Raw genomic sequence first — 53,870 nt, 5'->3', positions numbered from 1 at the left:
CGCTGCCGGCGCTCGCGCTCGCGCTGGCCGCGGCCGCGGTGGCGGCGTTCGCGCCCGGCCCGTTCTGGGAGAACGACCTCGCCCGGCTGACCCCGGTGCCGACCCCGCGCCTGCAGCGCGACGCGCAACTGCGCGCCGAACTCGGCGCGCCCGACGTGCGCTACGTGCTGGCGCTCGCCGCGCCCGACACCGAGGCCGCGCTGCAGGCGTCCGAACGGCTGCTGCCGGTGCTCGAACGCCTGCGCGCGCAGGGCGTGCTGCAGGGTTTCGATCTCGCCGCGCGCTACCTGCCGAGCGCGGCCACCCAGCGCGCGCGGCAGGCCGCGCTGCCCGACACGCCGGCGCTGCAGGCGGCGCTGGCGCAGGCGGTGGCGGCCACCCCGTTCCGCGAGGACGCCTTCGCCGGGTTCGTCGAGGACGTCGCCGCCGCCCGACGCGCGGCGCCGCTCTCGCCGCGCGATCTGGACGGCACGCCGCTGGCGGCCACGGTCGCGTCGCTGCTGCTGCAAGGCGAAGGCCAGGCGACCGCGCTGGTGTCGCTTTCCGGCCTGCGCGATCCGGCCGCCGTGCAGCGCGCGGTCGCCCCCGCCGGCGCGCGTCTGCTCGATCTCAAGCAGGCGTCCGAATCGCTGGTCGCCGAATACCGCACCCGCGTGCTGTGGGCGCTGGCGCTGGCGGCGGTGCTGCTGGCGGCGACCGTGTGGCTCGCCCTGCGCGCGCCGCGCCGCGTGCTGCGCGTGCTGGCGCCGATGGCGCTGACCACGCTGGTGATCCTGGCGGCGCTGCGCGGCGCGGGCGTGGAGCTGAACCTGTTCCACCTGGTCGCGCTGATCCTCGCCGCCGGGCTCGGGCTCGACTACGCGCTGTTCTTCGACCACGCCGGCGACGCCCCCGACGAGCAGCGCCGCGCGCTGCACGCGATCCTGGTGTGCAGCGCGGTCACCTTCGTCGTGTTCGCGCTGCTGGCGCTGTCGACCATCCCGGTGCTGCGCGCGATCGGGGTGACGGTGGCGGTCGGCGTGGCCAGCAACTTCGCGCTCGCGCTGCTGATCGTGCGGCGTCCGACCGCGCCGGCCTGAGGCTTGCGCGCCGTCGACGGCGGCCGGCATGCTGCGCGGCCCGCCCGCGACGCCGCCCCATGCCCTGCGTCCTCCGCGACGACATCCTGCGCCTGATCCCGCACCAGGGCGGCATGTGCCTGTGGGACGAGGTGACGGCCTGGAGCGACGCGCGCATCGCGCTGCGGGCGTGGAACCACCGCCATCCCGCGCACCCGCTCCGCCACGCCGGCCGCCTGCACGCGGTGCACCTGTGCGAATACGGCGCGCAGGCGATGGCGGTGCACGGCGGGCTGCTGGCGCGCGCGGCGGGCGGCGCGGCGCCGCCGGGCCTGCTGGTGGCGTTGCGCGGGGTGCGCCTGCATTGCGCGCGGATCGACGACCTGGCCGACGCGCTGACATGCGAGGCGGAGGCGCTGGTGCGCAGCGAAGGCGGTTCGCAGTACGCGTTCCGGATCGCCCACGGCGACACCCCGCTGGCCGAAGGGCGGGCGGCGGTGCTGTTCGCGACGGACGCCGGCGCGTAGGCGTTCGCGCCACGGCAGGTGCCGGTCGTTCCGGCGAACACCGGACCCATCGGCGATGGCCCGCGCCGCCGCAGCGCACCCGCCACCTCGCCGGCCGCGAACGCTTGCCTTCACGCCGCGCGCCGCGCACGCTGCGCCGTCCCTCGCGATCCACGCCGCCGTGTCCCAGCCCGCCTCCGCCACTGCCCGTTCCCACCCCGCCCGCCGCGCGCTCGTCACCGGCGGCAGCGGCGATCTCGGCAGCGCGATCTGCCGCCGGCTGGCGGCGGACGGGCACGAGGTGATCGTGCATGCCAACGCCAACGTCGGACGCGCGCAGGCGGTGGTGCGCGAGATCGAAGCCGCGGGCGGCCGCGCGCGGGCGGTGGCGTTCGACGTCGCCGACGGCGAGGCCGCGCGGGCGGCGATCGAGGCGTTGCTCGCCGACGGGCCGATCGCGATCGTGGTCAACAACGCCGGCATCCACGACGACGCCCCCATGGCCGGCATGAGCGCGGCGCAATGGAAGCGCGTCATCGACGTCTCGCTGCACGGCTTCTTCCACGTCACCCAGCCGCTGCTGCTGCCGATGGCGCGGCTGCGCTGGGGCCGCATCGTCAGCATCTCGTCGGTGGCGGCGGTGCTGGGCAACCGCGGCCAGACCAACTACGCGGCGGCGAAGGCGGCGCTGCACGGGGCTTCGAAATCGCTCGCGCGCGAGATGGCCTCGCGCGGCATCACCGTCAACGTGGTGGCGCCGGGGGTGATCGAAGGGCGGATGGCGCAGGCGGCGTTCCCGCCGGAGGCGGTGAAGCAGATCGTGCCCGCCGGCCGCGCCGGGCGACCCGACGAGGTCGCCGCGCTGGTCGCGTTCCTGTGCGGCGAGGCGGCGGGCTACATTACCGGCCAGGTCATCGGCGTGAACGGCGGCATGGGCTGACGCCGGCGCGGCCGCTCGGACGTCCCAGCCCGGAGCCTCGCCGGCGTCGGCATCGGCGCCGGCCGCTTCGGCCGCCACAGCGCGGTCTCCGGCGGCGTCGGCATCCCGACCGCGCAGCGGCGCGCGGTCGGGCTTGCGATCGTGGTCGACGAGGAGTGATCAGGCCGCCGGCGCCGCGCCCTGCGCGGGGCGCGCGGCGTCGCGGCCGGCGAACAGCGTCAGCAGCGGGCCGGTCATCACCGTGGTCAGGATCGCCATCAGCATCAGCAGGGTGAACGCCGCGTTGTTGATCAGCCCGGCATCGAGTCCCACCTTGATCACGATCAGCTCCATCAGCGCGCGCGCGTTCATCAGCGCGCCGACCGACAGGCTGTCGCGCCAGCCGTAGCCGGACAGCCGCGCGCCGACCGCGCCGCCGGCGATCTTGCCGCCGACCGCCGCCAGCATGATCAGCGCCAGCGCGCCCAGCCCCGCGCCGGCGAACGCCTCCGGCGTGGTGTTGAGGCCGGCGAGGGCGAAGAAGATCGGCATCAGCACCACGATCGCGAGGTGCTCGACGCGCTCGATCAGCGCGCGCAGCAGACGGTCGTCGCGCGGCAGGCAGGCGCCGAACAGGAACGCGCCGAACACCGGATGCAGATGCAGCCACTGGGTGATCGCCGCGCACACGAACATGCCGATCATCAGCGCCGCCAGCACCATGCCGGCCGGTGCGCCGTCCGGCGCGTGGCGGCGCAGCAGCCAGGCGTACAGCGGCTTCAGGCCGCCGAACACCACCGCGCACAGCACCACCAGCCCGGCGGTGGTCTTGAGGAAGCCGACGTAGCCCTCGCCGCTGCCGATCAGCGCCACCACCAGCGCGAGCATGATCCACGCCAGCACGTCGGCGATCGCCGCCGAGGCCAGCGACAGCCGGCCGATGCGGGTGTGCGTCAGGTTCCGCTCCTTGAGGATGCGGGCCATGATCGGGAACGCGGTGATCGACATCGCCGCCGCCATGAACAGCGCGAACGGCCAGAACGCCACGCCCTCGGCGGCGAGCGATTCGTGCAGGAACGGCGAGATCGCGATGCCGAACAGCATCGGCAGCAGCACGCTCAGCACGCCCACCCAGCCGGCGGCGCGGAACTGCGCGCGCACGCCGTCCGGCGCGCGCAGCTCGGCGCCGACGATGAACATGAACAGCACCAGCCCGAGCGTCGACAGCGAGGACAGCGCCGACAGCGACTCCCTGGCGAACAGCTCGGCGTGGAACCCGGGAAACAGCGCGCCGAACACGATCGGCCCGAGCACGATGCCGGCCGCCATTTCGCCGATCACCGGCGGCTGGCCGAAGTAGCGCAGGATCAGGCCGCACACGCGGGCGGTGAGCAGGATGACGACCAGCTGCAGCAGCAGGGGGGTGTGCGACATGGCTGTCCTTGGCACGAGGGGACCGGCGCCAAGGGTATGCCAGCCGGAGCCGCGGTGGGAGCGCCGCCCGCCCGCGCCGCGCGCGCCCGCCGAGCTTGCGGCACTCTGAACGACCCTGCCGCGCTTGACTTGATCGCGACGGCGGAATGCGCACTCTGGAGTCCGGACCGATCGCAGGGTGTCGCCGATGCCGACCTTCCGCCGCACGCCGCGTCTCGCACTTCCCGCCCTGTTGGGACTGGGCACCCTGGTGGCCTGCAGCACGATGGCGCAGACGGACGAAACCCGCGACCCCCCGCAGCCCGGCGCGGTCTCCAGCGCGCAGTGCGACGCCGACCGCGCCGCCTGGGCGATCGGCCAGCAGGCCAGCGCCGAGGTGATGGAGCGCATCCGCGCCGACACCGGCAGCAGCAAGGCCCGGCTGATCCGCCCGGGGCAGATGGTGACCATGGAATACGACGGCACCCGCGTGAACGTGGACGTCGACGACCGCAACGTCATCACCGCGGTGCGCTGCGGGTGAGTTTCCTGCCGCGGCCTCGCGCCGCGGCATGCAGGCTGGGGTGGGCGCAGGCCGGCCGCAGGCCGCCTGCGTCCCACCCCGGGGCCCGTGGGATCAGCCTTCCGCCGCCACCGCCGCGACCGGCGCCGGCGCGCGCGCGAACCGCCACGCGATCGCCACCGCGCTGCCGAGCAGCACGCCCGCGATCAGGAACGCGATGCCGGGGAAGCGCACCGGCGCATGCGGCCCGACGAACCAGCCGAAACTGGTGGCGAACAGCGCCGGCGCGACGATGCCGGCCATCGCCACCAGACTCATCAGCGCGCCCTGGATGCGCCCCTGCACCTCCGGCCCCACCTGGCGCGTGATCAGCGCCTGCGTGGCCGGCTGCGCCAGCGCCCACAGCGCGCTGATCGGCAGTCCGAGCAGGAACATCCACGCCCGCTCGGCGAAGGCGTACACCAGAAAGCCCAGCGTGCCGCAGCTCAGCCCGAACAGCAGCGCGCGGCGCTCGCCGACGCGCGGGATCAGCCGCCGCACCACGATCGCGTTCACCAGCACGCTGAACACACCGACCACCGCCAGCACGTAGCCGGTCTGCTTCTGGTCCCAGCCGTAGCGCACGTCGCCGAACAGCACGAACGTGCTCGGGTACACGTAGTGCGCCATGTTGGCGAGGAACACCACCGCCGCCAGCCCGAGCACCTGCGGATAGCCGCGCAGCAGCCGCCAGGAGCCGACCGGATGCGCCTGCCGCCATTCGAAGCGCGCGCTGCGCCGCTCCGGCGGCAGCGATTCGGGCAGCACGAACAGGCCGTAGAGGAAGTTCAGCAGCGCCAGCACCGCCGCCGCCCAGAACGGCAGCCGCAGGTCGATGTCGCCGAGCACGCCGCCCAGCAGCGGACCGACGATGAAGCCCAGCCCGAACGCCGCGCCGATCATGCCGAACGATTTCGCGCGCTGCTCCGGCGGCACCACGTCGGCGATGTAGGCGTTGGCGGTGGTGAAGCTGGCCGAGGTGATCGCCGAGATCACGCGGCCGACGAACAGCCACGGCAGCGACGTCGCCAGCGCCATGAAGACGAAGTCGAGCCCCAGGCCCAGACACGACAGCAGGATCACCGGCCGCCGCCCGAAGCGGTCCGACAGCGCGCCCTGGATCGGCGAGGTGACGAACTGGATCGCCGCGAACACGGTGCCGAACACGCCGACCCAGTACGACGCGGTGTCCGCGCGGCCGCCGACGAAATCCTCCACCAGATGCGGCAGCACCGGAATGATCAGCCCGAATGCGAGGACGTCGATCAGGATGGTGACGAAGATGAAGGCGAGCGCCGCGCGGCGCATGCCGGGCAGGGGAGCGGACATTCGCGAGGTCCGGGGGGAGACGAGGGGCGCAGTCTAGCGGGTCGGGGGGCGGGGATTCGGGATTCGGATTCGCGGACGGGGAGCCGACGTCGCCCGGACGGCCAAAGGCTGCGTCCGGATTCTCATGCCCCGGGTGCGCTTCGCTTACCCAGGCTACAACCCCGCTCCCCGCTCCCCGCTCCCTCACGCCCAGTTGCGCGGCAGGCGGTTGTGCACCGCGGTCGCGGCGATCGCGGCGTGGCCGACGGCGACGCTGATCTGGTTGAGCGCGCTGACCACGTCGCCGATGGCGTACAGGCCGTCGATGCTGGTCTGCTGGTGCGCGTCGACCACCCGTTCGCCGTTGTCGTCGCAGCGCGCGCCCAGCGCGGTCGCGAGCGCCGACTGCGCGTCGCCACCCAGCGCGGCGTAGACGCTGTCGAAGCGGCGCTCGCCGTCGGCGAAGCGCATCACCAGGCGGTCGTCCTCCAGCCGCAGGGCTTCGGGAACGGGCAGCAACCGCACGCCGGCCCGGCGGGCCCGTTCGCGCATGGCGGGGTCGGGTTCGGCCGGCTCGCTCGCCACCGCCGAGACGTCGCGCGAGAACGTGCGCAGGAACTCGGCATGCGCCAGCGCGACCGGGAGCGGGCCGTACACCGCGAGCGTGCCGTCGCCGGCCTCGTAGCCGTCGCACACGGCGCACAGCCGCACCGCGCCGCGCTCGATCGCCTGCCGCAGTTCGAACAGGTGCGGCATGCGGTCGACGATGCCGGTGGCGAGCAGCACGCAGCGCGCGCGCAGGTCCGGCCCGTCGCGGGTCTGCGCGGTGAACACGCCGCGGTCGTCGCGGCGCAGGCCGGTCACCCGGCCCTCGCGCACGCGCACGCCGTACTTCTGCGCCTGCGTGCGCAGGCGGTCGAGCAGGCGCGGGCCTTCCACCCCGAACGGGAAGCCGGGGCAGTTGTGGCGGGTGGGAATCCAGCGCGCGCGGCTGGCGCCGGCGTCGATCACCGCCAGCCGCCGGCGGAACCGCGCCAGGTAGGTGGCGGCCGTGAGCCCGGCGGGGCCGGCGCCGATCACCAGCGCATCGAGCACGTCCTCCGCGCTCATCCGTGCAGCGGCTCCAGCAGGCACAGCGAGTACGCCTCGTCCGGCGCATGCCACGCCTGCGCCAGGCGCAGCCCGGCGGCGGCGGCGAGCGCGCGGATGCGCGCCGGCGTGTACTTGTGGCTGACCTCCACCGCCATCGCCTCGCCGGCCGCGAACGCGAACCGCCGCCCGCCCACGCGCACCGTCTGTGCGCGGGTGCTGACCAGGAACGTCTCGATGCGCTCGCGGTCGGGCACGTACACGGCGCGGTGGCGGAAGCCGTCGAGGTCGAAGTCGCTGCCGATCTCGCGGTTGAGCCGCACGAGCAGGTTCAGCGTGAACGCCGCGGTCACGCCGGCGGCATCGTTGTAGGCCGCCTCGAGCAGCGCCGGATCTTTGACCCGGTCGAGCCCGAGCAGCGCCGCGCCGCCCGCGCCCATCGTCGCGCGCATCGCCGCCAGCAGCGCGATCGCCTCGTCGTGCTGGAAATTGCCGAGCGTGGAGCCGGGGAAGAACACCAGCGTGCGCGCGGCCTGCCGCGCCGGCGCCGGCAGCGCCACCGCGCGGGTGAAGTCGGCGCACACCGGCAGCATCTCGATGTGCGGGAACCGCCGCGCCAGCCGCGCGCTGCCTTCCAGCAGCGCGGTGCGCGAGATGTCGATCGGCGTGTAGGCCACCGGCGCATGCAGGCCGGCCAGCAGCAGCGCGGTCTTGCGCGCGCTGCCGCTGCCGTACTCGACCACATGCGCGTGCGCGCCGACCGCCGCGGCGATCTCCGCCGTCCGCGCGCGCAGCAACGCGCGTTCGACACGGGTGAGGTAGTACTCCGGCTGGCGGGTGATGGCCTCGAACAGCGCCGAGCCGCGCGCGTCGTAGAAGTACTTCGACGGCAGCGTCTTCGGCGTGCGCGACAGGCCGGCGATCGCCTCGGCGGCGATCGTCTCCGGGGTCGGGCGCAGGTCCACACGCGCCTGCGCCGGCAGCGTGCCGAGCGCGCTCATGCGCCCCTCGCCAGGCGCAGACCGGCGAACTGCCAGCGGTCGCGCGGGTAGAAGAAGTTGCGGTAGCTGGCGCGCACGTGATCGCCCGGGGTGGCGCAACTGCCGCCGCGCAGCACGTACTGCCCGCACATGAACTTGCCGTTGTATTCGCCGAGCGTGCCGCGCCACGGCCGGTAGCCGGGGTACGGCGCGTAGGCGCTCGCCGTCCACTCCCAGACGTCGCCGAACATCTGCCGCAATCCGCTGCCCGATGCGGACTGCGGCTGCAGCACGCCGTCCTCGGCGAAGCGGCCCTGCACCGGCAGCGCGGTCGCCGCGCGCTCCCATTCGGCTTCGGTCGGCAGCCGCGCACCGGCCCAGCGCGCGAACGCGTCGGCTTCGTAGTAACTCAGATGGCAGACCGGCGCGTGCGGATCGAGCGCGCGCACGCCGCCGAGGGTGAACGCGCTTTCGAGATCCTCCTGCCAGTACAGCGGGCGGTCCCAGCCTTCGCGCTCGACCGTTTCCCAGCCGTCGCTCAACCACAGCGAGGGCGTGCGGTAGCCGCCGTCCTCGACGAAGGCGCGGAACTCGGCGTTGCTGACCGGACGCGCGGCGAGCTGGAACGCCGCGGTCAGCACCCGATGCCGCGGGCTTTCGTTGTCGAACGCGAAGCCGCGGTGCGCCGGCCACGGCGATGCGCCGATCTCGACCACCGCCTCGTCGAAGGCGATCCACGCGCAGGCCGCGCACACGGCATCGCCCGACGCGGGCGCCGGCAGGTCGTCGCGGTACGCGGGCCGCCCCGGATGGCACGCCAGGCCGTGCAGCACGTCGGTGAGCAGCAGCTCCTGGTGCTGCTGCTCGTGGTGCAGGCCGAGCAGCAGGATGCGCCGGGCCTCGCCGTCGAGCGCGTCGCGCGTCAACGCTTCGAGCAGCCGCGCATCGACCTCGGCGCGGTAGGCCTTCACTTCGTCGAGCGTGGGCCGCGACAGCAGTCCGCGTTGCGCGCGCGGATGGGCGGCGCCGGCGCCGCGGTAGTAGCTGTTGAACAGCACGGCCCAGCCGTCGCGGTACGGCCGATGGCCTGGCGCGCGCGCCAGCACGAACTGCTCGAAGAACCAGGTGGTGTGGGCCAGATGCCATTTGGCCGGGCTGGCCTCCGGCATCGACTGCAGCATCGCGTCCTCGGCCGACAGCGGCGCGGCCAGCTCGAGCGTGCGCGCACGCACGCGCGCGAAGCGCCCGGCGAGCGCGGCGGTGCTGTCGGCGGCGGGTTCGATCACGCGGGACACGCCCGGACCCTACCGAGACGCCGGTTGCGCGGCGTGAAAGGCGGGTTACGCGGGGGTCAGGGACGCACGCAGGCGTGGGGGTGCGGCAGCGGCGGGCGGCTCGGAATGGAGAGACTCGGAATTCCCGCGTTCGCGCACTGCTGTCCGCAGAACATGCGCCGCGGCAATCGGAAAGCCCCACAGTGCGTGGCGTTCGCGGCAGTCGCCGCGTCCGGCGACTTGCCACGCGTCACCTCGTCCACGGGAGCCCTGGCGCCTTGATTCCGTCGTTCCCGCGTAAGCGGGAACCCATGGACGTGCCGGGCCGCAACCCGCCTCAGCGCGCCCCGCGCACGGCGATGAAGTCGAGGAACTCCGCCCGCGTGCGGGCGTCGTCGCGGAAGCTGCCGAGCATGGTCGAGGTGATCATGCTGACCCCGCGCTTGTGCACGCCGCGGGTGGTCATGCACTCGTGCGCGCCTTCGATCACCACGCCGACGCCCTTCGGCTGCAGCACCTCCCAGATGCAGCGCGCGATCTGCGCGGTCATCTTCTCCTGCACCTGGAAGCGGCGCGCGTAGGCTTCGACCACGCGCGCCAGTTTGCTGATGCCGACCACCTTGCCGTCCGGGATGTAGCCGACGTGCGCGCGGCCGATGATCGGCGCCATGTGGTGCTCGCAATGGCTCTCGTAGGAGATGTCGCGCAGCACGATCATCTCGTCGTAGCCTTCGACCTCCTCGAACGTGCGCGCGAGATAGCCGTGCGGATCGAGTCCGTAGCCGGCGAACCAGTCGCCGTAGGCCTCGACCACGCGGCGCGGGGTGTCGAGCAGGCCTTCGCGGTTCGGGTCCTCGCCGGCCCAGCGCAGCAGCGTGCGCACGGCGGCTTCGGCCTCCTCGCGGCTGGGTTTGGCGGGCTGGTCGGCCATCGGCGTGTCCGGCGTGAAGGGGAGCGCATGCTACCCCAGCCCGGGCAGAGCCGGCGCCCCGTACGGCGCGCGGACAAAAAAGGAGCCGCGCGAGGCGGCTCCGAACAGGGAGTCCTGCTGCTGGAGAGAGACGGCCTCAGCGACCGTCGCGATCGAAATCGCCCGGCAGGGCGCGTTCGATGTGATGCCAGCCATCGCGCACCGCTTCGCGGGCGTCGTTCCACGCCAGCCGCGAGGTGCCGCGCGCGCGGTCCCATTCGGTGGCGAGCTGGTCGTCGACCTCGTCGAAGCTGCGGCCGCGATAGCGCCCGTAGGTGTCGTAGCCGTAGCGGTAGGCGGGCGCGTAGTCGTCCCACTCGTAGCCGCTGCGGTAGTAGGCGGCGCTGCGGAAGTTGTTGCGGAAGTGGTCTTCGTAGTCGGTCGGGTTGATCTTCTCGGCGATCGCGTCGCCCGCCTTGGCGCCGACGATGCCGCCGGCGACCGCGCCGACCAGGCTGCCCGCCGGGCCCGCGGCCGAGCCGATCGCCGCGCCGGCGACCGCGCCGGTCACCGCGCCCGTGCCCGCGCCAATGCTGTGGTCTTTCTTCACGTCGCTCATGTCGGCACCTCGGGGGATGGGGGTGCGACGACGGTACGGACGGGGCAATCGAGCCGCGGTGAAGACGCGGCCCCGCCGCGGCGGGGCTTAAGTCGGCGTTCCGGGAGATGGGCCGGACGCGACGGTCAGTGCGCGGTGACCGCTTCGCGCGCCGGCAGCCGCGCCGGCCAGCCGCCGGCCAGCGCGCGGTAGAGCGCGATCGCGCGGCCCACGCTGCGCGTGCGCGCTTCGGCGAGCGCGTCCTCCACCTGCAGGCGGCTGCGTTCGGCGCGTGCAGTCGCCGAAGGTGCGCGCGTTCGTCGATTTCCTGGTCGAGCGGCTGACCTTCGAGGTCAACCACATGAAGACGCTGTGCCCGAACCAGCGCGAGGCGTGCGAGGCGGCCGCGCAGGCGACCGCGATGATCGGCGCCGGGCCCGGCACGCGCTCGGCGCAGCGCGTGGCGGTCGACGACGACGCCGACGCGATCGCCGCCTGAGGCCGTGGCGCTACGGCCGCGCCGGCCCCCGCGCCGTATCGAGCAGCCGCGCCGCGAGGCCCGACACGCGCTCGGCGTGGCGCGACAGCGCCGCGCGCAGCACCGCCGCGCTGCCGGCCACGTGCAGCGCGCGCCGCGTCCGCGTGAGCGCGGTGTACACCAGCTCGCGCGACAGCGGCCGCGCGTCCTGGCGCGGCAGTTGCAGCCAGACGGTGTCGAACTCCGAGCCCTGCGCCTTGTGCACCGTCATCGCGAACGCGCTGGCGTGCGCCGGCAGCGCGCCGGGATGGAAGCCGCGCGGCCCGTCGGCGCCGGCGAACCAGGCGGTGATGCCGTCGCCGTCGCGCAGGCATACGCCGAGGTCGCCGTTGAACAGGCCGTGGCGGTAGCTGTTCTCGACGATCAGCAGGAGCCGGCCGTGGAAGTAGGTCTCGCGCTGGGCGCCGGCGAGCGCCTCCTCGATGCGGGCGTTGAGCGTGTTGGCGCCCTGCGGCCCGTCGCGCAGCGCGGTCAGCACGCGCGCGCGGGTGGCCAGCGCGAGCGCCTCGGCCGGATCCTCCAGCCGCATCAGCGCGCGCCACGGTTCCAGCAGCGCCTCGCGGCCGGGCGCGGCCAGCGGATCGGGCACGTCCTCGTGGAACGCCACTCCGGCCGGCGCGGCGCGCAGCAGCGCCAGCGCGGTGTCGGCATCGCCCGCGCGTACCGCGTCCGCCAGCGGCGCGAGCTCGAGCGATTCGGCCTGGCGCCAGCCGCGCCGCAGATGCACGCGCGCGATGCCGGCGCCCGCCTCGGCGGCATCGACGATCGCCGCCAGCACGTCGCCGGCTTCCACCGAGGGCAACTGGTCGCGGTCGCCGAGCAGCACCAGTTGCGCATCGTCGGCGACCGCCTCGACCAGCTTGCACATCAGCGGCAGATCGACCATCGAGGCCTCGTCGACCACGATCAGGTCGTAGGGCAGCGGATGGTCGGCGTCGTGGCGGAAGCGCGGGCTGTCGGGAATGGTGCCGAGCAGGCGGTGCACGGTGCTCGCCTCGGCCGGCAGCGCGTCGAGCAGCGCCGGATCGACGCCGTCGGCGCGCAGGCGCTCGCGCGCCGCGCGCAGGCTTTCGGCCATGCGCTCGGCGGCGCGGCCGGTCGGTGCGGCGAGCGCGATCCGCAGGTCGCGTTTCGCCTGCAGCCGCAGCGCGAGCAGGCGCGCGATGGTGGTGGTCTTGCCGGTGCCCGGTCCGCCGGTGATCAACAGCAGGCCTTCGTCGAACGCGCGGCGCACCGCCTCGGCCTGATGCGGGTCGTGCGCGCCGGGCGGGAACAGGCGCTCGAACAGCGCGCGGTCGTAGGCCGGCGCCGGCGTGGCGAACAGGTCGGGCTGCGGCGCGCCGTCCGCGGCCGGGCGCGCGAGGCGGCGGCGCGCCAGCCGCGCCAGGCGCTGCGCCAGGCGACGCTCGTATTCGCGATAACGGCGCAGGTAGAGCAGGCCGCGTTCCAGCACCAGCGGGCGGTCGGGCGCGGCGGCGCGGTCGCCCTCGTCGATTGCGTCCACCCAGCGCGAACCCGCCAGCGCATCGACGAACGCGGCGGCGTCGGGCACGCCGGCCGGGTCGTCGAGCGCGAGCTGCGGCCGCGCCGGATCGAACGCCGCATGGCCGCGCGCCACCGCCAGCGACGCCAGCCCCGCCGCCAGCGCCACCTGCGGCGGCGTGTCCGGATCGAGCCGGCGCAGCAGCGCGCCCAGTTCGGCATCGACGGTGCGCAGTTCGGGGTGTGAGCTCATCGCATGGAGGCCGGTTCGACCCGGCGAGGTTAGCGCCCCGCATTCGCGTGCGGTGCGACGGGCCGCGCACCAGCGAACCGCGAGCGCGAAGCGCATCGCTGCGGATGCCGTAGCCCGGGTAAGCGAAGCGCACCCGGGATGGCACGGGAACCAGCCCACGGGACCCGGGTGCGGGCTGCGCCCTTACCCGGGCTACGAACAGCCGCAAGCGGAATGCGGCATTGCGGCGTTGCGCGGCTTCGGCGTACACAGGCTGTGTTCCGCCCGCTGCCGCGGGCGGGCTACTTTTCTTTGTCTTGCCAAAGAAAAGTAGCCAAAAGAAAGGCGCTTCCCCGACAAGACAATCGCTGGCGGTTCACCGCCCTCGGGATTTTCGTACGCGACCTCCCTGTCGCGTCCGAAAACGGCCGGCATCCATGCCGGCCGCCCTCCGGGTCTGCGGTGGTCGGGTGAGTGTCGCCGTGCACGCGCTTGCACGCCCCCGGCGCCGCCTGGCGCGAAGGGCGCGTCCTGACGCACCGCAGATGCCGTAGCCCGGGTAAGCGAAGCGCACCCGGGATGACGGGCCCCCGCCAACGGTCCCGGGTGCGGGCTTCGCCCTTACCCGGGCTACGACCTTCGGCTCGCAAGCGCGCCGGCTCGTCCCGGCCCGCCGCAGCGCGGCGGGCGTTCGCCGGCGCGCGAGCCAATGGCTCGCAAGCGCGCCGGCTCGTCCCGGCCCGCCGCAGCGCGGCGGGCGTTCGCCGGCGCGCGAGCCAATGGCTCGCAAGCGCGCCGGCTCACCCCTCGGGTCCACCCCAGCTACCCGCCGCCACATGCGCCCCGGTACGGTCGCCGCAGACGATCCGGAGGCAGCGCCATGGGCATCGCGTTCGATCCCGTCCGTTCCGCGCCAACGGGCTGGCGCCCGTACGAGGCCGACCTCGGCGCGGCCGGCCAGGCCACCCCGACCCCGGCGCAGGGGCCGTACCGGCTGGAGCCGAGCTACCACCCGCAGGTACAGCCGCCGGCGGCATCGCGCCACGACCCCTACGCGCTGCCGCCCGGCCGCACGCTGGCCGACGTGGTGCGCGGCCGGCAGGCGCAGCCGTTCGACGTCACGCTGTCGCAGCTCGCCACCGCCGTGTACGGCACCCGCGGCGGGCCGCCGGCCGGCTGGAGCGCGGTCAGCGATGCCGACCTGCGCGAGCGCGGCATCGCCGATCCGACCGCCTGGCGTCACCAGTTCCTCGGCGGCGGCGAGCAGACCACGCAGCAGGAGTTCCGCGCCGAGATCTACACCGACGGCCGGGGCAACTACGTGCTGTCGTACCGCGGCACCGCCGAGGGCGCGGCCGACTGGGAGAACAACTTCCGCCAGGGCACCGGCTTCCCCACCGACCCGGTCGACAAGTTCAGCGGCACCGCGGTCAACACCGCGGTCGAGTTCCAGCGCGTGTTCGGCAATGCCGGCGCGCAGTCCAGCAACCTTGCGATCACCGGCCATTCGCAGGGCGGCGGTCTGGCCACCGTGGGCGCGCTCGCCAGCGGCGTGCCGGCGGTGACGTTCGACGCCTCCGGCATCCATCCCAACACCTTCGACCGCATGGGACTGGACCCGCAGCGCGCGCGCGACATCGCCGAAGGCGGCCAGATCCGCGCCTATTCGATGCACAGCGATCTGCTGACGCAGGCGCAGGAGGCCAGCCCGCTGGGCCTTGCGATGCCGGACGCGCTCGGCACCAGGATCGTGGTGAAGCCGGCCAGCGCCGATGCGCACCGCATGTTCTCGAACTACGGGCCGATCGAGCTTGCGAACCTGTCGCCGCGCCAGCTCGCGGCGATCGACGCGCTGGTGGAAGCCGGCCGCCACACGCCGTTCCTGCCGGTGAATCCGCTGGTCGGCGTACTCACCGGCGGCGCGAACCTGGTCGGCAACCTGGCCTACGGCGCGATCAGCCACAGCCCGAACGCGCTGACCGCGGCCATGATCGAACACCAGCCGTGGCGGCCCGGCTACGAGAATCCGTCCGACCTCGGCAAGCGCCTGCAGGACCTGGTGCCCGACCGGCTGAAGGACGACTTCGCGCGCAACACGCATGACCTCGTCGCCGACGTGGTCGACGTCGCCCGCAACGACTTCGCGCGCGGCAACTACGTGCAGGGCGCGTTCCGCATCGGCGGCGACGTGGTCGAAGGCGTGTGGAACTCGGTCGGCGACAGCCTCAACCGCGGCGCGGAGAGCGTGGCGGCGAAGGTCGACGGGAAGATCGACGGCGTGGTCGGCGACGTGCTGGCCGGCGCGATCGATCTCGGCGGCGACGTCGCCCACGGGGCGGCGGACGTGGTCGGCAACGTCGCCGAGAAGGCCTGGGACGGCGTCGGCTTCGTGGCGCAGAAGGGCGCCGACTTCGTCGGCTGGCTGACCGGGCGCTGAGCATGCCGCGCCCCACCGGATCGCAACGCCGGCGTGTGTAGACTCGGGCGCATGACCGGTCCTGCCGCCCTGCTGGTCGTCCTGATGGCCTGCGCCGCAGGCTGCGCGCGAGAGCCCATGAACCGCGACCGCTTCGACACCCCCACGCTCGCCCCGCTCGCCCGTGCCGTCGCCGAGGACGATGCCGCCGAAGTGCGGCGGCATCTGCAGGGCGTCGATCCGGACACGCCCGGCGCCGACGGCGCGACGCTGCTGGTGGAGGCGATCGGCCAGCGCAAGCTGGCGAGCGCGAAGGCGCTGCTCGACGGCGGCGCCGATCCGAACAGGCCCGGCGGCGGCGGCGAGACGCCGGTGCACGCGGCGGCGTTCGTCGACGATCCGGCGTTCCTGAAGCTGGTGCTGGAGAAGGGCGGCGATCCCAACGTCGCCAATCCGGTCAGCGGCGCGCGCCCGCTGCTGCGCGCGATCCTCGGCCAGAACCCGGCGCAGGTGCGGATGCTGCTGGATGCCGGCGCCGATCCGAACCTCGCCGACCGCAACGGCGACACCCCGCTGCACGCCGCCGCGCGCACCAACGCCGGCGCGATCATCCTGATGCTGCTGGACGCCGGCGCCTCGCCGCTGGCGAAGAACTCCGGCGGTGCGACGTTCCAGACCTACTACTTCGGCTTCCCGCGCAACGTGCTCAACGACCGCGCGCTCGCCGAGCGGCGCCAGGTGGTGGCGTGGCTGAAGGCGCACCAGGTGCCGCTGGAGGCGAACGTCGAGGCGGCGTACTAGCGCGACGGCGTTCGTCGGCGCTCCCCGCTGCGGGAGTTGCTCCTACCGCGGGGCGGCCGAGGCGAAGGGCGTACCGCCGAGCAGCGCGTCGACGCCCTCGACCAGCGCGCGATCGAAGCGCAGCGCGTGCACGCCGCGGCCGGGGCGCTGCGGATCGAGCCCGCGGCAGAACAGATAACGCACGCCGCCGATGTCGCGCCCGTAGTCGTAAGCGGTGCCGCGCCGCGCGCGCAGCCAGCGGTGCACGGCGACGGTGTAGAGCAGCGCCTGCAGGTCGTATTCGCTCGCGCGCATGGCCTGGGCGATCGTGTCCGGCTCGTAGTCGCGCAGACGGTTGGACTTGTAGTCGAGCACGTACAGCGCCCCGTCCACGCGGCACACGAGGTCGATCTTGCCGGTCATCAGCCCGGCCAGCCGGGTCCAGCCGCCGAAGTCCTGGCGGTGGGCGGCGACGCCGTGCGCGTGCAGCCGCGAAAGCAGCGCGCGGCTGTCGGCATCGGCGAGCGCGAAGTGGAACTCCATCTCCGCCACGCGCGCGCCCGGCGGCAGCGCGCACAGCGCGAACGCGCCCTCGCGGGCGGGCAACGCGGCGTTGAGCGTGCGCGCCACCAGCGGCGCGAGCTCGGCGATGCCGGCGTCCCATTGCGCCGCCGGGTACTGCTGGCTGCGCAGGGCATCGAGCAGCACCTCGCGCTGGCCATCCGGCACCGCGCCGTCGCTGCCGCGCCAGGCGGCGAAATCGGCGTGTTCGAGCGCGTGGTGCAGGGCATTGCCGAAGCGCTCGCCGGCGAACGCGCTCGCAGGTCCGCCCGCGGTTTCGGGCGGCGGCAGCGCGCGTTCGTCGAGCGCGGGCGATTCCTCGGCGCCGGCCAGCACGCCGTGCGGGAGCTGCCGGTGCAACTGGCTGAAGCTGTGGATCCACCAGTCGCGGCGCAGCGTGCGCCGCGGCGCGCGCGGGGCGGGCGGCGGCGGCGCGGCGGGCCGGCGCAGCGTCGGCGTCTCCGGCGCCGGTTCGCCCTCGCGCAGTTCGAGCGCGGCGCCCAGCGCCTCGCGCAGCGAAGGCGACGGCACGGTGCCCCCGAGCAGCGCCGCCAACGGGCTGCCCTCGGCCTTCGCCAGCGCGCCGCCGCAGACCCACAGCGCATGGCGCGCGCGGGTGAGGCCGACGTAGAGCAGGCGCATCGTCTCCTCGCCCTCTTCGGCCAGATGCCGCTGGCAGGCGGTCTTCCAGTCGCCGCCGCGCCGCCAGTAGCGCACGCGGCGGCCGTGCTCGGTGTACAGCGCGAAGTCGCCGCGCACCTGCCCGTTCTGGCCGAGGCCGAGGAACGGCAGGTACACCAGCGGGAACTCCAGGCCCTTGCTGGCGTGCAGGGTGAGGATTTGCACGCAGGCGGCGTCCGATTCCAGCCGCGGCCATTGCGCTTCATCGTCGCGGTCGGCGTTGGCGATCGCCGCGCGCAGCGCGTCGATCTGGCCCTGGGTGCCGAGCCGCTGCGCGCGCGTCTCCTGCAGCAGCTCGCCGAGCTGCAGCCAGTTGGCCAGGCGGCGCTCGCCGTCGGTGAGCGCGCGCAGCACTTCGGCGCGCTCGGCCAGCACGTCGGTCAGCATCGCCTGCGGTCCGTGCCGTTCCCAGCGCGCGCGCCAGCTCTCGAAGCGCTGCTGCCAGCGGCGCAGGGCGTCGCCCTCGGCGTCGAGCGCGGCCAGCGCGGCGGCATCGAAGCCGAACAGCGGCGAGGCGAGCGCGGCGCGCACGCGGCGCTCGTCGCCTGGCGCACGCACCGCGAGCAGCAGCGTCAGCAGATCGAGCGCCTCGTCGCTCTCGTACAGGCTGCCACGGCCGGCAGCGGCGACCGGCACGCCGGTGCCGGCCAGCGCCTGGCGGATGTCCGCGGCTTCGCGGTGGCTGCGCACCAGCACCGCGCAGTCGCGCGGTTCCAGCGCGCGCAGGCGCTCGCCTTCGCGCAGGCGCAGGCGGCCGTCGGCGGCCGCCTGCAGGTCGGCAACGATCGCCTGCGCGCACAGCCCGGCGGCGATGCGGCGCGAGCCTTCCGCATCGCGCGGCTCGTCGCCGGGCAGCGGCGGCACGGCATGGAAGCGCAGCGCCGGCGCGGGCGCATCGTCCAGCACCAGATCGGCGTCGGCGACGCGCCCACCGGGCTGCGCGGCGTCGAACGCGATGCCTGCCCCGAGCGCCTCGCGCTGCGACATGCGTTCGAACAGCGCGTTGACCGTACCGATCACGCACGGACGCGAGCGGAAGTTGCGCGTCAGCGCCTCGACTTCGTCCACCCGGTCGCGAGCGGCCAGGTAGGTGGCGATGTCGCCGCCGCGGAAGCGGTAGATCGCCTGCTTGGGGTCGCCCACCAGCACCAGGCCGTCGCGCTCGAACAGCGCGTCGAAGATCGCCCACTGGCGGGCGTCGGTGTCCTGGAACTCGTCGACCAGCGCGAGCGCGAACCGTTCACGCACCGCGGCGACCAGCGCCGCGCGCGTGTCCGGCTCGCGCAGGGCGGCATGCACCGCCTCGATCAGATCGTCGAACGCGCGCACGTTGAACGCCTGCTTGCGCCGCGCATCGAGCGCGCGGGCGCGCTCGCGCAGCGCGTGCAGGCGGCGCAGGTCGTCGGCGGCGCACCAGGCCGCGAGCGCCTCGCGCGCGTCCAGCAGCGCATCGATCGCCGCGCACAGCGGCGAATCCGGCGGCGTTGCGCCCTTGTTGCAGCCCTTGGCCAGCGCGCGCGCGCCGTACTTGGCGAGCTTCTCGTGCAGCGCGTCCGGCGGTGGCAGCTCCGGCTGGCGCGCCAGCCAGTCGAACGCCGCCTCGGCATGCTCCGGCTTGTACTGGCCGCGGTTGAGGCCGTTGCCGAACAGCGGCGCCAGCCGCGCGCGGAACGCCTCGCCGTGCGTGCGCCAGGCGGCGACCAGCGCGCGCCAGGCGGCTTCCGCCTCGGTCCGCGGATCGCGCGGCATGGGGTCGGGCGGCGCCGGCAGCAGCGGTTCGGGCGCGAGCAGATCGGCGAGCGCCTCGGCAAGCCTGTCCGGCGCGCCGAACGCGCGCCGCAGGAACGCCACCGCCTCGGCATCGCGCGCGGCCTCGCGCCACAGCGCCACCGCCAGCGCGCGCCGTGCGGCGAGGTTGTCCGGCTGCAGCTCCGCGGCCAGCAGCGGCTGGCCGGTGAGCAACGCCTGCTCGCGCAGCACGCGCTGGCAGAACTGGTGGATGGTGAGGATGGCGGCGAGGTCGAGCTCGCGCGCCGCACGCTGCAGGCGCCGCTGCAACGCGGGCAGGGCTTCGTTGCCGAGCGCCTCGGCGATCAGCGCGCGCAGCAGGGCGTCCTCGGCGGGTTCCTCGCGCGGCTCGCCGCCGTCCCAGCCGGCGGCCAGCTCGGCGGCGCGCTGCAGGCGCAGCCGCACGCGCTCCTGCAGCTCCTCGGTGGCCTTCACCGTGTAGGTCACCGCGAGGATGCGCGGCACGCGCACGCCGTCGACGATCACCGCGCGCGCGAACCGGCCGGCGAGCGCGTAGGTCTTGCCGGTGCCGGCGCTGGCCTCGATCAGCCGCCGCTTCGCCAGGGCGGATGCGTGTGCGCTCATGCCAGCGCCTCCGCGTCGAACGGGGTGCCGTGTTCGAGCGCGCCGAACACTGCCCGCGCCAGCCGCAGCAGATGCGCGCACGCCTGCGCATCGCCGTCCCGGAACGGATCGCGGCCGCGCAGCGCGAGCCGGGTGGCGGCATCGGCCTCGCCTTCGCTGCCGTCGCGGCCGCGCCATTCGTTCGCGGCGCGTTCGAGTGCTTCCGCATCGTCGCCGCCTGCCGCCAGCGCACACCACGCGGCGTACGCGCTCTTCGGCAGGAACGGCAGCGGCCGCGTGCGGGCGTGTTCGCGCAGTGCGATCAGCGCGGCGAGGCTGGCATCGATGTCGTCCGGCGCGAACGCGGCTTCGCGCACGGCGACCGCCGCGCCTTCCTTGTCGTTGGCGATCTCCACCAGCGCAAGGCCCAGCCGCGACGCCACCAGCCGGTCGAGACCATGCCGCAGCGCATGCCCGCCGTGGCGGCCCTTCGGCCGCAGCGCGACGCGCAGCACGCGTTCGCCGTGCACGCCGGCGAGCACGCCCTGCAGACGCACGCCACCGAGCTCGAACGCGTACGGCCGCTTGCCGCCCTCGCCGTGGAAACCGGCCTCCAGCGCACGCTCCGCATACGGCGCGACGCAGGCGATCGCGTCGCACAGCGCGCGCAGGCCGTCTTCGCCCGGCGCGAGCCAGGCGCGGGCGAGGAAGGCGGGGAACAGCGCGTCCGCGCGCGGCCGCTCGCCGGTGCGCAGCCAGTGCGCGAACACCTCGGTCTGCAGCCGGTAGCGGTCGAGCGACTCCGGCTCGCCGAGCGGCTCGTGCTCGGGCAGTGCCGGTTCCTCCTCCGGCAGCCGCAGGCGCACGCCCTCCTGCAGGAAGAATTTCGCCGGCCGCGCCAGCGCGCTGCGCAGGCGATCGAGCGTGAGCACGCGCTCGGGTTCGCCGGCGACGGCCAATGGCACGGGCGCGAACGCCGGCAGCCGCGCGCGCGCGCCCACCGCCGCCGCGGCGGCCGCATGCCAGCGCGCGTCGTAGCTGAAGCGGCGCGGATCGCCGACGGCATCGCCCACCCGCGCCGCGCCGAAGTTGGCCGCCGAATACGGCTGCAGCGCGTGCTTCACCACCAGCGCCTCGCGCACGGCCTCACGTTCGCGCGCATCGGCGGCGGCGTGGCAGGCCGCGGCCGCATCCAGCAGCTCGGCGACCGGCGCCGCCGGCGGCCGGGCGTGACCGTCGCGCGGGTCGAAGCCCGGCCAGCTCACGTAGAACACGCGCCCGGCGGAGGCGAACAGTTGCAGGAACAGGAAGCGGTCGGCATCGCGCAGCGAGGGATCGCCGACGCGGCGACGCGGGCCGTCGAGCTCTTGCGCGAGGCGGTTGAGCGGATCGCGCGGATCGCGCGCCGGGAATGCGGTCTCCTCCATGCCGAGCAGGCAGATCGCGCGGAACGGGATCAGCCGCATCGGCACCATCCGACCGAAGCACACGCCGCCGGACAGGAACGGCGCGCGCGCATCGACTTCCGACAGCGCGCGGCGCAGGTGCGCCAGCACCACCGCGTGCGGCACCGGCGCGTCGTAACCGGCGTCCTGCGCGCTCTGCGCGAACGCCGCCACCGCCTCGCGCAGGCGCGCCAGCACGCGCGCCTCGGCGCCGTCGCGTTCGACCGCGAACAGCCGCGACAGCAGCGCGTCGAGCTTCTCGCCCCAGCGCGCGGGCGGCTGCGCGTCGGCCAGTTCGGCGCCGGCCTGGCGCAGCAGCGCGACCACCTGCAGCAGACGGTCGAGCGTGTCCGCGTCCTGGCCTTCGAGCCCGGGCCACGCGGCGATGCCGGCGGCCTCCGCCTCCTCGCCCAGCGCGTATCCGAGCAGCAGGCGTTCGAGCGCGAACAGCAGCGTGTATGCCGGCTCCGGCGCCGCGCCGTGGCGCACGCGGTCGGCGGCGTCGAACGCCCAGCGCGCGCCGGCGTGCTCCAGCCAGGCCTGGATCGTGCCGCGCGCCGCATCGTCGAGCCCGAAGCGCGCGGCGATCGCCGGCACCGCCAGCAGGTCGACCAGTTCGCCCGCGGTGAGCGCGCGCAGCGGCAGTTCCAGCACGCGCAGGAAGGCCTCGGCCAGCGAGGCGCTGGCGAGCGGGCTGGTGTCGGCGATGGTGTAGGGGATCTCGCGCGCGGTGCCGAGCGCGCCGCCGAACACCGCCTCGATGTGCGGCGCGTAGGCATCGATGTCGGGCGCGAGCACGGCGATGTCGCGCGGCTCCAGCGCGGGCTCGCCCGGCGCCGCGGGGCGTTCGAGCAGCGCGCGCAGTTGGTCGTGCAGCACCTGCACTTCGCGCAGGCGGGTGTGGCAGGCGTGGAACTGCAGGCTGACGTCGCCCTGATCGACCTGCGCGCGCGGCCAGTCGGGTGCGGCGTCCGCGCACGGCGGGCGGTTGTCGAGCACGTCGCGCTGCAGCCGGCCGAGCAGCGTGTGCGCGGGCGGCTCGGCGAACGCCTGCGCCTCCCACTGCGCGTGGCCGGCCTCGCCGCTGGCGAGCGCGGCGACGAAGTCGCGGCCGGCCTGGCCCCATGCCGCCAGCAACGGGTTGTCGCCGGCGAAACGGTCGTCCTCGGCGGGCACGTAGTCGGCCGCCCAGCGGCGCACGTCGCCCCACCACGCGCGCGCCGGCGTGTGCACGTAGTAGTGCTGCTCGCCGGCGCGCGACTGGCTGAGGATCACCTGCAGCACGTCCGGCGAGACGTTCTGGCAGGCGAACACGAACAGCCGCGGCGGCAGCGCGCGGGGCCGCTCGCCGCCGTCGCCGCCGAAGCGCGCAAGGTAGGCGTCGATGCGCTTCGCACGATGCGACCGGCCGCGCGCGATCGCGCGCCACAGCCGCGCCTGGGCGTCGTCGTCGCGGCCGCGCTCCCACGCCAGCAGCCAGTCGCGCCGCCACGCCTGGTAGCGCTCGAACACCTGCGCCAGCGCCTCGGCCAGCGACCAGCGCCGCAGCGGGTCGCCGTCGCCGAGGTAGCCGCGCAGCGCGGGCGGCGGGTCGTGCTCCAGTGCGCGCAGCAGATGCCAGCGCGAGATCTCCGGCGGCAGGCGGTCGGCCGCGGGGACGGCGCCGAGTTCGGCCTCGAGCGCGTCATCGACGAATTCGCCCGGCGTGAGGAAGCGCAGGTTGGCGCAGATGCCGGTCTGGGTGGCCAGCTCCTGCTGCAGCCAGCGCCGCATCGCGAACTGCGGCACCACCACCACGTCCGGCCGCAGCCAGTCGCCGTCGGCGGGCGCGCGCGCGACCTCGCGCGCCAGCAGGCCGGCGAGCACGTCGAGGGCGTTGGAGTAGTAGATGCGCAGACCGCTCATCCGACCCATCTTGCCGGAGGGCGTCGCACAAGCCGAGACCGCACGGCCGCCTGGAGCAGCGGCCTCAGCCGCGATCCGGTGCCAGCCGGAGCGGAACCGCGACACCGCGCCCGCCGGCCGTGCGTTCCGCCCGCTGCCGCGGGCGGGCTACTTTTCTGGGGGTCACGGTTGCGGCTTAAGCCGCTCCTCAAGGGTCATCAGGCCCGCAACACAGAGTCCTGCCCTCCTTTCGGGCCAGCGAACCCCCGTGAATCGGAGACCCGGAGGACGGCCGGCATGGATGCCGGCCGTTTTCGGACGCGACAGAGCCTGCCCCGTACTCGATACGGGGGAGGTCGCGTACGAAAATCCCGAGGGCGGTGAACCGCCAGCGATTGTCTTGTCGGGAAAGCGCCTTTCTTTTGGCTACTTTTCTTTGGCAAGACAAAGAAAAGTAGCCCGCCCGCGGCAGCGGGCGGAACTCAGTCCGTGTGCGCCGAAGCCGCGCAATGCCGCAATGCCGCATTCCGCTTGCGGCTGAAGCGCTCCTACAGGGCGTAGCCCGGTAAGGGCGAAGCCCGCACCCGGGTCCGCGGGCTGGTTCGCGCGCAATCCCGGGTGCGCTTCGCTTACCCGGGCTACGGCCGGCCGACCCGGGCCGCGACCGAACGCTCCTGCAGCATGCCGGCGCACCGCGCGGCTGAATCCGTTCCGCGGCGCGGCGCGGCTGCGGTCGAGAGCATGCGAAAATGTGAGAGTTTCGTTCACCATTCAGCCTGCTCCCGTCATCCTGTCCGCCCTCCGCGCTGCCGCGCGGGCTGGCCCTTGCGTCCATGACCGCTTCCGCGCCCATCGTCCGCCTCTCCGGCGTCCGCCTCGACCGCGGCGGACGCACGATCCTGCGCGGGCTCGATCTGGACGTGCCCAAGGGCGCGATCGTCGCCGTGCTGGGGCCTTCCGGCAGCGGCAAGTCGACGCTGCTGGCGGCGATCACCGGCGAGCTGGAACCGGCCGCCGGCACCGTCGAGGTGTTCGGCCAGCCGGTCCCGCGCGAGCGCCGCGCGCTGCTTTCGCTGCGCAAGGGCATCGGCGTGCTGCTGCAGGGCAACGGCCTGCTGACCGATCTCACCGCCGCCGAGAACGTCGCGCTGCCGCTGCGCGCGCATACCGATCTGCCGGAGCCGGTGATCGCGCGCCTGGTGCGGATGAAGCTGCATGCGGTCGGCCTGCGCGCGGCCGCCGACCTGTATCCGCGCGAGCTGTCCGGGGGCATGGCGCGGCGGGTCGCACTGGCGCGCGCGCTCGCGCTCGATCCGCCGCTGATGGTCTACGACGAGCCGCTGACCGGGCTGGACCCGATCGCCTCCGGCGTGATCATGGCGCTGATCCGCCGCCTCAACGACACTTTGGGCCTGACCAGCATCGTGGTCAGCCACCACGTGCACGAGACGCTGCCGGTGGCCGACCACGCGCTGGTGATCGCCAACGGCCGCATCGTGTTCGCCGGCACGCCGTCGGAACTGGAAACCTCGCACGACCCGTTCGTGCGCCAGTTCCTGCGCGGCGAGCCGGACGGCCCGATCGCGTTCGACGCCGCCGCGCGCACGGAGGCCGCATGACGCCGCTGACCGACACCGTGCGCGCGCTCGGGCGCTCCGGGCTGTTCCTGCTCGCGATCCTGCGCGCGTCCACGCCGCATGCCGACTTCCTGCGCGAGCTCACGCGCGAGGTCTACAAGATCGGCGCGCGCTCGCTGCCGATCATCGCGGTCGGCGGCGCGTTCGTGGGCCTGTCGGTGACGCTGCTGGGCCACAACGCGCTCGCCACCTACGGCGCCGCCAACCAGGTCAGCGCGCTGGTCGGGCTCGGGCTGTACCGCGAGCTGGCGCCGGTGCTGACCGGGCTGCTGTTCATCGGCCGTGCCGGCAGCTCGATTTCCGCGGAACTCGGCCTGATGCGCGCGACCGACCAGATCACCGCGCTCGGGCTGATGGCGATCGATCCGGTGGCGAAGGCGGTGGCGCCGCGGTTCTGGGCGGCGGTGCTGTGCGTACCGCTGCTGACCGCGTTCTTCACCAGCTTCGGCCTGCTGGCGAGCTGGTTCGAGGCCGTGCACGTGCTCGGCCTGGAGCCGGGCCCGTACTGGCAGGTGCTGCGCGATGCGGTCGATTTCCGCGACGACTTCCTGGTCGCGTTCTACAAGGCCGCGGTGTTCGGCGCGCTGGCCGCGTGGGTGGCCGCGTTCGTCGGCTACCACGCCGAGCCGACCATCGAAGGCACCTCGGTGGCGACCACGCGCGCGGTGGTGAACGCCTCGCTGCTGGTGCTGATGTTCAATTTCGTCATGTCGGCCTGGTTGTTCTGAGCGGCGGGGCTCCAGGGCCGCACGCCCGGAGCCCCGACCGAATCCAACGACTCCCCAACCCCAATCCCGAATCCCGCCCCCCATGCGCAGCCCCCGAATCGAATTCGCCGTCGGTGCGTTCCTGATGCTGGCGCTGGCCACGCTGCTGGTGCTGGCGGTCGCCTCGACCAACCAGCGCTTCGGCTTCGGCGGCGAGAGCTATCCGCTGACCGCGCGCTTCTCCAACGTCGGCGCGCTGCGCCTCAATGCGCCGGTGAAGATCGGCGGCGTGGCGATCGGCCGCGTCGAATCGATCGCGCTCGATCCGGTCAAGCTGGACTCGGTGGTGACGCTCGCCATCGACGGCCGCTACAAGGAGCTGCCCGCCGACACCACCGCCAGCATCCTCACCAACGGTCTGCTCGGCGAGAGCTACGTCGGGCTCACGCCGGGCGGCGATCCGCAGCCGCTGAAGCCCGGCGACGAGATCGTGCTGACCCAGCCGTCGGTCGACCTGATCCAGCTCGTCGGCAAGTACATGTTCAGCGGCGCCTCCGGCGGCTCAGCCGGCGGCCAGCCCGACCCGGCTACACAGGACGTCACCTCCGGCGCCGACGCTCCGGCGCCCTGACCCTCTTTCCACGGAACGCTTCCATGACCTTCCCCCGCCTGCTCCTCGCTCCCGCACTCGCCGCCGCCCTGCTCGCGGCCGCGCCCGCCATCGCCCAGACGCCGGCCAAGGCCGCGGCCGCCGCGCCGCGCGCCGGCACGCCGAGCGCGCTGGTGCTGGAGAACTCCAAGCGCATCCTCGCCACGCTGGAAGCGCGCCGCGCCGAGTTCACCCGCAACCGCGCCGCGCTGCGCCAGTTCGTGAGCAGCGAGTTCAGCCAGGCGTTCGACCGCGATTACGCCGCCCGCCTGGTGCTCGGCGCGCACGCGCGCGGCGCCTCCGATGCCGACATCCGCCTGTTCGCCGACGCGCTCGCCGACAACCTGATGCAGCGCTACGGCTCCTCCCTGCTCGACTTCAACACCCGCCTGCAGGTACGGGTGAAGTCGGAAACCGCGCTGCGCAACGGCGCCATCGTGAAGGTCTCCAGCGAGTACCTGCGCGAGGGCGCGGCGCCGATTCCGGTCGACTACCTGATGCACAAGGTCGGCGGCCAGTGGAAGGTGTTCGACGTGATGGTGGAGGGCGTCAGCTTCGTGCAGACCTTCCGCACCCAGTTCGACGCGCCGCTGCGGCAGAAGTCGATCGCGCAGGTCGCCGCCGATCTCAAGGCCGGCCGCCTGCAGGCCGGCGCGGGCGGCGGCCGCCGGTGAGCGCGGCGAGCGCGCGCCGCGACGGCGACACGCTGGTGTTCGCCGGCGCGCTGGTCCGCGCCGCGTGCGCGGCGCTGTGGCCGCAGGCGCTGGCGCTCGTCGCCGGCGCCCGCCGCTTCGACCTGCGCGCGGTGGACGCGGTGGATAGCGCCGGCCTCGCCCTGCTGGCCGAACTGGCCGAGCGCGCGGGCGGCATCGCCATCGACGGCGCGCCGCCGGGCCTGGCCGAGCTGCGCACGGCCTACCGCCTCGACGAGGCCCTGCGCTTCGCCGCCTGAGCCGCACCGTTCCGTTTCCCTCGCCGGCCCACCGGCTCCCGTCCACCCCACTACACTGCACGGATGCGCCCGTCCGCCCTCGCCCTCACGCTGCTGCTCGCCAGCGGCACCGCGCTCGCCCAGGCCGGCGTCGAAACCGCGTCGGCGGAGACGTCCGACGGCTCCACTGCCGAGGAAACCGCCCGCGCCGCGGAAGCCGCCCTCGCGGCCGGCACGGCGGCGGCGCAGGCGGCCGAACCGGCGCAGGACACGCAAGCGCCGCAGGAGGCACCGCAGTCGCAGGAGACGGTTCCCGCCCCGGAGGCTGCCCCCATCGACGATCCGCGCACCGAGGCCGAGCGCGACTTCGATGCGATCTACAACCCGGTCGCCGATCCGACCCTGCCGGCGCCGGCGCAGACCGCCGAGCCCTACGACCCGTGGGAGCGCTACAACCGGCGCATGCACCGCTTCAACGTGGCGGTCGACCACGCGATCGCGCGGCCGCTGGCCCGCACCTACGTGCGGGTGGTGCCGCGTCCGCTGCGGCTGGGCGTGAGCAACTTCTTCAGCAACCTCGGCCAGCCGGTCACCGCGGTGAACTCGCTGCTGCAGGGCAAGCCGAAGCAGGCGGCGCAGTCGCTCGGCCGGTTCCTGCTCAACAGCACGCTCGGCATCGGCGGCGTGTTCGATCCCGCCAGCGACGCCCGCCTGCCGCGCACGCAGGAGGACTTCGGCCAGACGCTGGGCGTGTGGGGCTGGAAGCGCTCGCGCTATCTCGAACTGCCGCTGTTCGGCCCGCGCACGGTGCGCGACGCGTTCGGCCTGGCGGGCGATGCGCCGCTCAGCCCGCTGCGCCAGGTCGAGGCCGACCGCATCCGCGTTCCGCTGCAGGGCCTGCAACTGGTGGACACGCGCGCGCAACTGCTGGCGATCGACAGCCTGCGCGAAGGCGCCGGGGACGATTACATCCTGGTGCGCGACGCCTGGACGCAGCGGCGCAATTACCAGATCTTCGGCGACCGCATGAACGGCGAGGAATTGCCGGATTACCTGCAGGACGAGACCAACCCGACCGTGCCGGTCGACGCGATGCCGATCCCGGGCGGCAACTGAGCCGCTCCCGCAGGGTGGGATGTGGACGTTCGAAGCCCCTCTCCCGTGCACGGGGTGAAGAGGCGCGCTTGCGAACCGCAGGATCGCACGCCGACGAACCCCCGCCGCGCTGCGGCGGGCCGGATGTGGGGGTTGGGGGAGGGCACGCGCCGAAGGCGCGGTGCGGTGCGTTGCTGGCGTCGCGGCTGAAGCCGCTTCTGCAAGCGGCGACGGCGCAGCCGGCGCCGTGGGCCGGCCTCAGGGGCCCTCGGCATCGATCTCCGCGATCTCGCCGAGCAGCGCGCGGGCGTTGTCCTCCGGCAGGGCTTCGACCGCCTTCAGCTTGCGCTCGATGGCGCGGGTGCGCACGCCGGCGTCGGTGAGGCTGTTGCGTACCGTGTCGAGCTGTTTGCTCGCCTTCTCCAGCACCACGCCGAACTTGCCGAACTCGGTCTTCACCGCGCCCAGCAACTGCCGCACCTCGCCGCTGCGCTGCTCGATCGCCAGCGTGCGGAAGCCCATCTGCAGGCTGTTGAGCACGGCCAGCAGCGTGGTCGGTCCGACCAGGGTCACGCGGTGCTCGCGCTGCAGCGCCTCGAACAGGCCCGGACGACGCAGCGCTTCGGCGTACAGGCCCTCGGTCGGCAGGAACAGCAACGCGAAGTCGGTGGTGTGCGGCGGCGCGACGTACTTCGTGCAGATGCGCTTGGCCTCCTCGCGGATGCGGCGCTCCAGCGCGGCGCCGGCGGCGGCCACCGCGTCGGCGTCGGCGCGGTCCTGCGCATCGAGCAGGCGCTCGTAGTCCTCGCGCGGGAACTTGGCGTCGATCGGCAGGCGCACCGGCGTCTCCGGCGCGGCGCCGGGCAGGCGCACCGCATACTCGACGCGTTCGCCGCTGCCGGGCACGGTCGCCACGTTGGCCTCGTACTGGCCGCGCGTGAGCACCTGCTCGAGCAGGGCGCCCAGTTGCACCTCGCCGAACGTGCCGCGCGTCTTGACGTTGCCGAGCACGCGCTTGAGATCGCCCACGCCGCTGGCGAGCTGCTGCATCTCGCCGAGGCCGCGATGCACCTGCTCCAGCCGCTCGGACACCAGCCGGAACGACTCGCCCAGCCGCGTTTCCAGCGTGGACTGCAGTTTCTCCTCCACCGTCGCGCGCATCTGTTCGAGCTTGGCGGCGTTGTCGGCCTGCATGCGCTGCAACTGCTCGTCGAGCGTGCGCCGCATCTCGGCGATGCGCTGCTCGTTGCGCTGGGTGAGTTCGGCGAGCCGCTGGCCGAGCGCGTCGGCGAAGCGCTGCTGCTGCTCGGCCGCTTCGAGCCGGGAGCGCCGCGCGTCCTCGGTGAGCGCCTCGCGCAGGCGCTCGAGCCGCTCGTCGGTGCGCGCGGTCAGCCCGTCCAGGCGCTGGCCGAACGCCTCGATGCGCTGCTCCTGCAACGCCGACAGGCCGTCGAGCTGCTGGCGCAGCTCCAGCCGCCCTTCGCGCTGCTCGCTGCGCAGCGCCTGCTGGAGCGCATCGTGCATCGCCTGCAGCACCGCTTCCGGGCGCCGGCGCGACAGACGCAGCAGCAGCAGCACCGCGACCACCGCGGCGGCGAGAACGGCGAGGAGGAGAAGGTCGGACAGCGTCATACCCCGGAGTGTAGCCGCCACGCTCTCACCGGGTGAGACTGCGCGCCGTAAGCTGGCGACGGGATCCGACGGAGGTGGACGATGACGTTCCCGCTCGAAGGCGGCTGCAGTTGCGGCGCGGTGCGCTATCGCATGGAAGCGCCGCCGATCATCGTGCACTGCTGCCACTGCCGCTACTGCCAGCGACAGACCGGCACCGCGTTCGCGCTGAACGCGCTCGTCGAAACCGACCGGGTGACGCTGCTGCAGGGCGCGCCGGAAGCGATCGTGCTGCCGACCGAGAGCGGCCGCGGACAACGCGTGGCGCGCTGCGCGCAGTGCCGCATCGCGCTGTGGAGCCACTACGGCGGCGGCGGCGCGGCGATCCGGTTCGTGCGGGTGGGCACGCTCGAGGCGCCGCACACGCTGGCGCCGGACGTGCACATCTACACCGCCTCGCGCCAGCCGTGGTTCGCGCTGCCGGACGGCGCGCGCACGTTCGAGGCGTTCTACGACCCGCGCACGACCTTCAGCCCCGACGCCGCCGCGCGCTACCGCGCCGCCAAGCTGCGTCACGGCGAGCCGCTGCCGCCGTGGCTGCAATGAGCTTCGCACCGACGCCGCGAGGTCAGCCGCCGCCTCCCATCAGCACCCTGCGCGCCGTCTCGCCGGGCACGCCCGCCTCGCACGCCATGAGGCTCAGTTCGGCCAGCAGCGCGTGGCGCTGGTCGTCGTTCTCCACCTGCGCGAGCAGCGGCGCCGCTTCCCGGCGCAGCGCGGCGAGGAAGGCGCCGGCTTCGGGATGCTCCTGCGCGAGCGTGGACAGGTTGCCGCGCAGACGCTCGAGCGCGTCGCGCAGTTCTCGGCTGAGGGACATGGGACGGGGCTTCACTCGGAGCTCACACGATAGCGGCCCCGGGCGCCGTCCTCGCCGCCGCGCGCAGGCGGTGGATGACGCGTTCAGCCGTGCGGACGGGTCGTCTTGATCGCATGGTCCGCAAGCCGGGCTTCACAAGGCGGCGTCCGGAACGGCATTCTCACGCGAGGACCGATCCCGTAAGGAGCTGCGATGCACGGAAAGCGACCGATCCTGGCCGGCCTCCTCGCCATTCTCGCCGTCGGCGTCGCGGTCGCGCTGTACCCGCGCCGCAGTTCTCCGCCCCCGGCGTCCGCGGCCTCCGCATCGATGCAGGGGGCGCAGCCGCCGGACTCGATGCCGCGGGATACGACTTCAGGCCGCTCGAACCCGCTCGCCTCGGGGGACGTCGGTCCGGCCTCGCTTTCGCAGGTGTTGACCGATGCGCGCGTCCCGCCGGAGCGGCTGTTCCTCGATGCCGCCGCCGTGCGCGGCGACATGGCGAACGCCATTCTCCACAGCGACCGCTTCGATGCCTTCATGACGCGCGTGGAACGCGAGAGCGATCACGAAGCGCTCAGCCGCGCGCAGCGGTATCGCGCGGCGATGGCGGACTGGTTGACGAGGACGGCACCGCAATACGCCATCGAGCGGCTGGCCTGCACACGCGCGGCCTGCCTTGTGGAAGCGCGCGCTCCTGCGCCGGACACGGAACTGCTCCACCAGGCGCTCGAAGCGGCAGCGACCGCCACGCAGCAGCGCTACTTCGCCCTGGTGTCGGTCGCCCGGCCGCACGCCACGTTGCCGGGAACCGCCACCCACCGGCTGCTGTTCACCACCGACCCGAAGTGGAACGCGATTGCCATGCCCCCGCAGACCGCCGTCGCGCCACCGCGACCGTAGCCGGCTGTCGCGGATACGCCGCGTCCAGCCCTCAGTCGAGCACGCGGCAGAACACCGCCTTCAGGTACCGGCTTTCCGGCACGCTGGCGAGGAACGGATGGTCCGGACCGGCGCCGGCGATCTTCAGCACCTGCACCGTGCGTCCGGCGTAGAACGCGGCGCGCCGCAGCATGTCGAGGAACTGCTCCTCGCTCACCAGGCCCGTGCAGGAGAACGTGGCGAACAGGCCGCCCGGCTTGACGACGCCGAGCGCGAGCTTGTTCATGTCGAGGTACTTCTTCAGCGCCGGGATGACCTGCTCGCGGTCGCGGGTCATCTTCGCCGGATCGAGGATGACGACGTCGAAGCGCTCGCCGTTGGCGGCGGCATCGCGCAGCCACGGGAAGATGTCGGCCTGCACGAAACGCGGGCGCACGTTGTTGAGCCTGGCGTTGGCGCGCGCGATCTCCAGCACCGCGTTGTCGATGTCGATGCCGACCACCTCGCCGGCGCCGCGCACCGCGGCGTAGATCGCGAAGCCGCCGGTGTTGCAGCACAGGTCGAGCACGCGCGCGCCGGCGACGCGACGCGACAGCCATTCGCGGTTCTCGCGCTGGTCGGCGAAGAAGCCGGTCTTGTGCGCGCCGGCCGGGTCGGCGCGGAAGCGGATGCCGTGCTCGGTGATCAGCGCCGGCGCCGCCGGTTCGCTGCCGCGGAAGTCGAAGCTCTCCTGCTTCTGCACGTGCTCGTCGGCGAAGCTGTGGAAGCGGCAGCCGGGGAACTGCTCGCGCAGCGCGGCGTAGATCCATTCGCGGTGGCGGAACATGCCGGCGGCGAAGAACTCGACCACCAGCAGGTCGGCATAGCGGTCCACCACCAGCCCGGACAGGCCGTCGCCCTCGCTGTGCACCACGCGCCAGGCGTCGCTGACCTCGTCGAGCTTCAGCACGTCCCGGCGCAGGCGCACCGCCTCGGCGATCCGGCGCGCGAACCAGCCCGCATCCACCGACACGTCCGGATCGGTTTCGAGGATGCGCACGGCGATGCGCGAGTGGCCGTTGTAGAAGCCGCGACCGATGAACTCGCCGTCCACGCCGAGCACATCGACGATCGAGCCCGGCTTCGGCCGCTGGACGGGCTTGTCGACCAGCTTCTGGAAGATCCACGGGTGGCTGGACCGCCAGGCGTTCTTCAGGCGGACGACGGGAAGCGCGGCATCGTTCATCGCGCGATTGTAGCGGCGGGGTGGGCGGTCGCCCCGCGAACGGCGCGGCCTGGAAGGATTTGTAGGTGCGGCTTCAGCGGCGACCGGGAACGCGGCATTGCGCCGTGCCCGCGACTTCGGCCACACGGTGTGAGTTCCGCCCGCTGCCGCGGGCGGGCTACTTTTCTTTGTCTTGCCAAAGAAAAGTAGCCAAAAGAAAGGCGCTTCCCCGACAAGACAATCGCTGGCGGTTCACCGCCCTCGGGATTTTCGTACGCGACATCCCTGTCGCGTCCGAAAACGCTCGACATCCTGTCGAGCGCCCTTCGGGTCTCCGATTCTCGGGGTCCGCCGGCCCGAAAAGGAGAGCGGGCCCGGCTGCATCCTGATGACCTGTAGGAGCTTCTGCCGTACCCCGGTGCCTTCTGAAGCCGACCGTGTCAGGAGCGGGCGCCTCTATCACAGGAACGTTTCCAAGCTGAAGCCACTCCTACACGAGTCACCGTGTTCATCGGCGGCCACGGCCCGCGCTTGCGGCGTCGCCGGGCAGCGGTTACCTTCGCGGTCCGAAGGGGAGTAGCTCCCAGCGTCCGGGTCGTCATTACGAGCGACCGCTCCGGCCCGGCGGCAGGTTCCGACCTGCGAGCGAGACCTTCGCCGCGACGGCGAAGGCATCCCCGGTGATCCGGTGCAGGCCCCCGCGCGGTGTCCGTCCGCAACCGGAGTCCCGCATGGAAACGATCGGAAATCCCTGGATGTGGGGCGCGTTCGGCGCCCTGGTGGTGGTCGCGCTGCTGGTCGATCTGGTGCTGATGCGCCACGGCGGCCCGCACAAGGTGACGTTCAAGGAAGCGCTGTACTGGAGCATCGGCTGGGTCGCGCTGGCGCTGCTGTTCAACCTCGGCCTGTGGTGGTGGGTGAGCGGGCAGGCCGGCGCCGCGGAAGGCCAGCGCGTGGCGCTCGAGTTCCTCACCGGCTACCTGGTCGAGAAGTCGCTCGCGGTCGACAACATCTTCGTGTTCCTGATGCTGTTCACCTACTTCGCGGTGCCGGAGGAGCAGCGGCAGAAGGTGCTGATCATCGGCGTGCTGGCGGCGATCGTGCTGCGCGCGCTGCTGATCTTCGCCGGCGCGCTGCTGCTGGCGAAGTTCCACTGGATCCTCTACGTGTTCGGCGCGTTCCTGCTGCTGACCGGGGTGAAGATGCTGCTGGCCGCCGGCAAGGCGCCGGACCTGGAACGCAATCCGGTGCTGCGCTGGCTGACCTCGCACCTGCCGATGACGCGCGGCTACCACGGCAGCCGGCTGTGGATCAGCGAGGGCGCGCGCCGGCGCTACACGCCGCTGTTCATCGTGGTGCTGATGATCGGCATCACCGACGTGATCTTCGCGGTGGATTCGATCCCGGCGATCTTCGCGATCACCCAGGACCCGTTCATCGTGCTCACCAGCAACGTGTTCGCGGTGCTCGGCCTGCGTGCGATGTTCTTCCTGCTGGCGGGACTGGCCGACCGCTTCCACCTGCTGCCCTACGGGCTTGCGATCGTGCTGATGTTCATCGGCGCGAAGATGCTGCTGATCGACGTCTACAAGATCCCCATCGCGATCTCGCTCGGCGTGGTGGCGGCGATCATCGGCACCACCGTGCTGCTGAGCATGCGGCGGCCGGGGCGCGCGCTGTGGTGAGCGCTCAGTCGTCGTCGGCGAGCGCGACCGCGCTGCGGTCGCGTCCGTCGAGCTTGGCGGCGTAGAGCTGGCGGTCGGCCTCGCGCAGCAACTGCTCGAGCGTTTCCTCGGCGTCGTGACGCGCCTGGGCGACGCCGATCGACAACGTGGTGCGCAGCCACTGGCCTTCCCACTCGATGCGCAGCGCGCGCACCTCGCGCCCGATCCGTTCGGCGATCGCGCGCGCCTGGCGCTCGTCGGCGGCGCACAGCAGCGCGAATTCGTCGCCGCCGTAGCGCGCGAGCAGGTCGGCCGGACGCACGCTGGCCTCGATCGCGCGCGCGACCGCCGTCAGCACGGCGTCGCCGGCGGCGTGGCCGAAGCTGTCGTTGATGTGCTTGAAGTGGTCGACGTCGATCATCATCGCCGCCAGCGGCATGCGCATGTAGCGCGCGCGCCGCAGCACGCGCGCGCCGTGCTTGAGGAAGCCGGTGCGGTTGAAGGTGGCGGTGAGCGGGTCGGAGGCCGCGACCCGTTCCAGCCGCTGGCGCTGGCGCTCCTGGTGCATCAGCAGGAAGCCGACGCTGGCCAGCAGCGGGGCGACGAGCACGTAGAGCAGGGCGAGCGCCTGGATCGGCGCCAGCGCCGTGGGCGTCCATGCGGCGCGGCCGGTCAGTCCGATCTCGGCCAGCCGCAGCGCGGCGATCGCCGCGCCGACCGCGAACACGACCATGGTGGCGCGTTCCACCTCGCTCGGCCGGCGCGCGTTGCGCAGGTGCAGGCGCAGGCCGAACCAGAGCGCGGCGGCGAGCGCGGCGGCCCAGGGCAGCGCGGCGGTCAGGCGCGGATCCACGTCCAGGCCCGGCAGCAGCATCAGCGCGAGCACCAGCAGCGGACCGAGCGCCCGCACCGCGGCCGGCGACGGCCGGCCGACGAACAGCCGCTCCAGCGCGCGGCCCTGCTCGACGTAGCCGCCCAGCAGCATGCCGCAGGCCAGTGCCGCGGCCGGCGCACCGGCCGCCCCCGTCGCCAGCGCGAACGCAGGCCAGGCCAGCATCTGCAGCCACAGGCCGCGGATCCAGGGCCGCAGCCGGTCGCGCTCGTCGCGGCGGCGTTCGCGGCGCGCGATCCGCAACAGCACCGCCAGCGCGAGCGCCAGCAGGCCGAACAGCGCCAGCAACGCCACCCACGCGATCGACAATGCGGCCATCGTCGGATGCCCTGTCGGTGCCACCGCCCGGCGGTGGGCCCGTGCGGCCGGCGGCCGCGAACGGCAGTGTGCACCGGTCCGGCCTTGCAAGGGCGTGAGCGGGCTCCATCTTGACCGCATGCACATCCCCCACCACGCCGATCCCGACGACCCCGCCCGCCAGCGCGAACTCGATCGACGCCGCGGCCGGCGCGCCGTGAACGCGGCGCTGGCGGGCGTGCTGATCCTGTTGGCCGTCCACGCCCTCACCGGCGCTGCCGACCTGCGCCCGTGGACCGTGCGTCCGGGCGTGCCGGAGGGCCTGCTGGGGGTGCTGACCGCGCCGCTGCTGCACGGCTCGTGGGCGCACGTCGGCGCCAACGCGATCGCGCTGCTGCTGCTGGGCGCGCTGGCGGGCACGGTGTATCCGCGCGCCACCGCCGGCGCGCTGGCCTCGATGTGGTTGGGCTCGGGGCTGGGCGCCTGGTTGCTGGGCGAACCCGGCACGCACCATCTCGGTGCGAGCGGGATCACCCACGGCCTGATGTTCCTGCTGCTCACGCTCGGCCTGGTGCGCCGCGACCGCGCCGCGGTGGCCGCGGCGATGATCGCCTTCCTGCTGTACGGCGGCATGCTGCTGACGGTCCTGCCGCGCGAGGCCGGCGTGTCCTGGCAGGCGCATCTGGGCGGTGCGCTCGGCGGCCTGGTCGGCGCGCTGCTGCTGCGCCGGCGCGATCCGGCGCCGCCGCGCAAGCGCTACGACTGGGAAGACGAGGACGAGGCGACGCCGGCGGCCGCGCCGCGCGACGCGGACCTGGAGCCGCCGCGGCCGGAGCGCGTGCCGGTGCTGTGGCAGCGCACCGACCCGCCGCGCGGCGTGGTGATCCCGTTCCGCGCGCGTGACGGCCGCGAGCGCTGAGCGGGCTCAGGCGGTGCGCGCCACCATCAGCCAGAAGATCGCCAGGAACGCCGCGAACGCCGGCACGCCGAGCGCCGTCCACCAGCGGAAATGACGCCAGTACGCCGGCGGCAACGGCGCGCCGGCATCGTCGGCGGCCAGCGCGATGTCGCGCAGCCGGTACTGCAGCCACACCACCGGCAACCAGCAGGCGACCGCGAACGCGTACAGCGCGATCGACGCCTGCAGCCAGCGCGCGCCCCACGGATACCCCAGCCGTTCGACCAGGTAGACGCCGCTCACCGGCTGCAGCACCACCGTGCTGGCGGTGAAGATCCAGTCGGCCACCACCACGTGCTGCGCGACCACGGCGACCGCGCGGGTGTCGCGGGTGAGGCTGACGAAGAACAGGTAGAACGCGCTGCCGATGCCGGTGCCGAACAGCAGCGTCGACGAAAGCACGTGCACCCACTTCACCAGCAGGACGTCCATCAGCGCGTCTCCGGGCGGTCCAGTTCCCACAGCAGCCACAGCGCCGCCAGCAGCGGCAGGTTCTTCAGCACCGGGCCGTAGGGGTGCAGCCAGAACTCCGGCAGCGCGATGGTGATGATCGCGGTGTAGCCCAGGATCAACGCCATGGAGGCGGCGTACACCCATCGCCTGCGCCGCGCCAGCAGCGTGGCCAGGCCCAGCAGCAGATCGAGCGCGGCGGCGCCGTAGAGCGCCAGCGGCGCCGCCGCGCCGGCGATTCCGGTGCGCGCCAGCAGCGCGTAGCTCGCCTCGACCGGATACAGCCCGACGGAGACGAGCGCGGTGACGATCCACACCGCCGCCAGCGCCAGCCGCAGCACCGGCAGCAGCCAACGCAGGCGCGCGCGGTCGCGCAGCGCGGGCGCAAGCGACGCCGGCACGAACGCCGACGGATCGCGCGGGGCGCGATGCAGCAGCGCGGTCAGCGGGGCGGGATCGGCGGTGTTGCCGCGCTCCAGCATCGACAGCGTGTCGCGGTCCAGCAGGCTGCCCGGCAGATGCGACCCCAGCGCCGCGGCCCGCCGCGCCAGCGCGCGCGCCACCCGCACGAAACGCGCGCGGCCAAGGCCCAGCCCCTGCCGCAGCACGCCGAGGTATTCGTCCAGCGCCAGCGCCCGCGGCCCCACCACCGCCAGCGTGTCCGGCGGCGTCGGCCGTTCCAGCAGACGCACCACCGCCTCGCACACGTCGTCCAGATGCACCGGCTGCACGCGGCCGGCGCCCGCGGGCAGCGGAATCAGCGGCAGGCTCGCCAGCATCAGGAACCACTGCGCGCTCGCCCCGTGCGGGGCGAACACCAGCGAAGGCTGCACCACGGTGGCGGCCAGCGGCAGCGCGCGCAGCGCCTCGTCGGCCGCGCGCTTGCTGCGGTGGTAGCCGGTGCGCGCGCCGGCGTCGGCGCCGAGCGCCGAGAACTGCACGACGCGCCGTACACCCGCCTGCGCGCACGCTTCGAACAGCGCACGCGGTGCGCGCACGTGCACCGCCTCGAACGAGCTGGCGCCATGCTCCCGGATCAGCCCCACGACGTTCACGAGCGCGTCGATCCCCTGCAGGCGGCCCACCCAGTCGGCGGGTGTCTGGTCGCGGGCGAAATCGACGCCAACAACCCGCAGGCCCGGCCACCGCACACGGGCCGCATCGACGCGCCGCACGCCGACGACCACGTCGTGGCCGGCCGCCCGCAACGCGTCCACCAGCGCGCCGCCGATCAGTCCCGTCGCTCCGACCACCATCACGCGCATCGCGCTCTCCCGGCCTGGCGCACGGCACTGTCGCGTGCGCTGGTGTCCGGGAGCGTAGCAAGCGTGCTGTCGACGGCCGTGCTGTCCTGGCGCAGCCGGCGCGAGACCGGCCGCGGCGCCACCGCCACCAACGCCACCAGCCACTGGGTGTGGGGCGAGCCGGCGATGCGCCGCCGCGAACCGAGCGTGCGCCACACCGCGCTCGGCTACGCCATCCATCACGCCAGCTCGATTTTCTGGGCGGTCGCTTTCGAGCGGCTGATGCTGCGCAAGCGTGCGAGCGTCGCGCGCACGACCGGCACCGCCGCGGCGGTGAGCGCGATGGCCTACGCGGTCGACTACGGCCTGACGCCGAAGCGGCTCACGCCGGGGTTCGAACGTCACCTCGACGCACGCGGCATGCTGCTGACCTACGCCGCGGTGGCGGCCGGCTTCGCGCTCACCGCGCTGGCGCGGCGGCGGCGCTGAGGCGCGCGGAGACAAGCCCTCCCCTTCCAAGGGGAGGGTTTGGGAGGGGATGGTGTCAGCGGGCGTGTCGCGCGTGGATGACGCGTCCCACAACACCATCCCCACCCCGGCCCTCCCCTTGAAGGGGAGGGAGACAGGACCGCCCGCGGACGGGAGACGGGGCTTCTCGTGATCCGCGTTCATCCGCGTGATCCGCGGCCCGGCCCCCCAAAGCGCCTGCATGCTTTGAAGCCCTCCCCTTCAAGGGGAGGGTTTGGGAGGGGATGGTGTCAGCGGGCGTGTCGCGCGTGGATGACGCGTCCCACAACACCCTCCCCACCCCAGCCCTCCCCTTGAAGGGGAGGGAGACAAAACCCTCCACGGTCAGGTCCCGCGCGGCTTGGCGCGGTGAGTGGCGGTGGCGGTCCACGGGTCGTCGGGCCACGGATGCTTCGGGTAGCGGCCCTTCATCTCCTTCCTCACTTCCGGGTAGGTGCGCTCCCAGAAGCCGCGCAGGTCCTGCGTCACCTGCAAGGGGCGGCCAGCCGGCGACAGCAGGTGCAGGGTCAGCGGCACGCGGCCGTCGGCGATGCGCGGGGTGTCGGCCAGGCCGAACAGTTCCTGCAGCTTGACCGCCAGCACCGGCGCCACCGGCGCGTCGTGGGCGTCGTCCCAGCCGTATTCGATCGGGCGCTCGAGGCCGGAGGGCACGGCGATGCGGGTCGGCGCGAGGGCGTCGAGCTTCGCCCGCAGCGACCAGTCGAGCAGGCCGATGAGCGCGTCGGCGAACGCGCGCGCATCGAGCGCGTCCAGCCGCGACAGCCCGCGCAGCGCGGGCTTGAGCCAGTCGTCGAGCGTGGCGAGCAACGCGCCCTCCGACAGCTCCGGCCACGGATGCTCGGGGCACCAGACGCGCAGGCAGCGCACGCGCGCGCGCCACTGCACCAGCGTGTCGGTCCACGGCAGCGCGGACAGCCCGAGCTGGCGCACGGCATCGACCAGCGCATCGGCGTAGCGCGCCGGGTCCGGCTTCGCCAGCGGCCTGCGTTCCAGCACGATGCGCTCGAAGCGGCGTTCGCGCACCGCCGAGATCGCGCGCGCGTCGGCATCCCACACCACCCGGTCCTCGACCACGAAGCGCTCGGGCCAGTCGCGCTCCAGTCGCGCCGGATCGAGCGGCGCGGCGCGCAGGATCGGCGCGTCGCCGCGGTCGCTGTGGCGCAGCTCGTCGATCACCAGCCACGGCTCGCCGTACAGCGCGCTGTCGTCGAACAGGCGCGCGCTGCGGCCGTTGCTGAGCGGGTAGCGCAGCGGATCGGCCGGATGCTGGCGGGCGACGCGGTCGGGGAAGGCGAACTTCAGCAGATCGCCCAGCCGATGCGCGGGAGCGGCCTCGGGCGGGCGGGCGTCGAGCCGCAGGCGCTGCCGCCACGCGCGCGCGGCCTGGTCGATCGCTGCCAGCGCCGAGCGCGAGGCCTCGGGCGGCGTGCGCCCGGCGCGGAACGCGGCCAGCGCCTGCCAGCGCGTATGCAGCGCGTCGATGCGTGCGCGCAGCGGATCGCGCGCTTCGAGCAAGGCGGCCAGGTCGCAGGCGAGCGCGCGTTCGTCGGCGTCCTGCGGCGCCAGCAGCATCGCCGCCAGCCGCGGATGGGTGCCGAGCGCGAGCATGCGCCGGCCGAGCGGCGTGATCGCCTCGCCCTCGAGCGCGCCCAGCCGGCGCAGCAGGTCGCGCGCGGAGGCGAGCGCGCCGGGCGGCGGCGGATCGGGGAAGCGCAGGTCGCCGCCGCCCCACGCCGCCAGCTCGAGCGCGAGCGCCGCCAGATCCACCTGCGCGATCTCCGGCCGCCGTTGCGGCTCCAGCCGCTGCGACTGCGGCCACAGCCGGTACGCCCAACCCTCGGCGACGCGGCCGGCGCGACCGGCGCGCTGGTCGGCGGAGGCCTGCGCGATCGCCACCACCTCCAGCCGCGAGAAGCCGCTGGTGGGGTCGAAGCGCGGCTCGCGCGCGAGGCCCGAATCGATCACCACCCGCACGCCGGGCAGGGTCACGCTCGACTCGGCGACGTTGGTCGCCAGCACCACGCGCCGACGGCCGTCGGCGTGCGGCTGCAGCACGCGCGCCTGCTGCTCGACCGGCAGGTCGCCGTGCAGTTCGAGCACGTCCACCTCCTCCCCCTGCGCATGCAGGGGGAGGCCGGGAGGGGGTGAAGCGGCAACCGACACCGTCGTGCTGCGCAACCCCTCCCCAGCCCTCCCCTGCATCCGCAGGGGAGGGCGCGCCTGTTCGAGCGCGCGATGCACGCGCTCGATCTCGCGCCGGCCCGGCAGGAACACCAGCACGTCGCCCGGATGCCCGGCGAGCGCGTGTTCGACCGCGCGCCGCGCCTGGTGCTCCAGCGTCTCCTCGCGTCGCGCGGGGAAGTGCGCGATCCGCACCGGGAAGCCGCGGCCTTCGCTCGCCAGCCGCGGCGCGTCCAGCCACTGCGCGAGGCGTTCGCCATCGAGCGTGGCCGACATCACCACGATCCGCAGGTCCTCGCGCAGCCCGGCCTGCACGTCGAGCGCGAGCGCGAGGCCGAGGTCGGCCGACAGATGGCGCTCGTGGAACTCGTCGAACAGCAGCGCGCCGACGCCTTCCAGCGTCGGGTCGTCCTGGATCATGCGGGTGAGGATGCCCTCGGTGACCACCTCGATCCGCGTGCGCGCCGACACCCGGCTCTCGAAACGGATGCGGTAGCCGACCGTCTCACCCACCGCCTCGCCGCGCTGCTGCGCCATGAACTGCGCCGCCGCGCGCGCCGCGACCCGGCGCGGTTCCAGCATCACGATCCTGCGCCCCGCGAGCCACGGCGCTTCCAGCAGCGCCGGCGGCACCTGGGTGGTCTTGCCCGCGCCCGGCGGGGCTTCGAGCACCAGACGGGTGTGCTGCGCGAGCCGCTGGCGGATCTCCGGCAGCACAGCATCGATCGGGAAGGTCGGACGATTCACGCGCGAGAGGATAGCGACCGGTGCACGGCGCAGGCGGATGCGCCGCGTAGAATGGCGCGCCTCCGGCGCGCGCCCCCGACCCGCTCCCGCAAGCCGGAGAGGGCAGTCTCGATCCCGGCCCTGCTCGCCTCCCGACTCCCGACCCCCGATTCCCGACTTCCGATTCCCGACTTCCGATTCCCGACTTCCGATTCCCGACTCCCGACTCCCGACTCCCGATTCCCGATTCCCGATTCCCGATTCCCGATTCCCGCCCCATGCTGATCGACATCGGCGCCAACCTCACCCACGAGTCCTTCGACCACGACCGCGAGGCGGTGATCGCACGCGCGCGCGCGGCGGGCGTGACGCGGATGATCGTCACCGGCGCCGACCGCGCGCATTCGCCGAAGGCGCTGGCGCTGGCGCGCGCGTATCCGGGCGTGCTGTTCGCCACCGCCGGCGTGCATCCGCACCATGCCACCGAGTACACCGACGAGTGCGACGCCGAATTGCGCGCGCTGCATGCGCATCCGGAGGTGGTCGCGGTCGGCGAATGCGGGCTCGACTATTTCCGCGATTTCTCGCCGCGCCACGTGCAGCGCGCGGCGTTCGAGCGCCAGTTGCAGATCGCGGTCGACACCGGCAAGCCGCTGTTCCTGCACCAGCGCGACGCGCACGAGGACTTCGTCGCGATCATGCGCAACTTCGAGGGCCGGCTCGGACCGGCGGTGGTGCACTGCTTCACCGGCACCCGCAGGGAACTGTTCGAGTGCCTCGACCGCGACTGGTACATCGGCATCACCGGCTGGCTGTGCGACGAGCGCCGCGGCCAGCACCTGCGCGAGATCGTGCGCAACATCCCGGCCAACCGGTTGATGGTGGAGACCGACGCGCCCTACCTGCTGCCGCGCACGCTGAAACCGATGCCGAAGGACCGCCGCAACGAGCCGATGTGGCTGCCGCACATCGTCGAGGAGCTGGCGCGCGACCGCGGCGAGACCCCCGAGCAGGTCGCCGCCGCCACCACCGCCACCGCGAGCGCGTTCTTCCGCCTGCCGGCGCCGACGCCTCAGACCGCGTAATCGGCCAGCTTGGAACGCACCCAGCGCGCCACGCCTTCCAGACCCGGATAGATCGTGCGCGGATTGATGCCGAAGCGGCTGAGCGCGCGCCGCATGTCGCGCTTGGCCGCGGCCGGCACCACGAACGCGTCCAGCCGTGCGACCCGCTCCGGATCGTGCTCGGCGGCCAGCGGCAGCACGTCGAAGCCGCGCGCGGGCAGCGGGAAGGAGGTGAAGCAGCCTTCCTGCGCGCCCACCCGTTCGTTCACCAGCTCCGGATAGAACGTGCCGAGGTCGGCTTCCAGCTTCACCTGGGCCAGGTTGTCCCACCAGTACGCCGGCGAGAACGCCGCGACCACGCCGTCGACCTCGTCCGCGTCCGGATTGTCCACCGCGAAGTACAGCGCCTTCAGCGGGTTCGACGTCCAGTCCAGCAGCCGCGTCGGCAGCCCGTGGTGCTGCGCGTGGATCAGCTTCTCGACGTAGGACGCCGGACGCAGATCGCCGAACGGCAGCGCGAACTTCTCGAACTCGGCGATCAACCGCTGCTCCACTTCGGCGATCGAGGCGAAGCGGTCGCGCACGTGATCGGCGTAGCGCACGATGCTCGGCTGCAGCGGCCAGGCGGCGTTGGTCTGGCCGCGGAACATCTCGCAGCCGCAGGCCTCGGCCCACAGCAGGTAGCGGTTGATGAGGCTGATCTTCTCGTCCATCGCCCGCGCGTGGTCTCGTTCAGGAGCGCAAGCCTATCCCCCGACGCAGTAGCCACAGCGCGACGACGGTCAGCACGCCGGCGAACCCGAGCATCAGCGCGTAGGCCACCCACACCGGCACGTCGCTCACTCCGAGCAGGCCGTAGCGGAACGCGTTGACCATGTAGAACACCGGATTGGCGTGGGTGGCCGCCTCCGCCCACGGCGGCAGCAGCGTCACCGAGTAGAACACCCCGCCGAGGTAGGTCAGCGGCGTCAGGATGAAGGTCGGCACGATCGCGATGTCGTCGAACTTCTTCGCGTACACCGCGTTGATGAAGCCGGCCAGCGAGAAGATCGCCGCGCCCAGCAGCACGGTGGTCAGCGTCACCAGCGGGTGCGGGATGCGCACGCGGGTGAACAGCATCGCGATCGCCAGCACGATCGCGCCCACCATCAGGCCGCGCAGCACCGCGCCCAGCACGTAGCCGAGCAGCACCACCCAGTTCGGCATCGGGCTGACCAGCAGCTCCTCGACGTGGCGGCCGAACTTGGCGCCGAAGAACGAGGAGGAGATGTTGCCGTAGCTGTTCTGGATCACGCTCATCATCACCAGGCCGGGGACGATGAACTCCATGTAGCTGAAGCCGCCCATGTCGCCGATCCGCGAGCCGATCAGCCCGCCGAAGATCAGGAAGTACAGCGTCATGGTGATCGCCGGCGGCACCAGGGTCTGGCCCCAGATGCGCAGGATGCGCGCCACCTCGCGGCGGACGATGGTGCCCAGCGCGATCAGATCGGGATGGCTCATGCCGCGGCCTCCGCGCCGTTCTGCGTGGTCATGCGCACGAACAGCTCCTCCAGGCGGTTGGACTTGGTGCGCATCGAGCGGATGCGGATGCCGGCGGCGTCGAGCGCGGCGAACACGCGGTTGAGGTCCATCGCGCGCGGCATCTCCAGATCGAGGGTGTGATCGTCGGTGGCGGTCAGGCTGACGCCCTCGATCGGCGGCAGCGACGCCGGCAGCACGCCGTCGACGTCGAGCAGGAAGCCTTCGACGTCGAGCTTCGCGAGCAGCGCCTTCATCGGCCCCTGATCGACGATCTGGCCACGGTCGATGATCGCCAGATGCCGGCACAGGCTCTCGGCTTCCTCGAGGTAATGGGTGGTGAGGATGATCGTGGTGCCGCCGGCGTTGATCTCGCGCAGCGTCTTCCACATGCCGCGGCGGATCTCGATGTCCACGCCCGCGGTGGGCTCGTCCAGGATCAGCAGCTTCGGCTGCGTCATCATCGCCCGCGCGATCATCAGCCGCCGCTTCATGCCGCCGGACAGCGTGCGGCTCATGACGTTGGCCTTCTCCCACAGCTGCGCGCGCTTGAGTTCGACTTCCGCGCGCTGGAGCGCCTCGCGCCGCGGCACGCCGTAGAAGCCGGCGTAGTTGACCAGGATGTCGAGCGGCTTCTCGAACATGTTGAAGTTGATCTCCTGCGGCACCAGCCCGACCAGCCGCATCGCCGCGCTGCGCTCGCGCATCAGGTCGATGCCGAACACGCGCACCTCGCCGCTGGTGGCGTTCACCAGCGAGCTGACGATGCCGATCAAGGTCGACTTGCCGGCGCCGTTCGGCCCCAGCAGGGCGAAGAAGTCGCCGGGCCTGACCTCGAGCGAGACGCCCTTGAGCGCCTCGACGCGGTTGTCGTAGGTCTTGCGCAGGTCGCGGATGGCGAGCGCAGGCGCGTTCGCCGCCGGGGACGGTGTGCTCATGGAAAGGCCTGTACCGCGGGCTGCACGGTGGAAGGCCGTAGTATAGGCGCCCTCACGTGGCCACCCCGGCCACGCAGCGTTCCCGCCACGTGCCCGTCCATTTCCCGCTGAAGCTGGTTTCGCGCCGCATGCTGGCCCCGACCGTGGGCCACTACACGTTCGTGCGCGACGACGGCCAGCCGCTCGATTTCATCCCCGGCCAGTTCATCCAGGTCCATTTCCGCTACGCCGACGGCACCCCGACCAAGCGCAGCTATTCGCTGGCGACGATCCACGACCACGCGCTCGGTCCAGGCGAGGCGGTCGAGATCGCCGTCAGCTACGTGCCCGGCGGCGCGGCGACCGCGCTGTTCGAAGGCCTGAAGGAGGGCGACGCGATCGAGGCCAGCGGACCGTACGGCCGGTTCTGCCTGATGCCGGGCGATGCCAACCGCCGCTACCTGCTGATCGCCACCGGCACCGGCGTGACGCCGTACCGCTCGATGCTGCCGCAGCTCGAAACGCTGATGCGCGAGCGCGGCGTCGAGGTGGTGCTGCTGTTCGGCGCGCGCACGCCCGCCGAGCTGCTGTACGGCGGGGAGTTCCGCGCCTTCGCCGAGCGCCACCCGCAGTTCCGCTTCGTGCCGTGTTTCTCGCGCCAGATGCCCGACGCGCCGCATCCCGACGACCGCCACGGCTACGTGCAGCAGTTCCTCGCCGAGTTCGCGCCCGACGCGGCGGGCGACATCGCCTACCTGTGCGGCAACCCGAACATGGTCGATGCCTGCTTCGAGGCGTTGAAGGGCTGCGGACTGCCGGTGCCGCACATCCGCCGCGAGAAGTACGTCAGCAGCAAGTAAGCCCACCAGGCGGCGGATGCCCCGCCACGCGCAGCGCGCGTGGCGCTCGACCCTGCGCGCGGCAGTGCCGCGCAGGCGCAGGGTCTCGCCCGCCGCGAGAAGTACGTCAGCAGCAAGTAAGCCCACCAGGCGGCGGATGCCCCGCCACGCGCAGCGCGCGTGGCGCTCGACCCTGCGCGCGGCAGTGCCGCGCAGACGCAGGGTCTCGCCCGCCGCGAGAAGTACGTCAGCAGCAAGTAAGCCCGCCAGGCGGCGGATGCCCCGCCACGCGCGGCGCGCGTGGCGCTCGACGTAGCCGTCGCCCGCGCCGCGCTCTGGGGGGTGTGCCGGTTTGCGCAACGCCGCCGCCGCGCCGCCACCCCACCCGACCGTCGTCACCTTCCGGCCGCGCCGGTGGGCTGCCATGCTTCGCGCTTCCAACCGGGACGGATTCCATGACCCGCCTACGCCTGCTGGCCCCCGCGCTGGCCGCTGCCCTGGCCGCCGCCTGCACGCCCGCAACCCAGGACGACACCGCGTCCGCGCAACGCCGGTACGGGCAGCTCACGTTCAAACCGTGCACGCTGACCCACCCGTACGCCGCCGAGGCGATCGAGGCGCAATGCACGCGGATGCGGGTGCCGGAAAACCCCGCCGCGCCGCGCGGCCGCCAGGTGTCGCTCAACATCGCCTGGCTGCCCGCGACCAACGAAGGCGCCGGCACCGCGGACCCGGTGTTCTTCCTCGCCGGCGGCCCCGGCCAGGCCGCGACCGAAGTGTGGCCGGTGATCGACGCCGCATTCGCCGAAGTGCGCAAGAACCGCCACGTGATCCTGATCGATCAGCGCGGTACGGGCGGATCGAACCCGCTCGCCTGCCGCGACGAGCGCGGCGAGAACGCATTCACCGGCGACGACGAGGCCAGCGCCGAACCCGACCTCGCCACGGCGGTCGCCTTCGCCGAACGCTGCGCGCGCACGCTCGACGCCGATCCGCGCTTCTACACCACCACCGACGCCGTGCGCGATCTGGAATCGGTGCGCGCGGCGCTCGGCGCTGCGCGCGTCAACCTGGTCGGCGGCTCCTACGGCACGCGCGTCGCGCAGCAGTACGCGATGCGCCATCCCGAGCGCGTGCGCACGCTGGTGCTCGACGGCCTGGTGCCGAACGAGCTGATCCTCGGCAGCGAGCACGCGCGCAATCTCGACGCCTCGCTCGCGCTGCAGTTCGCGCGCTGCCAGCAACTCCCCGAATGCCGCGGCCGTTTCGGCGAGGATCTGCGCGCGCAGTTGCGGGCGGTGATGGCGCGCCTTGCGGCGCAGCCGGTCGAGGTCGACTACCGCGATCCGCAGACCGGCGAACGCCGGCGCGACCGCATCGGCGCCGGCCACGTCGCCGGCCTCACCCGCATGTTCGCCTACTGGCCGGAAGCGGCGGCGCTGCTGCCGCTGACGCTGAACGAGGCCGATGCCGGCCGCTACGAATCGCTGGCGGCGCTGGCGCGCATGGTGAGCGGGCAGGTCGGCGAGCAGATCACCCACGGCATGCAACTGTCGGTGATCTGCGCCGAGGATGCCGACCAGCTCACCGGCGATCCGTCCGATCTGGACACCGTGCTCGGCAGCGGGCTGTCCGACGTGCTGCTGGCGCAGTGCAAGGTGTGGCCCACCGGCACGCGGCCGGCCGATTTCCATGCGCCGCTGAAGTCGCAGGCCCCCGCGCTGCTGCTGTCCGGCGAGTTCGACCCGGTGACGCCGCCGCGCTACGGCGAGCAGGTGCTGAAGGGGCTGCCGAACGGCCGCCATCTCGTGCTGCGCGGGCGCGGCCACGGCAACTTCGGCGTCGGCTGCATGCCCAAGCTGCTGGGCCAGTTCCTCGAGCGCGCCGATGCGCGCTCGCTCGACGCCGGCTGCCTGGATGCGCTGCGTTACGTGCCGCCGTTCACCTCGTTCAACGGATGGGAGCCGTGAGCCGATGATCGTCGCCGACAACCTGCACAAGGCGTTCAGGACCAAGGCCGGGCTCGTGCGCGCGGTCGAAGGCGTCAGCTTCCAGGCGCGCGACGGCGAGATCACCGGCCTGCTCGGGCCCAACGGCGCCGGCAAGACCACCACGCTGCGCATGCTCTACACGCTGATGAAGCCCGACCAGGGCCGGGTCGAGGTCGACGGGCTGGACGCCGCGCGCAGTCCGGTGGCGGTGCGCCGCGCGCTCGGCGTGCTGCCGGACGCGCGCGGCGTCTACAAGCGCCTGACCGCGCGCGAGAACATCGCCTATTTCGGCGAGCTGCACGGCCTGGACCGCGCCCGCATCGAAGCGCGCACGCGCGTGCTGGCCGAGGCGCTGGACATGGCCGACATCCTCGACCGGCCGACCGAAGGCTTCTCGCAGGGCCAGCGCACCAAGACCGCGATCGCGCGCGCGCTGGTGCACGACCCCAAGAACGTGATCCTCGACGAGCCCACCAACGGCCTGGACGTGATGACCACGCGCGGCCTGCGCGGCTTCCTGCAACGGCTGAAGGCGGAGGGGCGCTGCGTGATCTTCTCCAGTCACATCATGCAGGAGGTGGCGGCGCTCTGCGACCGCATCGTGATCATCGCCCACGGCCGCGTGGTGGCCTCGGGCACCGCCGACGAGCTGCGCGCGCAGACCGGCGAGGCGAATCTGGAAGACGCCTTCGTCAAGGCGATCGGCTCGGAGGAGGGCCTGCAGGCATGAGCACGTCCGCGTTCTCCACCTTCCTCGCCGTGGTGCGCAAGGAGCTGCGCGACATCCGTCGCGACCGCCGCACGCTGGCGCTGGCGCTGCTGCTCGGTCCGCTGCTGTATCCGGCGCTGATGCTGGGCATGGGTTCGCTGGCCGAGAAGCGCGCGCGCACGCAACTGGAGAAGACGCTCGAGGTGCCGGTGGTCGGCGCCGAGCGCGCGCCCAATCTGGTCGACTTCCTCGCCACCCGCGGCATCCGCGCGGTCAAGCCGCCGGCCGACCTGGAAGGCGCGATCGCGCGGCAGGAGGTCGACGTCGCGCTGGAGATCGCGCCCGACTTCGCCGAGGCCTGGCGCGAGGGCCGGCCGGCGAAGGTCGAACTGGTGCTGGACAGCACCCGCCGCGACGCCGACATCCCGTCGCAGCGCCTGCGCAGCGCGCTGCGCGCCTACGCGCAGCAGATGGGCGCGCTGCGGCTGCTGGCGCGCGGCATCAGCCCCACCGTCACCGAGCCGCTCAACCTCGCCCAGCGCGACATGGCGTCCGAGCAGGCCAAGCGGGGCCAGTTGCTGTCGCTGCTGCTGCCGTATCTGCTGATCATCACCTCCTTCCTCGGCGGCTCGGCGCTGATCCTCGACGCCACCGCCGGCGAGCGCGAGCGGCAATCGCTCGAACCGCTGCTGGCCACGCCCGCGCGGCGCGGCGCGATCGTCAGCGGCAAGATCGCCGCCGCCTGCCTGCTTGGCCTGCTGTCGCTGCTGCTGACGCTGCTGGCGTTCAAGACCAGCGCGCAGGTCGCCGGCGACACCGGCCGGCTGCTCGACGTCAGCGCGACGGCGATCGCCAAGATGCTGCTGATCCTGGTGCCGATGCTGTTCATCGGCACGGCGTTGCTCACCTTCCTCGCCGCCGGCGCCAAGAGCATGAAGGAAGCGCAGAGCCACATGGTGTGGCTGATGCTGCTGCCGATGGTGCCGACCATCCTGCTGACGGTGAATCCGCTGAAGGCGCAACTGTGGCAGTTCGCGGTGCCGTTCCTCGCCCAGAACCAGATGCTGCTGAAGGTGATCCGCGGCGAGACGATCGCCCCGCAGGTCTGGGCGCTGTACCTGGCCGCCGGCTTCGCCCTGGCGGCGGTGCTCTGGTACGGCGCGGTGCGCCGCTATCACCAGGAGCGGCTGGCGATCTCGGCCTGAGCGGCGGGTGCCCCCGCTGCGGCCACGCGTCGCGGCGGGCGTCGCCCGGACAAGAAGGCCGCAGGCCGCGTGCGGGTACGGCGCCGCGCCCGGTTCAGCGGCGTAGCCCGGACAAGGCCGCAGGCCGCGTGCGGGTTGGGTGCCGTGCCCCGGGTCGCGGCTGAAGCCGCTCGCACAGGGCGGCGAACGCGCGTCTTCCCGGAGCGGCTGCAGCCGCGACGCCCTTCGTCTCCCAGGACCGCACACCCGCAAAACGACAACGGACGGGTCTCCCCGTCCGTTGTCCGCACCGCCGCAGGGCGTCAACCGCCCGGATTGAAGTTGATCGTGCGGCGCGTGGTGACCGCGTTGCCGACCGGCTGGAAGCGCCAGCGGCGCACCGCGTTGACCGCCTCGCGGTCGAAGATGCGCGGCGGGTTGGCGCGCACCACGCGCGCGTTGGCGACCGTGCCGTCCGGCGCCACGGTGAACTCGACCAGCACCTCGCCCGAGGTGCCGGCGCGCAGCGCCTCTGGCGGATAACGCGGCGCCGGGGTGGAGATCGGACGCAGGTCGGCCGCCGACGCGGTGGCGGTCTGCGCCGCTGCCGGCTGCTGGGCGCGCTGTTCGGCCGCGCGCTGCTCGGCGGCGCGCTGCTCGGCCGCGCGCTGTTCGGCAGCGCGTTGCTCGGCGGCGCGCTGTTCGGCCGCGCGCCGCTCGGCGTCCTGCTGCGCGGCGAGCTGGCGCGCGGCTTCCTCCTGCTGGCGCTGCTGGTCGAGCTGCCGCTGGCGCTCGATCTCCTGCTGGCGCTTGGCCTCCTCCTCGGCGGTCAGCTTCTGCTGCTCGGCGCGCTGCGCCGCGGCCTGCTGCGCGCTGGCGATGCTGCCCTTCAGGCGCGCCAGCGCCGGGTGCTGGGCGTCGGCCTTCTCCAGCAGCGCGGTCAGGCGCTGCGCCTCGGCGAAGTCCTCGCGCGCCACGCTCTGTTCGACCGCGATCACCGTCATCGGCAGCAGATCGGTCAGCGCGCTGGCGACCGACGGGTCGTTCTGCCTCTTGTCGCGCAGCGCGAGGTAGTACTCGACCGCGTTGTCGCCGGCCGGCGCGTACAGCCGATTCTCGGCGTAGGCCTTGCGGGCGGCCTCCGCGAGCTGTTCCGGCGTCATCGCCGCGATCTTCTCGGACACCGCGGTCGCCGGCGTGGCCTGCTGCTGGGCCTGCTTCGCCGGGCCCGCGGCCTGCGGCTGCTCGGCCTCGTCCTTGCCGCAACCGGCCAGCGCGAGTGCGACCGCCAGCGCGGCGACCGCATGGGTGGTGTAACGCACCCGACGGACGCGCCGGGTCTCGGATTGGACACGCATCTTCGAACTCCCCCTGGGTGCGCGCCATACGCGCGCGCGGCCTCTAGGACGCTCCAGCACGGGCCGTTTGTCAAGCCTGAAGGCAGGGGCACGCCTCTTGCGTGAAGCGCGGCCCACTTCCCATGCTCGTGCCATTGATCGGAGCCCGAAGAGCGGCAATGGGGCAATGCCATTAAAGAGCCAGCATCGGCGCCGCTTTCCCCCTTCGAGCGCTCTGTTGGGCTCGCCGACACCTAGGCCGGCTACCGCTGACTGCGCGGCGGCCGATCCCGCTGGTCCGGTCGAAATTCTTTGGGTGCCGAGGCCCAGTCAGAACGGGCATGGGCGCGCAGGTTCCCGGATGGCGCTCCCTTGAGCCGGTAGAGCGCCGTTGGCGAGGCACTGACCCGGCTGGTTCTCGCCTGCTGAGGCTATGGCCATAATCGGAAGGGGGCTGGGCGCGTAGCCGGCACGGCACTAACGTAAGTCACGCAGAAGGAATCACCGGAAATGGCGGCACCGACCATCTTTGACGCCTGTCTGCCGCGGGATGACGTGCGCGAGGGGCGCATCAGCGATGCTGATCTGGCTGCCGATCTGGCTGCCGTCATCCGCGGCAAGGCGGTGCTGGACTATTCCGACCCAGCGCGATTCTTCGCCAACACCTACCCGACTCGTGGCCTAAAGAACCTCCTTGATGCCGTCTGCAGGCGCCTGAGCGGTGCCGGCGGCGAAGCGGCGGCCGTGCTTCGCTTGGACACCTCGTTCGGCGGCGGCAAGACCCACGGCCTCATCGCGCTGGTCCATGCGGCCCGCGGAATGAAGGGCGTTGTCCGACCCGAGGAGTTCATTGACCCTGCCCTGCTGCCTGCAGGCCCCGTGCGGATCGCCGCTTTCGATGGCGAGAATGCGGATCCCGCCAACGGTCGATCGATGGGCGGCGGCGTCCGCGCGCACACGCCTTGGGGCGAGATCGCTTACGCCTTGGCCGGCAAGGACGGCTTCGAGCGCGTGCGTGCCAGCGACGAACAGGCGGTCGCGCCCGGTGCCGATACGCTCAAGGAGCTGTTCGGCAACCAGCCCACCCTGATCCTTCTGGACGAACCGGCCATCTATCTGCGCAAAGTCCGTGGACTCCCCCACGGCGGGCGTGACCAGCTTGCCGCGTTTTTGACCTCGCTGATCAAGGCCGTCGAATCCTCGCCCAACGTTTCGCTGGTCTTCTCCCTCGCGGTGGGCAAGGATGGCCGGGCCTCCGATGCCTATGCCGAAGAGAACGATTTCCTGGCCAGCCGGATGGCAGAGATCGAGAGTGTCGCCGCGCGAAAGGCAACGCTGCTGAATCCAACCGAAGACGATGAGACCCCGCTGGTTCTCCGGCGCCGGCTCTTCGCGCAGATCGATCCACACAAGGCAGCCGAGGCCGTTGCGGCCTACCGCGCCCTTTGGAAGCAGCATGCGGCGGCGCTGCCGTCTAGCGCGGCGGATGGCGACATCGCCGAGCAGTTCGAGCGCAGCTACCCACTGCACCCCGCGCTGCTGGACACCTTGACGCACAAGACTGCGACGCTCGGAACCTTCCACCGGGTGCGCGGCATGCTTCGCCTGCTGGTCCGCACCGTCGCCCAGCTCTGGCAGGATCGCCCGGCCGACGCCACGGCGATCCATCTTCACCATGTCGATCCGGCCAACCCGGCGATCTACCAGGAGATCGTCACCCGGTTGCAGCAGCCCGAGCTGGTCCCGGCTATCCGTGCCGATGTCGCGGGCGAGAAGGGTCAGCTTGCGCTCGCCCAGCAGATCGACAAGGCGCAGTACGCGGGCCTGCCGCCCTACACCGCCTATGTGGCGCGTACGATCCTGATGCACACGCTAGCGTTCAACTCGGATCTGCGTGGCGTCAACGCCGACGAGATGCGGCTGGCGATGCTGGGTCCGGCCCTGGACGGCGCCTTCATCGACGATGCCAGGACCCGCTTCCGCGACCAGTCGGCCTACCTCGACGACCGACCCAACGCTCCGTTGCGCTTCCTCTACGAACCGAACCTCACCCAGCTGGTGCGGCGGGAGGAGCGCAATGTAGACCGGGAAGAGCTCCGCGCCACCCTCCAAGATGAGATCCGCCGCATTTTCGGCGGGACGACCCTGGAGCTCGTGCCGTTTCCGGCGGGCCCCTGGGACGTGCCCGACGACGTGGGCAGCGGCGCGCCCCGCCTCGCCCTCATCAATCACGAGGCCGATGCCGTCGCCCCGGGTCAGGAGGGCGTGCCCGAGCGCGTGCAGGAGATCTTCGAGCGCAAGGGCAACGCCGGCAGCCTGCGGATGCTGCGTAACAACCTGGTTTTTCTGGTTGCCGATCAGTCGCGCATCGAGCAGATGGTCGAGAAGATGAAACGCAGGATCGCGCTGCAGCAGATGACCCGCAGCGAACGTATCCGCGAGCTGCCCGAGCACCACCAGGCCAAGCTGAGGGAGTGGCAGGAGCGCTCGCGTCACGAGTTGGCGGTGGCCATCGCCCAGTGCTACCGCAACCTCTACTACCCGGCGCGCAACCGCGCCGCTGGCGCCAGCGTTGACTTGGCGCACTCGGTCATCGAGCTGGGCACCGCCTCCGACCGGCCCGGCGCCGGCCAGCAGCAGGTGCTGACGGCGCTGCGCGACCTCAACAAGCTGCGCGGCGTCGAGGATGCGCCGGAGTCGCCCGCCTACGTGCGCGACCGGACACCCCTGAAGCGCGGCCAGATCAGCACGGCTGATCTGCGCAACGAGTTCCGCAAGGATCCGGCGCTCTCGATCCTCCTCGGCGAC

General features: G+C 72.9%; 46 protein-coding genes (1 of these 46 cut by a window edge). 24 read left to right on the top strand and 22 right to left on the bottom strand.

Features of this window, described 5'->3' with window-relative positions; all coding sequences use genetic code 11:
• The 3 genes from FQY64_RS02655 to fabG all read left to right on the top strand — a co-directional run.
• A partial coding sequence (locus FQY64_RS02655) for an MMPL family transporter (RefSeq protein ID WP_484606949.1) occupies positions 1-1,079 on the top strand: 1,079 nt, incomplete at its 5' end.
• A 59-nt stretch (positions 1,080-1,138) separates the two neighbouring features.
• Complete coding sequence (locus FQY64_RS02650; RefSeq protein ID WP_146472152.1) at positions 1,139-1,585, top strand: hotdog family protein; 447 nt, start codon at positions 1,139-1,141, stop codon at positions 1,583-1,585.
• A 160-nt stretch (positions 1,586-1,745) separates the two neighbouring features.
• Positions 1,746-2,504 (top strand): 3-oxoacyl-ACP reductase FabG, encoded by a 759-nt coding sequence (gene fabG / locus FQY64_RS02645; RefSeq protein WP_229814851.1) that lies wholly within the window; start codon positions 1,746-1,748, stop codon positions 2,502-2,504.
• Between the two features lie 159 nt (positions 2,505-2,663).
• On the opposite strand, the gene FQY64_RS02640 is transcribed toward fabG, so the two are convergent.
• Complete coding sequence (locus FQY64_RS02640) at positions 2,664-3,917, bottom strand: cation:proton antiporter (RefSeq protein ID WP_146472150.1); 1,254 nt, start codon at positions 3,915-3,917, stop codon at positions 2,664-2,666.
• Positions 3,918-4,104: 187 nt separating this feature from the next.
• Here FQY64_RS02640 and FQY64_RS02635 point away from each other — a divergent pair, with 187 nt between their 5' ends.
• A complete protein-coding gene (locus tag FQY64_RS02635) occupies positions 4,105-4,440 on the top strand; it encodes an I78 family peptidase inhibitor (protein WP_146472149.1) in 336 nt (111 codons plus the stop codon).
• Positions 4,441-4,533: 93 nt separating this feature from the next.
• On the opposite strand, the gene FQY64_RS02630 is transcribed toward FQY64_RS02635, so the two are convergent.
• From FQY64_RS02630 to FQY64_RS15160, 7 genes are all read right to left on the bottom strand, one after another.
• The gene (locus tag FQY64_RS02630; protein WP_146472148.1) at positions 4,534-5,787 is read right to left on the bottom strand and encodes a TCR/Tet family MFS transporter; all 1,254 of its coding nucleotides are present in this window, start codon (positions 5,785-5,787) and stop codon (positions 4,534-4,536) included.
• Between the two features lie 183 nt (positions 5,788-5,970).
• A complete protein-coding gene (locus FQY64_RS02625; protein ID WP_146472147.1) occupies positions 5,971-6,876 on the bottom strand; it encodes an NAD(P)/FAD-dependent oxidoreductase in 906 nt (301 codons plus the stop codon).
• Positions 6,873-7,856, bottom strand: a complete 984-nt coding sequence (gene egtD, locus FQY64_RS02620) for an L-histidine N(alpha)-methyltransferase (RefSeq protein WP_146472146.1) — start codon at positions 7,854-7,856, stop codon at positions 6,873-6,875. The genes FQY64_RS02625 and egtD overlap by 4 nt, the downstream gene beginning before the upstream one ends.
• Positions 7,853-9,130 (bottom strand): ergothioneine biosynthesis protein EgtB, encoded by a 1,278-nt coding sequence (gene egtB, locus FQY64_RS02615; RefSeq protein WP_146472145.1) that lies wholly within the window; start codon positions 9,128-9,130, stop codon positions 7,853-7,855. Before egtB ends, egtD begins: the two co-directional genes overlap by 4 nt.
• A gap of 316 nt (positions 9,131-9,446) precedes the next feature.
• Positions 9,447-10,040 (bottom strand): GTP cyclohydrolase I FolE, encoded by a 594-nt coding sequence (folE, locus tag FQY64_RS02610; protein ID WP_146472144.1) that lies wholly within the window; start codon positions 10,038-10,040, stop codon positions 9,447-9,449.
• Between the two features lie 136 nt (positions 10,041-10,176).
• Complete coding sequence (locus FQY64_RS14675; protein WP_186760831.1) at positions 10,177-10,638, bottom strand: glycine zipper domain-containing protein; 462 nt, start codon at positions 10,636-10,638, stop codon at positions 10,177-10,179.
• A 125-nt stretch (positions 10,639-10,763) separates the two neighbouring features.
• Positions 10,764-10,886 carry a hypothetical protein gene (locus FQY64_RS15160; RefSeq protein ID WP_268245298.1) on the bottom strand — a complete coding sequence of 41 codons (123 nt, stop codon included), beginning with the start codon at positions 10,884-10,886 and terminating at the stop codon, positions 10,764-10,766.
• 23 nt (positions 10,887-10,909) lie between these two features.
• Here FQY64_RS15160 and FQY64_RS02600 point away from each other — a divergent pair, with 23 nt between their 5' ends.
• Positions 10,910-11,116 (top strand): hypothetical protein, encoded by a 207-nt coding sequence (locus tag FQY64_RS02600; RefSeq protein WP_146472143.1) that lies wholly within the window; start codon positions 10,910-10,912, stop codon positions 11,114-11,116.
• 10 nt (positions 11,117-11,126) lie between these two features.
• Here FQY64_RS02600 and recD read toward each other — a convergent pair whose 3' ends face one another.
• On the bottom strand, positions 11,127-12,890 hold the full coding sequence (gene recD / locus FQY64_RS02595; protein ID WP_146472142.1) for an exodeoxyribonuclease V subunit alpha: 1,764 nt from the start codon (positions 12,888-12,890) through the stop codon (positions 11,127-11,129).
• Between the two features lie 859 nt (positions 12,891-13,749).
• On the opposite strand from recD, the gene FQY64_RS02590 reads away from it, so the two are divergent.
• A complete protein-coding gene (locus FQY64_RS02590) occupies positions 13,750-15,306 on the top strand; it encodes a Tle-like phospholipase domain-containing protein (protein ID WP_146472141.1) in 1,557 nt (518 codons plus the stop codon).
• 51 nt (positions 15,307-15,357) lie between these two features.
• A complete protein-coding gene (locus FQY64_RS02585; protein ID WP_146472140.1) occupies positions 15,358-16,086 on the top strand; it encodes an ankyrin repeat domain-containing protein in 729 nt (242 codons plus the stop codon).
• Between the two features lie 42 nt (positions 16,087-16,128).
• Here the strand turns inward: FQY64_RS02585 and FQY64_RS02580 are convergent, their stop codons facing one another.
• Together FQY64_RS02580 and recC are read right to left on the bottom strand one after the other, a co-directional pair.
• Positions 16,129-19,680: a UvrD-helicase domain-containing protein gene (locus FQY64_RS02580; protein ID WP_186760830.1), complete on the bottom strand. Its 3,552-nt coding sequence runs from the start codon at positions 19,678-19,680 to the stop codon at positions 16,129-16,131.
• Entirely contained in the window at positions 19,677-23,009 is a 3,333-nt protein-coding gene (gene recC / locus FQY64_RS02575; protein WP_186760829.1) for an exodeoxyribonuclease V subunit gamma, read from the bottom strand. Before recC ends, FQY64_RS02580 begins: the two co-directional genes overlap by 4 nt.
• 812 nt (positions 23,010-23,821) lie before the next feature.
• Here recC and FQY64_RS02570 point away from each other — a divergent pair.
• From FQY64_RS02570 to FQY64_RS02545, 6 genes are all read left to right on the top strand, one after another.
• Complete coding sequence (locus FQY64_RS02570; protein WP_146472137.1) at positions 23,822-24,607, top strand: ABC transporter ATP-binding protein; 786 nt, start codon at positions 23,822-23,824, stop codon at positions 24,605-24,607.
• A complete protein-coding gene (locus tag FQY64_RS02565; protein ID WP_146472136.1) occupies positions 24,604-25,353 on the top strand; it encodes an MlaE family lipid ABC transporter permease subunit in 750 nt (249 codons plus the stop codon). The genes FQY64_RS02570 and FQY64_RS02565 overlap by 4 nt, the downstream gene beginning before the upstream one ends.
• Before the next feature lie 82 nt (positions 25,354-25,435).
• Positions 25,436-25,963, top strand: a complete 528-nt coding sequence (mlaD, locus tag FQY64_RS02560) for an outer membrane lipid asymmetry maintenance protein MlaD (protein ID WP_146472135.1) — start codon at positions 25,436-25,438, stop codon at positions 25,961-25,963.
• Between the two features lie 23 nt (positions 25,964-25,986).
• Positions 25,987-26,655 carry an MlaC/ttg2D family ABC transporter substrate-binding protein gene (locus FQY64_RS02555; protein ID WP_146472134.1) on the top strand — a complete coding sequence of 223 codons (669 nt, stop codon included), beginning with the start codon at positions 25,987-25,989 and terminating at the stop codon, positions 26,653-26,655.
• Complete coding sequence (locus FQY64_RS02550; protein ID WP_146472133.1) at positions 26,652-26,933, top strand: STAS domain-containing protein; 282 nt, start codon at positions 26,652-26,654, stop codon at positions 26,931-26,933. Before FQY64_RS02555 ends, FQY64_RS02550 begins: the two co-directional genes overlap by 4 nt.
• A 63-nt stretch (positions 26,934-26,996) precedes the next feature.
• Positions 26,997-28,028 carry an MlaA family lipoprotein gene (locus FQY64_RS02545; RefSeq protein ID WP_146472132.1) on the top strand — a complete coding sequence of 344 codons (1,032 nt, stop codon included), beginning with the start codon at positions 26,997-26,999 and terminating at the stop codon, positions 28,026-28,028.
• A gap of 237 nt (positions 28,029-28,265) precedes the next feature.
• Here the strand turns inward: FQY64_RS02545 and FQY64_RS02540 are convergent, their stop codons facing one another.
• Positions 28,266-29,639 carry a DNA recombination protein RmuC gene (locus FQY64_RS02540; RefSeq protein WP_146472131.1) on the bottom strand — a complete coding sequence of 458 codons (1,374 nt, stop codon included), beginning with the start codon at positions 29,637-29,639 and terminating at the stop codon, positions 28,266-28,268.
• A gap of 81 nt (positions 29,640-29,720) precedes the next feature.
• Here FQY64_RS02540 and FQY64_RS02535 point away from each other — a divergent pair, with 81 nt between their 5' ends.
• On the top strand, positions 29,721-30,224 hold the full coding sequence (locus FQY64_RS02535; protein ID WP_146472130.1) for a GFA family protein: 504 nt from the start codon (positions 29,721-29,723) through the stop codon (positions 30,222-30,224).
• Positions 30,225-30,246: 22 nt separating this feature from the next.
• On the opposite strand, the gene FQY64_RS02530 is transcribed toward FQY64_RS02535, so the two are convergent.
• Positions 30,247-30,495 (bottom strand): hypothetical protein, encoded by a 249-nt coding sequence (locus FQY64_RS02530; protein ID WP_146472129.1) that lies wholly within the window; start codon positions 30,493-30,495, stop codon positions 30,247-30,249.
• A 309-nt stretch (positions 30,496-30,804) separates the two neighbouring features.
• On the opposite strand from FQY64_RS02530, the gene FQY64_RS02525 reads away from it, so the two are divergent.
• The gene (locus tag FQY64_RS02525; protein ID WP_146472128.1) at positions 30,805-31,377 is read left to right on the top strand and encodes a hypothetical protein; all 573 of its coding nucleotides are present in this window, start codon (positions 30,805-30,807) and stop codon (positions 31,375-31,377) included.
• A 31-nt stretch (positions 31,378-31,408) separates the two neighbouring features.
• Here the strand turns inward: FQY64_RS02525 and FQY64_RS02520 are convergent, their stop codons facing one another.
• Entirely contained in the window at positions 31,409-32,581 is a 1,173-nt protein-coding gene (locus tag FQY64_RS02520; protein ID WP_146472127.1) for a class I SAM-dependent rRNA methyltransferase, read from the bottom strand.
• A 710-nt stretch (positions 32,582-33,291) separates the two neighbouring features.
• Between FQY64_RS02520 and FQY64_RS02515 the strand changes: the two genes are divergently transcribed.
• On the top strand, positions 33,292-34,245 hold the full coding sequence (locus tag FQY64_RS02515) for a TerC family protein (RefSeq protein ID WP_146472126.1): 954 nt from the start codon (positions 33,292-33,294) through the stop codon (positions 34,243-34,245).
• A 4-nt stretch (positions 34,246-34,249) separates the two neighbouring features.
• Here FQY64_RS02515 and FQY64_RS02510 read toward each other — a convergent pair whose 3' ends face one another.
• A complete protein-coding gene (locus FQY64_RS02510; protein ID WP_186760828.1) occupies positions 34,250-35,434 on the bottom strand; it encodes a GGDEF domain-containing protein in 1,185 nt (394 codons plus the stop codon).
• A gap of 118 nt (positions 35,435-35,552) precedes the next feature.
• Between FQY64_RS02510 and FQY64_RS02505 the strand changes: the two genes are divergently transcribed.
• Entirely contained in the window at positions 35,553-36,332 is a 780-nt protein-coding gene (locus tag FQY64_RS02505; protein ID WP_146472124.1) for a rhomboid family intramembrane serine protease, read from the top strand.
• Positions 36,333-36,338: 6 nt separating this feature from the next.
• Here FQY64_RS02505 and FQY64_RS02500 read toward each other — a convergent pair whose 3' ends face one another.
• Positions 36,339-36,803 (bottom strand): DUF2269 family protein, encoded by a 465-nt coding sequence (locus FQY64_RS02500; RefSeq protein ID WP_146472123.1) that lies wholly within the window; start codon positions 36,801-36,803, stop codon positions 36,339-36,341.
• Complete coding sequence (locus FQY64_RS02495; RefSeq protein WP_146472122.1) at positions 36,803-38,086, bottom strand: SDR family oxidoreductase; 1,284 nt, start codon at positions 38,084-38,086, stop codon at positions 36,803-36,805. Before FQY64_RS02495 ends, FQY64_RS02500 begins: the two co-directional genes overlap by 1 nt.
• A gap of 63 nt (positions 38,087-38,149) precedes the next feature.
• On the opposite strand from FQY64_RS02495, the gene FQY64_RS02490 reads away from it, so the two are divergent.
• On the top strand, positions 38,150-38,554 hold the full coding sequence (locus FQY64_RS02490; RefSeq protein WP_222431745.1) for a hypothetical protein: 405 nt from the start codon (positions 38,150-38,152) through the stop codon (positions 38,552-38,554).
• Positions 38,555-38,917: 363 nt separating this feature from the next.
• Here FQY64_RS02490 and hrpB read toward each other — a convergent pair whose 3' ends face one another.
• Complete coding sequence (gene hrpB / locus FQY64_RS02485) at positions 38,918-41,521, bottom strand: ATP-dependent helicase HrpB (protein WP_229814852.1); 2,604 nt, start codon at positions 41,519-41,521, stop codon at positions 38,918-38,920.
• Positions 41,522-41,778: 257 nt separating this feature from the next.
• On the opposite strand from hrpB, the gene FQY64_RS02475 reads away from it, so the two are divergent.
• Positions 41,779-42,585: a TatD family hydrolase gene (locus FQY64_RS02475; protein WP_146472120.1), complete on the top strand. Its 807-nt coding sequence runs from the start codon at positions 41,779-41,781 to the stop codon at positions 42,583-42,585.
• On the opposite strand, the gene FQY64_RS02470 is transcribed toward FQY64_RS02475, so the two are convergent.
• Genes FQY64_RS02470 through FQY64_RS02460 form a run of 3 tightly spaced genes read right to left on the bottom strand, consistent with a single transcriptional unit; the run spans position 42,573 to position 45,023 of the window.
• The gene (locus FQY64_RS02470) at positions 42,573-43,277 is read right to left on the bottom strand and encodes an FRG domain-containing protein (protein WP_146472119.1); all 705 of its coding nucleotides are present in this window, start codon (positions 43,275-43,277) and stop codon (positions 42,573-42,575) included. The genes FQY64_RS02475 and FQY64_RS02470 overlap by 13 nt on opposite strands.
• Before the next feature lie 19 nt (positions 43,278-43,296).
• Positions 43,297-44,067 (bottom strand): ABC transporter permease, encoded by a 771-nt coding sequence (locus FQY64_RS02465; protein WP_146472118.1) that lies wholly within the window; start codon positions 44,065-44,067, stop codon positions 43,297-43,299.
• Positions 44,064-45,023 (bottom strand): ABC transporter ATP-binding protein, encoded by a 960-nt coding sequence (locus FQY64_RS02460; protein WP_146472117.1) that lies wholly within the window; start codon positions 45,021-45,023, stop codon positions 44,064-44,066. Before FQY64_RS02460 ends, FQY64_RS02465 begins: the two co-directional genes overlap by 4 nt.
• 89 nt (positions 45,024-45,112) lie before the next feature.
• On the opposite strand from FQY64_RS02460, the gene FQY64_RS02455 reads away from it, so the two are divergent.
• The 4 genes from FQY64_RS02455 to FQY64_RS02440 all read left to right on the top strand — a co-directional run bounded on the left by FQY64_RS02455 (position 45,113) and on the right by FQY64_RS02440 (position 49,746).
• Complete coding sequence (locus tag FQY64_RS02455; protein ID WP_146472161.1) at positions 45,113-45,862, top strand: ferredoxin--NADP reductase; 750 nt, start codon at positions 45,113-45,115, stop codon at positions 45,860-45,862.
• Between the two features lie 434 nt (positions 45,863-46,296).
• The gene (locus tag FQY64_RS02450) at positions 46,297-47,811 is read left to right on the top strand and encodes an alpha/beta hydrolase (RefSeq protein ID WP_146472116.1); all 1,515 of its coding nucleotides are present in this window, start codon (positions 46,297-46,299) and stop codon (positions 47,809-47,811) included.
• A 4-nt stretch (positions 47,812-47,815) separates the two neighbouring features.
• Positions 47,816-48,562 (top strand): ABC transporter ATP-binding protein, encoded by a 747-nt coding sequence (locus tag FQY64_RS02445; protein WP_146472115.1) that lies wholly within the window; start codon positions 47,816-47,818, stop codon positions 48,560-48,562.
• On the top strand, positions 48,559-49,746 hold the full coding sequence (locus tag FQY64_RS02440; RefSeq protein ID WP_146472114.1) for an ABC transporter permease: 1,188 nt from the start codon (positions 48,559-48,561) through the stop codon (positions 49,744-49,746). Before FQY64_RS02445 ends, FQY64_RS02440 begins: the two co-directional genes overlap by 4 nt.
• A gap of 302 nt (positions 49,747-50,048) precedes the next feature.
• On the opposite strand, the gene FQY64_RS02435 is transcribed toward FQY64_RS02440, so the two are convergent.
• Complete coding sequence (locus FQY64_RS02435; RefSeq protein ID WP_146472113.1) at positions 50,049-51,083, bottom strand: energy transducer TonB; 1,035 nt, start codon at positions 51,081-51,083, stop codon at positions 50,049-50,051.
• A 489-nt stretch (positions 51,084-51,572) separates the two neighbouring features.
• Here FQY64_RS02435 and FQY64_RS02430 point away from each other — a divergent pair, with 489 nt between their 5' ends.
• Positions 51,573-53,870, top strand: the 5' portion of a protein-coding gene (locus FQY64_RS02430) for an ATP-binding protein (protein WP_146472112.1). It continues 741 nt past the right edge of the window; the window shows 2,298 of its 3,039 coding nt (coding positions 1-2,298); the start codon lies at positions 51,573-51,575; the stop codon falls past the right edge of the window.

Origin of the sequence: Vulcaniibacterium thermophilum, from assembly GCF_007923255.1 — a bacterium.
Taxonomy (GTDB): Bacteria; Pseudomonadota; Gammaproteobacteria; order Xanthomonadales; family Xanthomonadaceae; genus Lysobacter_F; species Lysobacter_F thermophilum.
Note: the sequence above shows the minus strand (reverse complement) of the source record. Positions and strands in the feature narration are given on the sequence as shown.

What these genes read in the sequence shown, in the direction of transcription:
- recD (WP_146472142.1), bottom strand. Translation starts at nt 12,890, where the DNA reads ATGAGCTCACACCCCGAACTGCGCACCGTCGATGCCGAACTGGGCGCG.
- FQY64_RS02555 (WP_146472134.1), top strand. Translation starts at nt 25,987, where the DNA reads ATGACCTTCCCCCGCCTGCTCCTCGCTCCCGCACTCGCCGCCGCCCTG.
- FQY64_RS02505 (WP_146472124.1), top strand. Translation starts at nt 35,553, where the DNA reads ATGCACATCCCCCACCACGCCGATCCCGACGACCCCGCCCGCCAGCGC.
- FQY64_RS02435 (WP_146472113.1), bottom strand. Translation starts at nt 51,083, where the DNA reads ATGCGTGTCCAATCCGAGACCCGGCGCGTCCGTCGGGTGCGTTACACC.
- FQY64_RS02520 (WP_146472127.1), bottom strand. Translation starts at nt 32,581, where the DNA reads ATGAACGATGCCGCGCTTCCCGTCGTCCGCCTGAAGAACGCCTGGCGG.
- FQY64_RS02475 (WP_146472120.1), top strand. Translation starts at nt 41,779, where the DNA reads ATGCTGATCGACATCGGCGCCAACCTCACCCACGAGTCCTTCGACCAC.
- egtD (WP_146472146.1), bottom strand. Translation starts at nt 7,856, where the DNA reads ATGAGCGCGCTCGGCACGCTGCCGGCGCAGGCGCGTGTGGACCTGCGC.
- FQY64_RS02635 (WP_146472149.1), top strand. Translation starts at nt 4,105, where the DNA reads ATGCCGACCTTCCGCCGCACGCCGCGTCTCGCACTTCCCGCCCTGTTG.
- FQY64_RS02585 (WP_146472140.1), top strand. Translation starts at nt 15,358, where the DNA reads ATGACCGGTCCTGCCGCCCTGCTGGTCGTCCTGATGGCCTGCGCCGCA.
- FQY64_RS02440 (WP_146472114.1), top strand. Translation starts at nt 48,559, where the DNA reads ATGAGCACGTCCGCGTTCTCCACCTTCCTCGCCGTGGTGCGCAAGGAG.
- FQY64_RS02545 (WP_146472132.1), top strand. Translation starts at nt 26,997, where the DNA reads ATGCGCCCGTCCGCCCTCGCCCTCACGCTGCTGCTCGCCAGCGGCACC.
- FQY64_RS02495 (WP_146472122.1), bottom strand. Translation starts at nt 38,086, where the DNA reads ATGCGCGTGATGGTGGTCGGAGCGACGGGACTGATCGGCGGCGCGCTG.
- FQY64_RS02535 (WP_146472130.1), top strand. Translation starts at nt 29,721, where the DNA reads ATGACGTTCCCGCTCGAAGGCGGCTGCAGTTGCGGCGCGGTGCGCTAT.
- FQY64_RS02465 (WP_146472118.1), bottom strand. Translation starts at nt 44,067, where the DNA reads ATGAGCCATCCCGATCTGATCGCGCTGGGCACCATCGTCCGCCGCGAG.
- FQY64_RS02540 (WP_146472131.1), bottom strand. Translation starts at nt 29,639, where the DNA reads ATGACGCTGTCCGACCTTCTCCTCCTCGCCGTTCTCGCCGCCGCGGTG.
- FQY64_RS02515 (WP_146472126.1), top strand. Translation starts at nt 33,292, where the DNA reads ATGGAAACGATCGGAAATCCCTGGATGTGGGGCGCGTTCGGCGCCCTG.
- FQY64_RS02565 (WP_146472136.1), top strand. Translation starts at nt 24,604, where the DNA reads ATGACGCCGCTGACCGACACCGTGCGCGCGCTCGGGCGCTCCGGGCTG.
- FQY64_RS02640 (WP_146472150.1), bottom strand. Translation starts at nt 3,917, where the DNA reads ATGTCGCACACCCCCCTGCTGCTGCAGCTGGTCGTCATCCTGCTCACC.
- FQY64_RS02450 (WP_146472116.1), top strand. Translation starts at nt 46,297, where the DNA reads ATGACCCGCCTACGCCTGCTGGCCCCCGCGCTGGCCGCTGCCCTGGCC.
- FQY64_RS02470 (WP_146472119.1), bottom strand. Translation starts at nt 43,277, where the DNA reads ATGGACGAGAAGATCAGCCTCATCAACCGCTACCTGCTGTGGGCCGAG.
- FQY64_RS02570 (WP_146472137.1), top strand. Translation starts at nt 23,822, where the DNA reads ATGACCGCTTCCGCGCCCATCGTCCGCCTCTCCGGCGTCCGCCTCGAC.
- FQY64_RS02445 (WP_146472115.1), top strand. Translation starts at nt 47,816, where the DNA reads ATGATCGTCGCCGACAACCTGCACAAGGCGTTCAGGACCAAGGCCGGG.
- FQY64_RS02500 (WP_146472123.1), bottom strand. Translation starts at nt 36,803, where the DNA reads ATGGACGTCCTGCTGGTGAAGTGGGTGCACGTGCTTTCGTCGACGCTG.
- mlaD (WP_146472135.1), top strand. Translation starts at nt 25,436, where the DNA reads ATGCGCAGCCCCCGAATCGAATTCGCCGTCGGTGCGTTCCTGATGCTG.
- FQY64_RS02650 (WP_146472152.1), top strand. Translation starts at nt 1,139, where the DNA reads ATGCCCTGCGTCCTCCGCGACGACATCCTGCGCCTGATCCCGCACCAG.
- folE (WP_146472144.1), bottom strand. Translation starts at nt 10,040, where the DNA reads ATGGCCGACCAGCCCGCCAAACCCAGCCGCGAGGAGGCCGAAGCCGCC.
- FQY64_RS02590 (WP_146472141.1), top strand. Translation starts at nt 13,750, where the DNA reads ATGGGCATCGCGTTCGATCCCGTCCGTTCCGCGCCAACGGGCTGGCGC.
- FQY64_RS02625 (WP_146472147.1), bottom strand. Translation starts at nt 6,876, where the DNA reads ATGAGCGCGGAGGACGTGCTCGATGCGCTGGTGATCGGCGCCGGCCCC.
- FQY64_RS02525 (WP_146472128.1), top strand. Translation starts at nt 30,805, where the DNA reads ATGCAGGGGGCGCAGCCGCCGGACTCGATGCCGCGGGATACGACTTCA.
- recC (WP_186760829.1), bottom strand. Translation starts at nt 23,009, where the DNA reads ATGAGCGGTCTGCGCATCTACTACTCCAACGCCCTCGACGTGCTCGCC.
- FQY64_RS14675 (WP_186760831.1), bottom strand. Translation starts at nt 10,638, where the DNA reads ATGAGCGACGTGAAGAAAGACCACAGCATTGGCGCGGGCACGGGCGCG.
- FQY64_RS02530 (WP_146472129.1), bottom strand. Translation starts at nt 30,495, where the DNA reads ATGTCCCTCAGCCGAGAACTGCGCGACGCGCTCGAGCGTCTGCGCGGC.
- FQY64_RS02580 (WP_186760830.1), bottom strand. Translation starts at nt 19,680, where the DNA reads ATGAGCGCACACGCATCCGCCCTGGCGAAGCGGCGGCTGATCGAGGCC.
- FQY64_RS02510 (WP_186760828.1), bottom strand. Translation starts at nt 35,434, where the DNA reads ATGGCCGCATTGTCGATCGCGTGGGTGGCGTTGCTGGCGCTGTTCGGC.
- FQY64_RS02460 (WP_146472117.1), bottom strand. Translation starts at nt 45,023, where the DNA reads ATGAGCACACCGTCCCCGGCGGCGAACGCGCCTGCGCTCGCCATCCGC.
- FQY64_RS02630 (WP_146472148.1), bottom strand. Translation starts at nt 5,787, where the DNA reads ATGTCCGCTCCCCTGCCCGGCATGCGCCGCGCGGCGCTCGCCTTCATC.